This is a genomic window from Alteromonas sp. CyTr2 (assembly GCF_947311905.1).
GTDB lineage: Bacteria > Pseudomonadota > Gammaproteobacteria > Enterobacterales > Alteromonadaceae > Alteromonas > Alteromonas macleodii.
Genome location: NZ_CAMZMZ010000005.1, coordinates 1 through 57,671 on the forward strand (window position 1 = coordinate 1; position 57,671 = coordinate 57,671).

Below are 57,671 nucleotides of genomic sequence, written 5' to 3' on the forward strand. Positions count from 1 at the left end.
TTCCGGCCATTTACTTTCTCCAGCTAAAGTTCAATTATATCCTTAACTGGACTGGTCAACTCAATTAAACCACCTCACAAAGTAGACGTAGTATCAAATAAAAACAACACACATAATTTAAGGAATACACATGAAAACGGTTCTTCTTTCTTTAGCTTTAGCATCTTCAGTTTTACTTTCAGGCTGTGTGGTATCTGTAGGTGGAGGGTCAGATAGTCACTATGGTGCCGATTGGGAAGATAGAGAGTTTAATAATCGCAAACACATTGCGAATCTTGAGACAGGGACAAGCTACGAAACTGTGCTGAGAAAAATGGGTGTTGCTGACTTTAACGAATTGTTCGAAAAGCAAGACGGCACTTATCGCGTACTTTACTACCGTACTCAAAAAACAATGGGCGACGGTATAACTACAAAAGACGAGTGCACCCCATTAGTTTTCAGAAACGGCAATTTGGTAGGTTGGGGTGACAGCGCCTATAGCTTGATGCACTAAACACGCTTCAATTTTAGTGACTAAATATAAAAGCAGAATTTATCTTTACTTTTAAATGTTAATAAAAAGTTAACATGTGAGGGGTTTTCGAGTAGGCTAAAGTTTGAACAGCTTGTGAGGTGGTTGGCGCAATGTTAAATGCGGCCGCATTTTTATCCACCTTGCCCATCTTATTTGAATGGGCATTTGCAACTAACAACTTTGCGTACAAGGAGCCCCTGATGAATACCGATGCGATTAATAACGCAATAGCCCCCTTGCAAGATACGGTTAAAGCTATCTACTTATCTGTTGATGACCTGAAAGTTGCTGCCTCCATTCTTTACAATGCATACGTAGACGACCCCCTTTTCATCGACATTTTTCAAGCAGAGAAAGAAGGCTATGAAAGCCGCCTTCGTTCCGCGATTCGCGAAGAACTCAACGCATTCTGGGTTGCAGAACAACCCATGATAGGTCTGTTTGATGACGACAGGCTTATCGCTGTGGCGTGTTTAACCGCACCCGATGCGGCATTTGGTTCAGGACGTTACTGGCATTGGAGATTGCGAATGCTTTTGACGGCCGGATTATTTGGTACTAAGCAAATGTTAGAAAAAGAAGAAAAAGTACGCGCCTTAGTACCCGCCGACAATTTCCATATGTTGAGCTTTATCGCAGTACATCCTGATTATCAGCACCATGGTCTTGGACATATTTTATTAGGTGCAATTGACAGCGTTGTAGAAGAAGACGCCAAAAGCGAAGGCATCGCGGTTTTTGTCACCGTGCCTTCCCATCGTCACTTCTTTAACGACGACAATTATCAAATCGTTAGTCAACTTCATTTGTCACATATAGACGGCGATATAATGTTTAGGAAAAAACAAAACTAGTATATTGCCAGGACACCTATACTGAGGTTCTAAAATGGGTTCTAATTTAATGCGTTCAGAATTGAACGCATTAAACAAAACACTGTTTACCTTTCGGACAGTACGTAATCGCGGAACTCGTGACTTTTCGGAGTTACAATTCTCGCCGGTAAAGGGCCGGTATAACTCGATTTCATAAATCTTTGTATATTATCGATATCCGCTAACGAGCCGTTGATTCGATCGATAACTTTTTGAGTGACTAAAATGACACCTTCTCGGGTAACTGTGAAGCCTTGTTGTTTTGCTATAGCGGTATCAGCAATTACGAAGTTAGGCGGGATGTTTACCCCTTTATCAACAATTACATTAGCTAACCTGGCTTCACTGCCTACATTTACCTCGGGTAGCAACACGCTTTTATCTATTATTGACCCTGTGCCAATACTAACATTTGATGACAAAACTGACTGACTCACAGAGCAACTGTTTAACTTACAGCCTGAACCCACTAATACTTGTTTAAGTTCACAGCAGGTCGAGTGGCTACCATTAGTAATTTCGGTGGGCGCCCGTGAAAAAGAGCTTCCCCAAATAGGCCACGTGGGATCGGATAGGTTTAATAAACTTGAGTTATTCAGCAAGTCCATATGAGCTTGCCAATAGCTGTCCAAGGTGCCCACATCTCGCCAATAGGGAATTTGCGCACCATTGGGGCTACGAAAGCGATGAGCGAAAACTCGATGCTGAGCAATAATTGAAGGGATGACGTCTTTGCCGAAATCATGCTCAGAGTTAAGCGAGCCAGCATCTTCGGTGAGTAATTTGAACAATACATCAGCGTTAACTACATAATTACCCATGGAAGCCAAACAATAGTCAGGAGCATCGACCAGTGCATGGGGAACGCGGGGCTTCTCATCAAATGCGGTAATTTGACTATTGCAATCAACCTTTAACACCCCCAACTGATTCACGGCTAACTCAGTAGGCACTTCGATGCATGACACTGTCATTTCAGCATTACTCTTCACATGGGTAGTTAAGAGTTTACGGTAGTCCATGTTATAGACATGATCTCCTGAAAGAATCAAAACGTATTTCGGAGCCACCGACTTAATATAACCCATGTTCTGATAGCACGCGTCTGCCGTTCCCTGATACCAGCTTTCAGACCGTTGTTGTGATGCCGCTAAAATATCCAATCGACCGCCAAAGCTGTTGTTCAACGGGCTCCAATGCTGCATCAAATGGCGAATTAAACACTGTGACTTATACTGAGTCAGCACGGCAATTTGCTTTAGACCTGAATTAACACAGTTCGATAATGGAAAATCTATAATACGACAGTGGCTCCCAAACTCTAGTACAGGCTTAGCGCGCATTTTGGTTAATTCTTTCAACCTTGAGCCCTGGCCACCGGCCAAGACTAAAACTAAGGTATCTTTCATTATCTGGTAAATATCTGTTTCAGCATTCATATCAGGCTCCGAATTCAGCCGTCCCTGGCGCTATTTGTATCTAGTCTGTTATCTCAATCTTACGCTGTAATTCCTGTGCTTTAGCCGATTTAGGAAGAAGTATCTTGAGTACTCCTTTCTTAAAATTTGCGTTAATAGCATCTTGCTCTACGCTCACAGGTAACCTGAAACTACGCTGAAAACTGCCGTAACTACGTTCCATCACGTGTATGTTGTCTTCTTTATCTTCATCGCTTTCATACTTCTTCTCCCCGCTTATAGTGAGAATGTCGTCTGACAGCGATAGTTTTATGTCCTTACTCTCTAACCCCGGTAATTCCGCAGTCAATTCATAGCTTTTTTTACGCTCAACAATATCGACCTTGGGCGTAACGAAATCTAGTTTGGTGTCTATAAGACCGGAGGACTCTTTTGAAAAGGGAAAATGACTAGAAAAATCTTGAAAGAAGTTATCAAGGGCCTTTTGTCCAAAGAAGCTAGACAAGAAGCTGTTTGATTTACTGTCACTGGAACGATTAGTTATGGGTAAATTACTCATAATAAGTCTCCTATCGCAATAATAAGTAGATTATGGTGAGCCGAACTACCTAAGCTTTGACTTATCAGCTGCTAATAGTTAACAAGATTTAATCGCTAATGATATTGATCCCAGTCAATATAAGAATAGTTTATTTTTTAATCGATAGTGGAAAAGGTATTGCAAATTTTCACCGCGCTTTAGACAAGCGTAAACGGAGCACGATTAGATATTCGCTCTTATATGCTTATAACTAATATGTCGTCTGCATTGCTATGCCATTGAGGAAAAGTACCGTCCATTAAACTTGTAGTCACAAGCTTAGCTTTCAAAGTAACTCAAGATGTAGGTAAACTTTGTTAACGCTTTCTTGGTTGTCCTCTCGTTTCCTAGCATATTTACAAAAATGCATTTTTGCCTCATTCGCTTGTAAGACATTTCCTACAAACGCTGTGAGTGATCTTACCTAAATTCTGAAATAAAAAATTATACTAAAGTATAAAGTCTTTGATTCTATTGCATATTTTTAAAAGTAGTCGAAAGTCGTACAAAAAACTTTCTTAAATCCCTGTAATTCAATATGGCGGTAATAATTGGAAGGGATACTATGAACATGTCACAAGGAAACACGACGAGTCACGGATTGAGTAAGGAATCATCAACGGAATAAGTTAGGACAACTTAAGGATGAGACTCTCACAAGGCAGTGAGTAAAGGGAAGAGAAAGCAGATAGGATGCTGCATTAAACGGACGTTGAAAACGGATTTGATAGGGAATAAAGGAATTCAAGGACGAGAAACGTGATAGGACATCACAAACAGGACGTTGCAGGGATAAAGGGACTAAAGCTAGCAAGGAGCTAGAGGCAAGGAGCCAACGGCAGGAGAGCCATCAAGGAATTTCTAGTTTGCATGGACGAGCAAACCAAGGATGAAAGAAGGACATGCTAAAGGATTAGCAAAGCTGTAGCAGGATGTGCAGCGAAAAATGGAACGAAGGAAGGGATCGTCAGCGGAGCCTGACAAGGACAGCCTCAGGATGAGGAACACTGCATGTAGGATGTGCAGTAATTTAGGAAAAAAGGAAAGGGACCTACGCATGGAAGTGTAGCTCGCACAGGAAGGCGCGAGAGTAGATGGAAAGGGGCGTATACGGATTTTAATCGGGAAGATTGTAGTCGCAAAGGATCGCGGAGAAGGATACTCAAAATTCCAGGAAAAAGGGGAGCCGCTAGGTTCCCCTTTTTTTGCGTTGTTTATTACCAATCCGTATGCATTTGTTATGTAAAACCTGACCTGAATGGTGAATTAAGAACCGCTCACGCTTTTTGACATAGAAGCTTAAACTCTATGCGGCGGCACCTCTGTTCGCATAACCCTTACACCTATCAATTCAACTTCCCCAGTATATCGATCCTCACCATTACTCGAAAACTCAAAGTTGAATACACTGTGCCAGTCAGGCTTTCCATATTTGAATGAAAATCGTGTTTTAGCTCTTGCCACACTCAGCAATTGTAAACCGTGTTTATCGCAGTATTGCTTTAGGTAAGTGTTTGTTTGCTCAGAAATGGCTCGAATGCGCCAAAACTGATAGCCAGTAAACCCAATAACCATTCACACCACTAACTCAAGTAACGTCATTTACTTTCTCGCTTGTGCAAACAATTGTTGAAATGCATTGCTGAGAATCTGAGGGTTGGCTTTGGAATGCAGGAGTGTTAGCACTTGTCTGCGTAACTTCGGGACTTGTACTAAATCTGAAAAGAAGCCTGCGAATAAGGCGCCCTTATGACCCTCTTTTTCATCAACGTTTGCCGCCTGCTCTAAAAAGGCACTAAGCAGTAGTGGTTCCATTTGCTCGAAATGACGTGCTGCAATAACGCTTAAAATATCAAGTCTCTGCGACTTTTCGCTTTTTAATAGTTCGAGTAGTTTGTTGTTAATGGTCGGGTTAAAGGTACCCTCTGACGTGCCTCTTAACGCCGCTAAATTGATTTCGTCACTTTTATCTATCTCATCCAAATACGCCGCTAATAAATTTTCAGGCAGAGAAACGCTTTCACTCATTTCCATCAATGTGTTAAGGAAAACGTCCGAGTAAAGTGAGGTGTTGTTTTTAATTGCCTGCGCTAATACATCTTGTTTGGGGTGATGGCTTAGGCTATGTACAAAGTCGGCCACGCTCTGCATGGATATTTGCTGCCAATCAACAAGTTGCGGGGCTTGAATGTAGGCCTCAACATTCTGCGACTCTTCACTTAAAGGTTGGTTTAGGGTGCGTTTAACTAATGCGTTAAATTGAGCGAGCTGCGATTGATTGGGAACAAACGAATAAGGATTATCAGGCAAAGTTTGCGCGTTTTCAGTATCTTCAGCAACAGACTGACCAAGTGCATCAACTATGATCTCTAGAAAATGATTTCTTGCTGCGGCCACCACTAAGCCTTGCTCATCAAGCGGCAGTTTCACAAACCAAATATAGTGTTGCGTGGAGGCATTTTTATTCCAAAAGACGATGCCGAACCACGCATGCTGCTGACGAGGGTAGGGCGCGTAAGCACTGCCGTTTTCTATTTCTAGAAAGGTTTGACTATCGGTGGGTTCAAGGCGACGACCTAAATCAAAAACCTGATATTCAGTGCCTGCATGTAACAAAAACTCGCTGATAGAATTAATACCGTTAGCGCTCATAACTCGTTCCAAAATACTGCTTTAATCAAAATTTGCCAGGCTGTCACATCTATTCAAAGGGGCACATCGATGAGATACCGCCAACAAAGACGGGTAATGGTATCACAGCAGAAGAAATTCAACGATAAGACACGCGGACTTATGTTGACCTTTAGCCCCTGATATACTGCGCGCTTCGAAATAGAAGCGTTTTTGAATTGCGGAGAGGATGTGATTAAAACGAATAGCACTCATCACATAGCATTAAGTAAAGCATTGATACAATTAGAAACAGACATGTATCAGGATGGTATTTGGCCAAATGAAGAGCCTTCGGAACAAGACCTAAATAATGCTATGGAAAGTGCGGTTCCTTTTGCGGTCGACTGTTTAGCGTTTGAGAGTTGGTTGGCTTTTATTTTTATACCCAAAATGCGCATTTTGTTGAAACAGGAAATGCCTTTACCACCCATGCAAATTGCGCCCGCAGCAGAAATATATCTGTCATCGGCGCATCAGCGCACTCTGTCCCAGCTTCAAGTTATTGATAATATTGCCAATGGAGACATTGGGTGAGTAAACACAACGCACTATGCAGAACGATTTAAAAGGCCAATTAACTGTGCATTCAGATGAGCAAACAATAGGAAAGGTAGACGTTGGTGAGGAAGATAGCGTTAATGCTCTTCATTTACCTGTGCTGTACCAAGATGAACATATCATCGCGATTGAGAAGCCGCCTGGCCTACTAGTACACAGAAGCCCGATTGATAGACATGAAACGGTGTTCGCAGTACAGACACTTAGAGACCAAATAGGCCAGCACGTCTATCCTGCTCATCGTTTAGACCGACCCACTTCAGGTGTGCTGGTGTTTAGCTTTAGCTCAGAAATTGCAGCAAAGCTTGGACAGCAGATGATGGACAAGCAGGTAGTAAAAACGTATCACGCTATAGTTCGCGGTTTTGTGCATCACACAGGGTATATCGATTACGCCCTAAAATACCGCTACGACAAAATTGCAGACAAGCATAAGCGCCCGCAGCAGCCGCCACAACCTGCATCAACTATGTATCAGTCAGTGGCAAAATTCGAAGTGCCTGAGCCTGTGGGCAAATACCAAAGTGCACGATATTCGCTAGTTAAGCTTTCTCCTAGTACCGGTCGCAAACATCAGCTTCGTCGGCACATGGTTCATATTCGTCACCCCATTATCGGCGACACGACCCACGGGGACGGTAAACAAAACAAATTCGCCAAGCAGCACTTTAATTTTAACAATTTGGCCTTAAGTTGTACTCAAATGGGCTTTTCTCATCCTATCACTGGAAAGTGGGTAACGATTAATTCACAGATGCACAGTGAAATGCGACTATGGCTCGAAAAATTAGCGCCGTTTTGCGTTTAGGTTGATAAAATAGTAAGAATTTCCGCCTGTCGACAAAGGCGACGATCATTGGTTTAAGAGGTAAAAATGGCAACATTGAAAATTATTGCGGGTACAGTTTACGGCAATGCGCAACACGTAGCTGAGCAGGTGGAAGAGAACTTAGCTGAACAGGGCGTGGATTGCTCACTTGAAAGCGACCCGTCGGTTGCAGATTTTACTGATGCTGACGCACTTTTGATCATTACCTCTACAACAGGGCAGGGCGATGTACCACCAAACCTTGAGTTTGTGTTTTCAGATCTGAAAGACGAATCGCCTATGCTAACCGGCAAGCCATTCGCGGTGGCAGCCCTAGGCGATAGCAGCTATGGCGAAAGTTTCTGTGGTGCAGGTAAACAGTTTCATGCGTTGCTTACCGAGCTACAAGGTAACGCAGTTGCCGATATGTTAGAGGTTGACGCGATTGAAACCCTAGAGCCCGAAAAAGACGTAGTTGAGTGGGTCAACACCATTAAAGACAAGCTGTTGGCTTAATTCTTAGAGATGTTCTGATTACGAAAAGAAAGAGGCGCATAAGCGCCTCTTTTAATTTGTGAGTCTTTCAGCATGTGGCTCGGCTAATTGAAATTAACCCGAGCCGTTAGCGATAAGCCAGAAGTACTGCTTATTCTACGCCGCGAAGTAGCGCGTTGATACCTACTTTCGCGCGGGTCTTCGCATCTACTTTCTTCACGATGATAGCGGCGTAAAGGCTGTATTTACCATCTGCGCTTGGCAGGTTGCCCGCCACTACTACTGAACCTGCTGGTACACGGCCATAGTGAACTTCACCGGTTTCGCGGTCATAAATACGCGTGCTCTGACCGATGTAAACGCCCATTGAGATAACAGAACCTTCTTCAACAATCACGCCTTCTACGATTTCAGAACGGGCGCCGATAAAGCAGTTATCTTCAATAATGGTGGGGTTAGCCTGAAGTGGTTCTAATACGCCGCCAATACCCACGCCACCTGAAAGGTGAACATTCTTACCAATTTGCGCACACGAGCCTACTGTCGCCCATGTATCAACCATAGTACCTTCATCAACAAACGCACCAATGTTTACGTAAGAAGGCATAACAACCGCGTTCTTACCTACGAATGTACCCGTACGTACCGCTGCTGGTGGAACAATACGCGCGCCGTCAGCCGCAAACTGTTCAGCAGTATAGTTTGTATACTTAAGCGGTACTTTGTCATAAAACTTACTTTCGGCGCCTTCAATCACATCGTTGTTGTGAAGACGGAAGAAAAGTAGAACAGCTTTTTTAAGCCATTGATGTACTACCCATTCGCCAGCAATTTTTTCTGCAACGCGCGCTTTACCTGTGTTTAAAAGGTCAATAGCTTGTGCTACTGCATCTCTTACTTCATCAGGTGCAGATGAAGGGCTAATGCTATCGCGATTTTCGAAGGCGTCTTCAATGATGGCTTTCAATTCATTCATGGTATTGTGATATCTTCAAGTTGGTCGAGTTTGAACAGGATACGCTTTTTAAGGTTCACCTGTTGTTCTTGGGTTAATGCTTTGCCAGCCTCATTGCTGACGATAAAAATATCTTCGGCTCGCTCGCCAATGGTGGCAATTTTCGCAAGCTTAAGCGTCATATTAGTATCAACGAATGCGTGACCAATTTTAGCTAAAATGCCCGGAGCGTCTAGGGCTTCTAACTCAATAAGCGTGGCTTCATCGTTGATATTGAAAAAGCGTACCTTAGTAGGCACGTCAAGTTGTTTCATTTGCCGAGGCAATTTACGCTTATTTTCGTGCGAACGCCCCGGCTTTTCAAGTTGGGCAGAAATAGCATTTTCAATGGACGCAATGCGAGACTCTGAGCTTATACGACTGCCGTCATTTTCAAGAATAAGCATGCTATCGAACACATAGCCATCTCTGGTCACGGTAACGTGGGCGTCGTGAATTGAACAGTTGCGACTGTCCAGCACTGACGCGACTTGCGCAAACAATGCTTTTCTATCTTTGCCGTAAACAAACACCTCAGTGCCACCTTTCGCACTGTTGTCATTTGCTTTTACTAACAGGCCATCGTGCTCTGGTGTAAGCCATTCATTCTGAGCTTTAATAATTTCGTCAGTATGCCACGCGATTTGAGTAGGCTTAAAGCGAACAAAGTAATCGTCGTCCAGGCGGGCCCACAATGCATCAATAGCAACAGGCTCAATAGCGCGCTCTTGCAAAATTTGCCTTGCTTGGTGTTTGTGAGTAGTTACTCGCTCGTTCAATGTTACTTGACACTGTAGTCCATTATCCAATGCCTTTTGCGTCATTAAATATAATTCGCGAAGTAAAGATGCTTTCCAGTCGTTCCAAAGATTGTCATTGGTGGCACGAATATCGGCAAGGGTGAGCGTATAAAGCAAATTAAGGTGATTGTGGCTTCTTACCGCGCCAGCAAACTCGCTTATAACGTCAGGGTCATAAATATCGCGGCGTTGGGCTACCACTGACATCAGTAGATGGTTTTCTACAAGCCATGCAATCATTTCAGCATCGTCGCTGGGAACATCGTGTTGCTGACAGAACTTTGCTACATCTTGGGCGCCTAATGTGGAATGATCGCCATTTCTACCTTTGGCGATATCGTGGAAAATAGCAGCGATGTAAAGCACTTCTGGTTTATCAAGGTTTCTGCAAATTCTGCCGCAGCGTGGGAAGTCTTTATTTGCCTTTGAGAAAAAGTAGTTAACATGCTTCACTAATCGGTGAGTGTGTTCGTCCACCGTGTAGGCGTGAAACAGGTCGAACTGCATCATACCAACAATGGCATCCCATTCAGGAAGGTAAGCTTGTAAAATGCCGTATTGATGCATGATGTCCCATGCAAAATCAAAGAACTCAGGCTGTTTCATTAAGCGCATGAATTTTTCGCGGCACAGCGGGCGCTCAACATAGTATTCTGCTTCAAAAGCGCGGTGAGCGTTGCGCAGCTGACGTATGCAAATCGTACTGAGGCCTTGTACTTCTGGCGTGTTAGCCACCAAATGCAGAAAGTCCAAGATTGCTTCGGGAGAGGAGAACACGGTTTCGTGTCGTGGCGATATCATGTTATCGAGCAGTTCGAAATCTTCGTTTATGATCACGCTTTTCTGAACGCTTTGGTTCAGCATGTCGTACTTGAAGCGCTGAAGCAGCATTTGATTCAGTTCAGACACCCGCGCCACTGTGCGGAAAAAGTCCCGCATCATTTTTTCGACAGACGATTTACCTTCTTCACCATACCCCATCATTTTTGCAACGTCAGGTTGGTAATCAAACAGCAGTCGGTTTTCGCTTCTGCCTGCAACCAGATGTAGTGCACAACGCATTTTCCAAAGGTGCATGCGACAAGCAATTAATTCACTGTGCTCTTGTTCTGTAAAGTAGCCGTGGCCTACTAAATTCCAGCCGTCATATTCTTTAAAATGCTTTTTGGCGACCCAGCCAATAGATTGAATATCACGCAAACACCCGGGGTTTTCTTTGATGTTAGGTTCAAGGTTATAAGCGGTACCGTTGAATTTGGCGTGGCGTTTTTTTTGCTCGTCATACTTGGCAGAGAAAAACGCTTTGCTCGACCATGAGTTTCGACCGTTAACTTCATCCCACAATTTATCAAAGGTGGCTTCACTGCCGCAAAGTAATCGGCTTTCCACTAAATTGGTCGCAATCGTAATATCGTCTTTTGCTAGCTTGACCGTTTCTTTGATAGTGCGAACTGACTGCCCAACATCTAATTTGATATCCCATAAAAGAGTGATGAACATGCCAATTTTTTCTTGTACATCGGGCTTAAGCTTCTTTTTACTAACTATGAGTAAATCGATGTCTGAATGAGGTTGCAGATGACCACGGCCGTAACCACCAACGGCGCAAAGCGATAATTCGTCGACGGTATCTAAACCATAAAGTTGCCAAAGGTGACAAAGCAACGCATCGACGAACTGTGCACGACCGGTAACGAGTTGATTAACCGGCGTAGCGTCGAAGGACTCCGTTATCCAGGCATAACTGGCTTCCACGCACGATTTAATGGCGGGGATTTCATCAACAGAGCTAATTGTGTCGATATTCTTTATCAGTGATTGCAGCGTCAAAATACACCTTTGAAATAGACTTCTTTTTAGACGCTAAGAACAATAGCATGAATTGCTAGTAGTTCGCAGTAGCAAATTAATGCATAAGTTAGGTTGAATTGTGAATATTTATGGTTTTTTGTTATAGGTGTGTAGCGCAGTAAATATGAGGGGAGTGCGAACACGATGCCGAACTTTGATAGTTGGAATTTGAGCTAACGAGCCAATAAAAAAGCAGCCGCGAATTCAACGGCTGCTTTGCATAATTCGATAGACTCAATCTTCTGAAATCATATTTTTAACGCGATTATTCGAAACGTTATCAATATTGTCGAAGTCGATTTATCCGTGAGAAATGATGCGTTCCAAGGTTTCTTCTTCGCGAAGCGTAAGAATCTCAACGCCGGTTTCAGTGACCAATAGGGTGTGCTCCCATTGAGCGCTTAAACTTCTGTCTTTAGTTACCACAGTCCATTGGTCTGGTAGCACTTTTGAGTAGCGCTTGCCTGCGTTGACCATAGGCTCGATGGTAAAGCACATACCTGGCTCTAACACATCACCTGTACCTGGCTTACCGTAGTGAACAATTTGTGGTTCTTCGTGGAAACTAGCGCCAATACCGTGGCCGCAGTATTCACGAACTATTGAATAGTTATGCGCTTCTGCGTGGGTTTGACAAATATGACCGATATCGCCAAGGCGCATACCCGGTTTCACTTGCTCAATAGCTTTATATAAGCATTCTTGGGTAACGCGAATTAGGCGCTCTGCAAGGATAGAAGGCTTACCCACCACAAACATCTTTGACGTATCGCCATGATAGCCATCTTTAATAACTGTGACGTCGATATTAATGATGTCGCCGTCTTTCAGTTTCTTATCAGAAGGAATACCGTGGCAAATACAGTGGTTTACTGACGTGCAGATAGATTTAGGAAAAGGCGGGTGGCCGTAGTTTAAAGGCGCAGGTACCGCTTTTTGCTCATTTACAATATAGTCGTGGCAAATAGTATTTAGCTCATCAGTGGTAACGCCTTTCTTTACGTAAGGCCCTATCATAGTAAGCACTTCGGCTGCCAATTTACCGGCTACGCGCATTTTTTCGATTTCTTCTGGGGTTTTGATAATAGCTGTCACAGCGCCTCTCAAATCGTTTGAAACTAGTTTGATGAAGAATTTTGATTACTTACGCATTATAACACTATTCAGGTCAATCTTAGTAAGGTTTTGATATTGCGGGATTTTATCTGGTAAGGGCTGAGGTGGAAAGCGAGCTCATTAAGGGTTCTATACTTTCTTTTACCTAAATACTTCAGTTTGTCGCTTTTTACCCTCAAAACTTGAGGCTTAGATGGGATTGTGGTATAAAGCGCGCGCCCTGACGGAAAGCTCATTTTGCCACGTGCATTTGGCACCGTTTTAGAGGGTAAATTTATTTTATTAAAACACACATATACCGACACTTCGTATCGGGGTGTTCAGTTCAATTTAGGTTGGCCTGAATCGATACAAGGGGTATATGGAGGCCTAACCCCAAGAGGAAAATAAAATGGCTAATGTTTCTATGCGTGACATGCTGAAAGCAGGTGTGCATTTCGGTCACCAAACTCGTTACTGGAACCCAAAGATGAAGCCTTTCATCTTCGGCGCTCGTAACAAAGTTCATATCATCAACCTTGAAAAAACGGTTCCACTTTTCAACAACGCACTTAACTACCTTTCAGGTGTTGCGTCTAAGAAAGGTAAAATCCTTTTCGTTGGTACTAAGCGCGCAGCTGGCGAAGCAGTTAAAGATGCTGCTCTTAAGTGCGACCAGTACTACGTAAACAAGCGTTGGTTAGGTGGTATGCTGACTAACTGGAAAACAGTACGTCAGTCAATCAAGCGTCTTAAAGATCTTGAGCAGCAAAGCCAAGACGGTACGTTTGAGAAGCTAACTAAGAAAGAAGCACTTATGCTTCAGCGCGAAATGGACAAGCTTGAAAACAGCCTTGGCGGTATCAAAGACATGGGCGGTCTTCCAGATGCGATCTTTGTTATCGACGCAGATCACGAGCACATTGCTGTAACAGAAGCTCGTAACCTAGGTATTCCTGTTGTTGGTGTTGTTGATACTAACTCTAACCCAGACGGTGTTGATTACATCATCCCTGGTAACGACGATGCTATCCGCGCTATCCAACTTTACTTGGATGCTGCTGCAAACGCTATCAACTCAGGTCGCGAAAGCAACCTTGAAGTACAAGCTGAGCAAGACGACTTCGTAGAAGCAGCAGAGTAATTCTGATTGCTTACTGTCATATCTTAATAATATGGCAGTACTACAATACGAAACGTATTGAGAGGGGCGACATCGCCCCTTTTACCTAACGAATTTATATTTAATGCTGAGGAATTGAAAAATGGCAGTGACTGCAGCACTAGTTAAAGAACTGCGCGAACGTACTGGCGCAGGTATGCTGGATTGTAAAAAAGCCCTGGTTGAAACGGATGGTGACATTGAGTTAGCCATTGAAAACATGCGTAAATCAGGCCAAGCGAAAGCGGCTAAAAAAGCAGGCCGTATCGCAGCTGAAGGTGTAATCCTTACTAAGGTTGAAGCGGGTCGCGCGACTATGCTTGAACTAAACTGTGAAACTGACTTCGTAGCACGTGACGAAGGTTTCCTTAAATTTGGTAACGAGCTTCTAGAAGTAGCAGCTGCTAACAACATCAACGACATCGAAGCGCTTAACGATGCAGAACTTAACGGTTCTAAAGTAAGCGAAGTTCGTGACGCACTTGTTGCTAAAATCGGCGAAAACATCTCTCCTCGTCGCGTTATCAACGTTGAAGGCGATACACTAGGCGCGTATGTACACGGCGGCCGTATTGGTGTTATCTCTATCCTTACTGGCGGTGACGAAGAGCTAGCGAAAGACGTTGCAATGCACGTTGCAGCTGCAAGCCCGCAGTTCGTTAAGCCTGAAAACGTTCCAGCAGAAGTTGTTGAGAAAGAGAAAGAAATCCAAATCGAAATCGCTATCCAGTCTGGTAAGCCAGCTGATATCGCTGAGAAAATGGTTGCAGGCCGCATGAAGAAGTTCACTGGCGAAGTGAGCTTGACTGGTCAGCCTTTCGTTAAAGATCCTTCAATCTCTGTTGCTGAGCTTCTTAAGAACAACAGCGCAGACGTAATCAACTTCGTACGTTTCGAAGTTGGTGAAGGTATCGAGAAGAAGACTGAAGACTTCGCTGCTGAAGTAGCTGCTCAAATGGCTGCTGCTAAGAAATAATTGAGTGTTTATCTTTTGCATTAAGCAATAGTTAGATAAACTACAAAGCACCTCTTAGGAGGTGCTTTTTTATAGCTGAACGTCTTTAGTGTTGCCATTGCAATGCGTAAGTGTGAAGCTAGGCGAGATTAAGTACGCGCCTGCCTGACAAACGAAAGCGCTTTGTCCTATGTTTTTTACATCAGTGGCTTGTTGAAAGACATAGGACAAAACGGGTTTACGAGGACAATTCAAACTATGAGTATCACACCAAAATCAGCATACCGACGCATTTTGTTAAAGCTTAGTGGTGAAGCCCTAATGGGGGCGGAAGGCTTTGGCATAGACCCTAAAGTGCTAGATAGAATGGCGCAAGAAATTAAAGAGCTGGTTGAACTTGGTGTTCAAGTTGGTCTTGTTATCGGTGGTGGTAACTTGTTCCGTGGCGAAGGCTTAGCAAAAGCGGGAATGAACCGCGTTGTTGGCGATCACATGGGAATGCTGGCTACCGTAATGAATGGCTTAGCCATGCGCGATGCGCTTCATCGTGCATTTGTAAATGCGCGAATGATGTCAGCAATACCGCTAAACGGTGTTTGCGATGCCTACAACTGGGCAGAAGCCATTAGCCTTCTTAAGTCAGGCCGTGTTGTTATCTTCTCTGCCGGTACAGGCAACCCTTTCTTCACCACAGACTCAGCGGCTTGTTTACGCGGTATCGAAATTGAAGCCGATGCGGTATTGAAAGCGACAAAAGTTGATGGTGTTTATAGTGATGATCCGGTGAAAAACCCAGAAGCAACGCTTTACGAAGAACTGACTTATCAAGAAGTACTAGAAAAAGAACTTAAAGTGATGGACTTGTCAGCGTTTACTTTGGCGCGCGATCACAGCTTGCCAATTCGCGTATTCAACATGAATAAGCCAGGTTGCCTGAAGCGTGTTGTGATGGGCGAAAAAGAAGGTACTGTTATTCGCCACGCTGACAACGATTAATTAAGAACAATAGGATACAAATCGTGATTGATGAAATTGAATTAGATGCGCAAGAGCGCATGGAAAAAAGCCTAGTTTCTCTTAAGGGCCAATTCAGCAAAATCCGCACAGGTCGTGCGCATCCAAGCCTTCTAGATGGCATCATGGTACCTTATTACGGCGTAGACACGCCGCTAAAGCAAGTGGCTAACGTCGTAGCAGAAGACAGTCGTACCCTAGCGTTAACTGTGTTTGATAAAAGCGCCATTCAAGCGGTAGAAAAAGCCATTATGCAGTCTGATTTGGGTTTAAACCCAATGAGTGCAGGTGGTTCAATTCGTATTCCACTTCCTCCTCTTACTGAAGAGCGTCGTAAAGACCTTATCCGCGTTGTTCGCAATGAAGCGGAAGGTGGTCGTGTCGCTATCCGTAACATCCGTCGTGACGCGAACGGTGACATCAAAGATCTTCTTAAAGAAAAAGAAATCAGTGAAGATGAGAGCCGCGCTGCTGAAGAGAACATTCAATCTATTACTAACGATTTCATTAAGAAAGTTGACAGCATGCTTGCTGACAAAGAAAAAGAACTAATGGAAGTATAAGTAAGTATTATGATTGGAAAGCGTTTAAGCGCAGCCAAATCGACAAAAGCAGAGGTGCCAGCAGAATCTGCTGGCCCGAAGCATGTTGCAATCATTATGGATGGCAATGGTCGATGGGCGCAAAAGAAAGGGAAAATTCGTACCTTTGGTCATAAAGCCGGGGTAGAGTCTGTTCGTTCTGTTGTGCGCTTTGCACGTCAAAACGGTATTGAATCACTTACGCTATTCGCGTTTTCAAGTGAGAACTGGAAACGTCCTGAGGAAGAAGTCAGTGTCTTAATGGAGCTGTTCAATCTTGTCCTCAATAGCGAAGCAAAAAGACTACACAAAAATGGTGTACGTCTACAGGTTATTGGTGATGTTGAGGCGTTTGATGCCAAGCTTGTCGAAAAAATTCGTAAAGCTGAAGACATGACCAAAGACAACAAAGATTTGGTCTTGAATATCGCCGCAAATTACGGTGGTAGATGGGACATTGTAAACGCGGCTAAGCAGCTTGCTACGCAAGTGAAAAGCGGCGAACTTGATGTGGAAAGCATCTGTGAAGACGCACTGAATGCGCACATTTCAACAGCTAACCTTCCTGAGTTAGACCTTCTTATTCGCACAGGTGGCGAACACCGTATTAGCAACTTCTTGCTGTGGCAATGTGCCTATGCAGAGTTGTACTTTACCGACGTACTATGGCCCGACTTCAACGAAGACGTGTTTCAATTGGCCGTAGACGATTTTAACGTTCGCCAACGTCGCTTCGGTTTAACCGGTGAACAGGTAGTCACAGCCGATGGTTAACACCATACAGGCAATTATCAGGCTTGCCCTGGTAACGATAGCCAAGGGCAAATTATGCTAAAACAACGAATAATAACTGCATTAATCCTCGCGCCACTGGCGCTTTACGCTATTCTTTTCCTTCCTATTTTTTGGTTTGAAATAGCCATTGCTGGTGTTGTCGGCATTGGCGCTTATGAATGGGCGAATATGTCGGGCGTACGTGAACGTCCTAAAAAGCTCATTTATATGGCAGGTGCCTTTGCCATATGTATAGCCTTGTCTCTTATTGTTGATGCCAGCACGATTTGGTATCAAGGCCAATTACATGGTTTATACCGTGCCATATTAACGGTTGCCGTATTATGGTGGATAGCGTCTTTATTTATGGTGCTAGCCTATCCCAAATATTCCAAGTTCTGGAAAGACAGTCGCAGCGTTAGAACCCTATTTGGGGCACTTACGCTTATACCCACATGGGTAGCGGTTGTTGCGCTTCGCACGAGCTTGCACGATGTTGATCCTTTCTACGGCGCTTCACTCATCTTCTATGTGCTGGGGATTGTTTGGGCTGCAGATATTGGTGCATTCTTTGTTGGCGTAAAATTCGGACGCCACAAGTTACGCCCTAACGTATCGCCAGGTAAAAGTTTAGAAGGCTTGTTAGGCGGTATTGCAGCTTCATTCGCTATTATCGCTTTTGCGGCCCTTCACTATCAGGTAGAGCCTTCGCGTATTTGGCTTCACCTTGCTATCGGCGGTATTACGGTGGCTGTTTCCGCCCTTGGCGATTTAAACGAAAGCATGCTTAAGCGTTGTGCGGGCATTAAAGACAGCGGCAAAATTCTCCCTGGACACGGTGGTGTACTCGATAGAATCGACAGCTTAACCGCGGCATTCCCTGTTTTTGCGTTCTGCTATGTAACCTGGATGGCGTAATGCAAACAGTAACAGTGTTAGGGGCCACAGGCTCCATTGGTTGTAATACACTCGACGTAATAAACCGCTACCCAGACAAATATCGCGTATTTGCTATTACTGGCAACTCACAGCTTGAATTGCTTATGGAGCAGGCCCAGAAATGCGCGCCGCGCTATGTGGTAATTGCTGATGACGCTAACTACAAACTAGCCTGTGAGTTAGCATCCCAGTACGGTGTGGATGCAGAAATTCTCGCTGGTGCTAAGGCGCTGGAAGAAGTATCCAGCGCGCCTGAAGTTGATGCTGTAATGGCAGCCATTGTGGGTGCAGCCGGGCTTTTACCCACACTGGCAGCAGTAAAGGCGGGTAAACGGGTTTTGCTTGCCAATAAAGAAGCGTTAGTCATGTCTGGTGCTTTATTTATCGAGGCTGCGAACCAAAGCGGCGCTGAAATTCTTCCTATTGACAGCGAACACAACGCCATATTCCAGTGCCTACCGCACGATTATGAATACGGTAACTTTGCCGCATCCGGCATTCGTAAAATTCTCTTAACGGGTTCTGGTGGTCCGTTTAGAGAAAGACCGCTTGATAGCTTCTCGTCAATTACAATTGATGAAGCCAGTACACACCCTAACTGGTCGATGGGCAGAAAAATTACAATCGATTCTGCAACTATGATGAACAAGGGGCTGGAGTTCATTGAAGCCTGTTGGCTGTTCGGTGCTGGTGCAGATGATATTGATGTGGTTATTCACCCGCAAAGTATTATTCATTCTATGGTGCAATATGTTGATGGCTCGGTGATCGCACAAATGGGCAACCCTGACATGCGCACCCCTATTGCCTATGGTTTGGCGCATCCTGAGCGAATCGAAGCGGGCGTTACGCCGCTCGACTTTTCTGACATTGGCAATTTCAGTTTTCAAACCCCTTGCTTTGAACGTTATCCTAATTTGAAACTGGCTATTGATGCGTGTAAGGAAGGGCAGTGTGCAACAACACGAGTGAACGCGTCAAACGAAGTGGCAGTCGAGGCCTTTTTAGAAGGTAAGATCCAGTTTTGCGATATTGCCAAAGTTAATGACGCCACGTTAAATGCTATGCCACACGTATCGGTGAATTCTATTCAGCAAATACTAGAGCAAGACAGCCTTGCAAGAACAAAGGCTAACGAGATTATTCGAGGTAAATTCCAGTGCTAGCATTTTTATGGAGCCTTGGTGCATTCATTGTAGCCCTAGGTATTTTGGTTGCCGTACATGAATGGGGACACTTTTATGTGGCTCGTAAATGCGGTGTACAGGTAGAGCGCTTCTCAATTGGTTTTGGAAAGCCTATATGGCGTAAAACAAGTAAATCAGGCACAGAATATGTCATCGCTATGATCCCATTAGGTGGATACGTGCGCATGCTCGATGGACGCATTGATGACGTACCGCCTGAGTTAGAAGACAAAGCGTTTAACAATAAACCTGTTTTGCAGCGCATGGCGGTTATTGCTGCTGGACCTGGCGTTAACTTTATTTTTGCGTTCTTCGCATTGTGGTTGATGTACTTGGTCGGCTTAGAAACCGTGAAACCTGTGGTTAAAAGCGTTGAACCAGAGAGCATCGCTGCACTAGCTGGTGTGCAAGCGGGTGATGAAATCATCAAAGTAGGCGACAGGGTTACGCCTGATTGGGAAGCGGTAAACCTGGAAATAGTCTCTAATATTGGCGCCGAAAAAGCCAATGTTACGGTTAAAAATTCGTCAAATGTTGAAAAAGAACTGACTTTTACACTGGGTTCTTGGAACTTTGACCCAGATAGCGAGTCTCCTTTAAGCAGCTTAGGGTTAACCCCTTATCGTCCAGATGCAACGTTAACAGTTGGGTTTGTAGGTGAAGGAAGCGCGGCTCAGCAAGCGGGTTTAAAACCCGGTGATGAGCTTCTTGCATTAAATGGCGCTAAGTTGTCATCGTGGGAGCGATTAGTTGACGTTATTGTTGAAAGTCCCGGCGAGAATATCTCGCTTGATATACAAAGGGATGGACAACAACTGACGTTAGATGCCACGATAGCGCGCCGCGATACACCACAAGGGCAAAGTGGATATCTCGGTGTAAGCCCAACATTTGAGCCTTGGCCAGAAGGGTATGTGTTTACGCATCAATATGGCATTATAGAGGCTATTGGGAAGGCGCTAGATAAAACATGGCGTCTTATGACACTCAGTGTCGAAATGATAGGTAAGCTCATCACGGGCGACGTGTCAGTGAAGAATTTGAGTGGGCCTATCTCAATTGCTCAAGGTGCGGGAACAAGTGCTGGGTATGGACTTGCGTACTTTTTGAGTTTTCTTGCCTTAATAAGCGTAAATTTAGGCATAATAAATTTATTACCCTTGCCCATGCTTGACGGTGGTCACCTCATGTTTTTTATCGTGGAGTGGATCACAGGCAAACCTGTGCCTGAAGCGGTGCAGGAATGGGGTTACAGAATAGGTGGCGTGCTTCTGTTTATGATCATGGGTATCGCAATTTTTAACGATATCGCTCGCATAACCTGATACAAATCAGGAAGTACAAAACAGCTAATACAAAACGCGGCCAGGAAAAGAAAAATAGATGAAGTTAAAACAGTTAGTAGCAGCCGGAGCCATTCTTTCCAGTGCTAGCTTTGCCAATGCTGCGGCGCAAGACAGTGAATTTGTCGTTGAAGACATTCGCGTAGAAGGTTTGCAACGAGTTGCACTTGGTGCAGCCTTAACCTACTTGCCCGTTCAAGTTGGCGACGAGCTTAATACATTCAGGGTAACGCAGCTTATTCGCTCGTTGTACTCTTCAACTCACTTTGAAAATGTTGAAATTCTTCGTGATGGCAATACGCTTGTCGTGCGTGTCGCTGAGCGTCCTACCATTAGTAATATCATCTTTGAAGGCAACGATGATATTAAAGATGAGCAACTTCAGGAAAGCTTAGACGGGAACGGCGTTCGTATTGGTGAGCCGCTCGATAAGACCGTACTAACCTCTATCGAGAATGGCCTGAAAGACTTCTTTTACAGCATAGGTAAATATAATGCTGACGTGACGGCTATTATAACGCCGCTACCGCGTAACCGTGTTGACTTGAAATTACTTTTCGAAGAGGGCGACGCGGCTGAAATTGAACAAATCAATATTGTAGGTAACGAAATCTTCTCAGACGAAGAGCTGATGGAGGCTTTCGAGCTGCAATACGATACGCCTTGGTGGGATTTCCTGTCGGAAACTCGCTACCAGCAGCAAACGCTGCAAGGGGATATGGAAACGCTGCGTAACCATTACTTAAACCGTGGTTACCTTCGCTTTAACGTTGACTCTACACAAGTTTCAATGACACCTGAAAAGTCAGGTATCTATATCGCCATGAACGTAACAGAAGGTGAGCAATACACTATCTCTGAAGTTGAGCTGGTAGGCGATGTACTCGGGCACGAAGAGTATATTGAACGCGTGCTTCCGCTTACTACGGGTGAATTGTATAACCAAGCAGAAGTAACGTATACAGAAGAATTTATCAGTAAGTATCTTGGTCGCTTTGGGTACGCTTACCCAACAGTAACTACGGTTCCTGAAATTAATGACGAAGACAAAACTGTTAAGCTCACGCTGTCCGTTGACCCAGGCAAACGTATTTACGTCAACCGCATTAAATTTAACGGCAACGTAGTAACAGCCGATAGTGTTCTGCGTCAAAATGTAAGCCAGATGGAAGGTACGTGGCTGTCGAATAACTTACTTGAGTCTTCAAAGAACCAGCTTTCTCGACTTACTTATATGGAAGAGGTTGAATTTGAAACGGTACGTATCCCGGGTTCAGAAGATAAAGTAGACGTTAATTTTAACGTAAAAGAACAGCCATCGGGCTCGTTTAATGCTGGTATCGGCTATGGTGACAGAACGAAGCTAAGCCTACAGGCGGGTATCCAGCAAGATAACTTCTTGGGTACAGGTAAACGTGTGGGTCTTAACCTAAGCACGGTTTCATATCAGCGCAGTGCGCAAATCACGTACAACGACCCTTATTTTACCATTGACGGTATTAGTTTGGGCGGAAGCTTGGGCTATAGTGAGTTCGACGGTTCTGACTTTAACGTTATTCAGTACAACTCTAAGCGTTGGTCTATTGGTGCGAACATTGGTTATCCGATTAACGAGTTTAATCGTATTAACTTCGGTTTGACCTACAGCAACGTAGAGCTATACAACCGTGGTTACTACGAGCAAACTGAGCAGTTTTATAACCAGTTTACGAACGGTGAAGACCCAGATGCAGCGATTAAATACGATAGTTACCTGGCAAGCATAAGCTGGAGTCGAAGTACGCTAAACCGTGGTTTGTTCCCAACGGCGGGTTCATCTCAACGAGCGTCATTTAGCATTACCACACCAAACTCAGATGTTAACTATTTTAAAACGGTATTTGACGGTAAGTGGTACTTCCCATTATCTCGTAACCAGCGCTGGTCTTTCCTAGCGCGCGTACGTCTTGGCTACGGGAATGGTTACGGTGATATTAACGGCAATGAGCAAATATTACCGTTTACAGAGAACTTTACAGCAGGTGGTTCTGATTCACTACGAGGATTCGAGAATAACACGGTAGGTCCTCGCGGTGTATTCCTAGGCAATACGGGTACTATAGTTGGGCCTGATGGTGAAGTGTTCCCAGGCGATCCAGCTGATGCGCAGCTGTCTTGGTCAACGCGAAGCCTAGGTGGTAACGCGATGGCACTTGGCGGTATCGAGCTTATTGTTCCTACGCCATTTGTTGAAGAAGAAATGGATAACTCAGTTCGTACAAGTTTGTTTGTGGATGTGGGTAACGTGTGGGATACTGAGTTCGACTATGACTATTACCGTCAGTTTGACATAGCATCTACACAACGCGGTGAGCTATTGGACTATTCTGATTGGAGCCTGTATCGTAGCTCGGCAGGTATATCGGTCCAATGGGTATCACCAATGGGACCGATGGTATTCAGCTTCTCGAAAGCGATACAGCAACGTGATGGTGACGATGCGAGATTCTTCACTTTCAACATTGGTCAAACTTTCTAAGACATTAAAGCGAGCGCGTTTTTAGGCGCGCTCTATAATAAGATTCACAAAAGGAGTTCCCTTTGAAACAGTTGGTTAAACATATCGTTGCAGGAGCAATGTTGGGTAGCGCTTTAGTTAGTACATCTGTAATGGCTGAGCAGAAAGTTGCAGTTGTCGATGTGCAAGGTATTTTCCAAGCGATGCCTCAAGCGGCTGAAATTCAAAACGCTATTCAGGCTGAATTTAAAGATCAGCTTGAAGAAGTGAATCAACTGCAGCGTGATGGTCAGTTCTACGCAGAACGTCTTCAGCGCGACGCAGCGACAATGAGCGATGCAGAGAAGAAAGAACTAGAACAAAAAATCTTGTCAGTACGTGAAGAGCTAGCTAAAAAAGGTCAACCTTTGCAGCAAAACATTCAACGTCGCAGCAACGAAGAGCGCAACAAGCTTCTTGGCCTAATCAAGCAAGCTATCGACTCTGTTGCAGCAAAGCAAGGTTATGACCTAGTGCTTAACGCTGGTGCGGTTGCGTTTGCAAAAGAAGAGCACGACTTATCTGAGCAAGTTCTTCAGCAAGTAAGCAAAACTAACTAATAACTGCACTAGTCAGTTGTAAAATTTATCAGACCAACTCCCCAAAGGTGTTGGTCTGATTTGTTTTTTGCGCTTAACAGCGTATGGTTGCCGCCGTTTTTAGTTTTTACGGCGAGTTTGACCAGAATGCCAATCAATCATCTGTATTGGTATAAAATAGTTGTAGGTCATGCTTGTATACAGGAGAAAGTTTTTGGCCAATTCACTTAATACCATCGAAATTCAGGAAATATTGGAACTGTTACCTCATCGGTATCCATTCCTACTTGTTGATCGTGTAACAGACTATGTTCTGGGTGAGTCTGTAAAGGCTTATAAGAATATCACTATCAATGAGCCGTGTTTCATGGGGCACTTCCCTGAACAGCCAATTTTCCCAGGTGTATTAATTCTTGAAGCTATGGCACAAGCTGCCGGTGTTTTAGGATTTAAGACAATGGGTAGCAATGATAAGTTATACTTGTATGCAGGGATTGATAACGCACGCTTTAAGCGTCCTGTTGTTCCAGGTGACAGGCTTGAGTTTGATGTTGCTCTAGTTAAAGAGCGCAGAGGGATTTGGAAATTTAAAGGCACTGCAAGCGTTGATGGCGATATCGCTTGTGTTGCAGAGTTTATGTGTGCGATGAGAGAGATAGCTTAACGTGATCCATCCAACTGCGGTAATTTCAGAAAGTGCAACGATTGGTGAAAATGTCACCATTGGCCCATTTTGTGTGGTAGACGACAACGTCACCATAGGCGATGGCTGTATTCTGAAATCACATGTGGTGGTACGCGGCCCAACGCGTATCGGTAAAAACAATAAATTTTATCAGTTTTCTTCAATTGGTGAAGACTGCCAAGATAAGAAGTATGCGGGCGAGCCTACTGAACTTGTCATCGGTGACGATAACGAGTTTAGGGAAGGGGTAACCGTTCACCGAGGCACTATTCAAGACAACAGCATTACTATAATCGGTTCTCGCTGTTTATTTATGGCCAACTCTCATGTTGCCCATGATTGTGTTCTTGGCAACGACATTATTATTGCAAACAGTGTTGCGATTGCAGGCCATGTTCACATGGACGACCACGTCATTGTTGGCGGTGCCGCAGGTATTCACCAGTTCTGTAAGATTGGAGCCCATTCGTTCTTGGGGGCTGGCGGCATTATTCTGCGCGACGTGCCTCCCTTCGTTATGGTCAGCGGCCAGAAAAATATTCCTCAGGGTATTAATTCTGAAGGACTTAAGCGTCGTGGCTTCAGCAAAGAAGAAGTTATGGCCATTAAACGCGCTTACAAAGCAATATACCGTGAAGGCAATACCGTCGACGAAGCCATTGAAAAACTTGCCGAACCCGCACAGGAGTTCCCTGGTGTGGCCCTTATGGTGAAGTTCTTACAAGACTCTAAGCGAGGCATTATTCGCTAATTATGTCTACGCCTATCCGTATCGGCATGGTTGCCGGAGAGCCCTCTGGTGACGTGCTTGCCGCCGGAATGGTTGCAGAGTTAAAACGCCAATACCCTGATGCTGTTATTGAAGGGATTGGCGGTCCAAATATGATAAACGCGGGTTTTCATAGTCTTTTCGATATGGAAACCTTGTCGGTTATGGGACTTGTCGAAGTCCTCTCCCATCTACCTGCCATCTTGAAAGTTAAAAAGCAGCTTCTTGCTCACTTTGAGCAAAATCCGCCAGATATTTTTGTGGGTATTGATGCGCCTGATTTTAATCTAAGAGTAGAAAAAGCGCTTAAAGCACGCGGTATCAAAACCATGCACTATGTGAGTCCTACTGTGTGGGCGTGGCGTGAAAAGCGCATCCATAAAATAGCGAAAGCGACTAATCGCGTGTTGGGTTTATTTCCTTTCGAGCAGCAGGTTTACGATAAATACCACGTTCCCTATACCTTTGTGGGACACACAATGGCTGACGCTATAGCAATTGAGCCCGACCAAAATGCGGCGCGCCAAGAATTAGGTGTAGATGGTAATGCTTCCGTATTGGCTGTACTTCCAGGCTCACGCAGAGGCGAAGTAGAAACGCTACTTCCAGTATTTCTGGAGACCATAGAAGCTATTCATGCTAAACGCAGCGACATTCAATTTCTTATCCCTGCTGCTAACGAACATCGTCTTACGCAAATAAAGGCACTCTTGCTGGAAGCCAATAAGGCAGAGGAACGTTTACCCATTCAGGTAACGCAAGGCACATCGCGAGATGCGATGATAGCTAGCGATGTTATCTTGCTTGCATCAGGCACGGCTACCTTAGAGGCCATGTTATGTAAGCGCCCCATGGTGGCCGCTTATTTACTCGCACCACTCACGTATAAAATTATGCAGCGCTTGTATAAAGCGCCTTTCTTCACGTTGCCAAATCTATTGGCTAATGAAGCTATTATTCCTGAATTACTACAAGAAGAAGTAAATGCAGAGAATATGAGCAATCAGCTACTCAACTTCTTCGAAAGTGATAATTCAGCCCTTATTTCCCGTTTCACCGACCTCCACCATACGCTAAAATGCAACGCTGATAAAACAGCAGCAAAAGCTGTCGTGGAGGAATTGTTTGCATAAGTTAATTGCCGGCGTTGATGAAGTAGGTCGTGGCCCGTTAGTCGGTGATGTGGTCACCGCCGCGGTCATTCTCGACCCTGAAAATCCCATTGAAGGGCTAACGGACTCTAAAAAACTGAGTGAAAAAAAGCGCGTAGCGCTTGCCCAAGAAATTCGTGAAAAAGCACTCTACTGGAATATAGGTAGAGCTAGCCCTGAAGAAATAGATAAGCTTAATATACTGCACGCTACCATGCTCGCTATGATCCGCGCAGTGGAAGGCCTGCCAGTAAGGCCTGACTTTGTGCGTGTAGACGGCAACCGAGTTCCTGCGTGGAATTTTGAGTCTGAAGCGGTAGTGAAAGGCGATAGCCTGCACGCAGAAATTTCAGCGGCTTCCATTATTGCCAAAGTAGAGCGAGATAACGATATGATTTCGCTTCACGAGGCCTACCCGCAATATAACTTTGCTGGGCACAAAGGTTACCCCACAAAAGCACACTTTGAAGCCATCGCTGAATATGGCATCTTAGATTGCTATCGAAAAAGTTTTAAACCTGTAAAAGCGCTACTCGAAGAGAAATAAAATCATGTCATCGCCATTTATTCATTTACGTGTTCACAGCGACTTTTCGATGATGGACGGCCTGAATAAGGTTAAACCTATTCTAGGTAAAGTGGCCGCGCTTGGCATGCCTGCCGTGGCGATCACCGACCAAATGAATATGTGTGGCTTGGTAAAGTTTTATTCCGAGGCACATAACTTAGGTATTAAGCCCATCATCGGCACTGATTTTTGGGTTACTAATGAAGTCTTTGGCGATGAACCTTTCAGACTAACCCTTATTGCAATGAACAATGAGGGATATAAGAACATTACTATTCTTATCTCCAAGGCCTATCTTCGCGGGCACCTCTCACACCGAGCGGTCATTGATCAAGAATGGTTGGCAGAGCACAGCGAAGGTGTGATTGCGTTATCGGGTGCACAGCATGGTGATGTTGGTGTGGGTTTAATGAAAAACAACGCCAAAATTCTCGATAGTGCCCTTGAGTTTTATCAAACTCATTTTCCCGACCGCTTTTATTTAGAGCTTATCAGAACCGGTAGGCAAGGTGAGGAAGATTACTTGCACCTTGCCGTGGAGCTTGCTGAGCAGCGCGGCTTACCCGTGGTTGCCACCAATGAAGTGTGCTTTATTGACCGTGAAGGCTTTGATGCTCACGAAATTCGTGTATGTATTCACGATGGCTACACGCTTGATGATAACCGCCGCCCTAAACGATACAGTGACCAGCAATATCTGCGCACTGCTGAGGAAATGGTTGAGTTATTTAGCGACATTCCTGAAGCCATAGAAAATACGGTTGAAATTGCCAAGCGCTGTAACGTTACCGTACGGTTAAACGAGTACTTCTTGCCGCAATTTCCAACCGGCGGCATGACCACCGAAGACTTCTTGGTTAAGGTGTCTGAAGAGGGGTTGGAAGAACGACTAGAATTTCTATTCCCAGATGAAGAAGTGCGCAAAGCGAAACGTCCAGAGTACGATGACCGACTTCGCATTGAGCTTGAAGTTATCAACCAAATGGGTTTCCCAGGCTACTTCCTTATTGTAATGGAGTTCATTCAGTGGAGTAAGGATAACGGTATTCCGGTAGGACCAGGGCGGGGGTCCGGTGCGGGCTCATTGGTGGCCTATGCCTTAAAAATTACTGACCTAGATCCGCTTGAATTCGACTTGCTATTCGAACGTTTCTTGAACCCAGAGCGTGTATCCATGCCTGACTTCGACGTCGACTTCTGTATGGATAGACGAGACGAAGTAATCGACCACGTTGCTGAGCTTTATGGGCGTCAGGCGGTATCGCAGATCATTACATTTGGTACTATGGCGGCAAAAGCGGTAGTGCGCGACGTAGGCCGCGTACTTGGTCACCCATACGGCTTTGTAGACAGAATCTCAAAGCTGATTCCACCAGATCCAGGCATGACGCTTGAAAAGGCGTTTAAAGCAGAGCCACAGCTACCAGAAGTGTATGAAAGCGATGAGGAAGTGAAAGACCTTATCGATATGGCGCGAATACTTGAAGGGGTTACCCGAAATGCCGGTAAGCACGCCGGTGGTGTTGTTATTGCGCCAACCACAATCACAGATTTCTCGCCTTTGTATTGTGATGACGAAGGTAAAAACCCCGTAACCCAGTTCGACAAAAACGACGTTGAAACGGCGGGCTTGGTAAAATTCGACTTCTTAGGTCTTCGTACGCTGACTATTATTCAGTGGGCAATAGATATGATCAAAGAAGGGAAGAACGTTGATGTCGATATCAGCGCTATTCCTCTTGAAGATCCTAAGAGTTTCAGAACCCTACAAAACGCCGAGACAACTGCGGTATTCCAGCTGGAATCTCGCGGTATGAAAGAGCTAATTAAGCGCCTTAAACCTGACTGCTTCGAAGATATTATTGCACTGGTGGCCCTGTTCCGTCCGGGCCCGCTGCAATCAGGCATGGTAGATAACTTTATTGATCGTAAGCACGGACGTGAAGAAATTTCCTACCCCGATGCTGAATATCAGCACGAGTGCTTGAAAGAAATTCTAGAGCCTACCTATGGCATTATCTTGTATCAGGAACAGGTAATGCAGATAGCCCAGGAAATGGCGGGCTACTCGCTGGGCGGCGCTGACTTGCTTCGTCGTGCTATGGGTAAGAAAAAGCCAGAAGAAATGGCGAAGCAGCGCGGCACGTTCGCTGAGGGTGCGAAGGGCAATAATATTGACCCAGATCTAGCGATGAAAATCTTCGACTTGGTAGAAAAGTTCGCGGGTTACGGGTTTAACAAATCTCACTCTGCTGCTTACGCGTTGGTGTCTTACCAAACCCTGTGGCTGAAAGTGCATTATCCTGCGGAATTCATGGCTGCGGTAATGTCGGCTGATATGGATAACACCGATAAAATCGTGACGCTTGTCGATGAATGTGAGCGCATGGGCATCGAAATACTGCCGCCAGATTTAAATGCGGGTAAATACAAATTTACCGTTGATAGCGAAGGTCGCATTGTTTACGGTATCGGTGCGATTAAAGGGGTAGGTGAAGGCCCGATTGAAGCGATTATTGAAGCGCGGGAGACCCAAGGGGCATTTAAAGATCTTTTTGATTTCTGCGCCAAGATAGACATTAAACGGGTAAACAAGCGAGTGCTAGAAAAGCTAGTACTAGCGGGGGCAATGGACAACTTAGGTCCGCATCGCGCCAGCCTTATGGCGAGCTTACCCGAAGCCCTTGCCGCCGCTGGACAGCACGCAAAAGCCGAGTCTTTTGGTCAGTCAGACATGTTTGGCCTACTGACTACCGAGCCAGAAGACGTGAAGCAAGCGTTTGCCGATGTCCCTGAGTGGCCTGAAAAAGTATGGCTAGAAGGTGAAAAAGACACGCTAGGCTTGTACTTAACCGGCCACCCCATCAATCAGTACGCGGAAGAACTGCGTTACTACACCGACGGTCGATTAGTTGATTTAAAACCAACCAACAAAGACCAAATGGCCAGTGCAGTAGGACTGGTGCTTGGCGTGCGTGTTATGACGAACAAGCGGGGTCGTCGCTGGGCCATAGTGACACTGGATGATAAGAGTGCCAGAATAGACGTACGTTTCTTCCCCGATATGTACGAACAGTTCGAAAGTGTGTTAGAAACTGACAGAATATTGCTTATAAAGGGACAGGTCAGCTTTGATGATTTCTCTGGGGGCAATACAATCACCGCCCGTGATGTAATGGACATTGTTCAGGCACGAGAGAAAAACGCGAGAGCGCTGGCACTTAATATTGATACCCAGCTGCTTGAACCGAAGAAAATGAGTCAGATGCAATCTATCCTGCAGGCATTTAGCGGCGGAAGTTGTCCTGTTCAGTTAGCGGTAACCCATCCAGACGCTGAAGTAATCTTAGCGTGTGGTGCAAGATGGTACGTTACCCCTGAAGACCAACTTTTGCACGATCTCAAACAATGTTTGGGAGACAAAGCCGTTTCAATTCTCTACCATTAAGGGTAAGAGTTCGATAGATTGGACATCTCGCGTTTGCATAGACGAGCGTAGTACGAATAGGACATGAAATGAGTATACAGTTTTTGGACTTTGAACAGCCAATAGCCGAACTAGAAGCAAAAATTGAAGAGCTTAGGTTGGTGAATCAAGGTGGCGAGTTTGACGTTGGTATTGAAGAAGAAATCAATAAGCTTCGCGGTAAAAGCGCAGAGCTGACTAAAAAGATCTTTTCTGATCTTGGCGCATGGCAAGTTTCCCAACTTGCACGTCACCCAATGCGTCCATACACGTTAGATTACATTCCTCGTATTTTTACAGAATTCGACGAGCTTGCTGGTGATCGCGCGTTCGCTGACGATAAAGCGATTGTTGGTGGCCCAGCAATGCTAGATGATCAGCCGGTGATGATTATTGGTCATCAGAAAGGGCGTGACACCAACGAAAAAATTAAGCGTAACTTCGGTATGCCTAAACCAGAAGGTTATCGTAAAGCCCTGCGTCTTATGAAGATGGCTGAGCGCTTTAACATGCCTATTATTACCTTCATCGACACGCCAGGGGCATACCCAGGTGTGGGCGCTGAAGAGCGCGGCCAAAGTGAAGCAATCGCGAAAAATTTATTCGAAATGGCTGAGCTTACTGTTCCAATCGTGTGTACCGTAATCGGTGAAGGTGGTTCAGGTGGTGCACTAGCGATTGGTGTTGGCGATCGCGTTAATATGCTTCAATATTCTACGTACTCGGTTATTTCACCAGAAGGTTGTGCGTCTATTTTGTGGAAAAGCGCAGAAAAAGCACCACTCGCTGCTGAAGCGATGGGCGTAAGTGCGCCACAAATTAAAGAGCTAGGCCTGATTAACAGTATTGTTGAAGAGCCTTTAGGTGGTGCGCATCGCGATCATAATGGCATGGCGGCTAATTTGAAGGCCGTCATTAAGCAGCAGCTTAACCAGCTTAAAGAACTAGATAAAACTAAATTGATGGAAGAGCGTTACCAGCGTTTACTGTCGTTCGGTTATTGCTAAGCTCATTATAAGTTCATTAAGAAAACTAGCATGAAAGGTGCATTTAGCCGCTATGTACACCTGCGCTCTATCAGTTTAGACGCTTGATATAAAATCTAGCGAGCGGCGGCTTAATTCATGTCGGTCATGTAATGTCGTATACGAACAAGGGGGTTGTTTACCAAAGGTAACCAACCCCCTTGTGTTATTAGAAAGTGTGTTATTAGAAAGCCAGTGCTTAGCCAAATACAAAGTTAAACCTCAGTAAAATATAGCGTTGAAAGAATAAGGTATTACCGGTCTGTGACCCCTCTACAATCCCCAACAATCGAACATATCGTCAACCGCATAGCGACATCTCTCACTGATGTAAAGCTACCACTTCAAACGCCACTCGTCGTTGCTTACAGCGGTGGTGTGGATTCGACCGTTCTGCTCCAAGCCGTTATTGCATATAGGGAACAGTTTGATAGCCCAATTCATGCTGTACATGTACATCACGGTTTAAGTGAAAATGCCGAACAGTGGGCAAAGCACTGCGAATTACAGTGTCGTCTTGAAGACGTAGCATTTCATTTGTATCGAGTTGATGTTGATACGGGGTCGAGAAAAAGCCTGGAAGCAGAAGCGCGTAAGGTTCGATACAACGCATTGTTAGAAGTGTGTGACCAAATAGGCGGTGTATTGCTTTTAGGACAACATGCCGAAGATCAGATTGAAACCGTATTGCTTCAGCTTAAACGCGGTGCTGGTCCACAAGGCTTAGCGGGTATGGGAGAAGTTCAGTACCGAGGTGACACCTTGATAATGCGCCCTATGCTAGCACTAGAGAAAGCCGAGATTGTAGCTTATGCCGAAGAGGAAATGTTGCAGTGGGTTGAGGATGAATCTAATCAGCAAAATAGCTTTGATAGGAACTTCTTAAGGAACGAAATTATACCTCACTTGCTGGCGCGATGGCCTAAGTTAACCAAAACCGTGGGGCGCAGCGCCGAGCTTTGTGCTGAACAAAGCGCACTAGTCAGCGATTCTGCCCAAAAATATTTTGAAGATTGTAAACGCACAGATCTCAGGCTCGACGGACAACAACTCGCTGCATTGTCGTTACCGTGGCAGGCTATGGTCATTCGCGCGTGGTTTCGAGCTCAAGGCGAGTTGTCGCCGTCAAAAGCACAGACAGACCAAGTTCTCGCAATGCTAAAGGCAAAGTACGACGCAACCCCTGAAGTGAACTTTAAATGGGGCAGGGTAATACGGTTTGACCAAGACCTTTATTGGGTGGTGAACGCTACTCATGAAGTACCGCAAAACCTAGAATTAGCGCCCAACCAAGATATCGCGCTTCCTTGGCTTAGAGGCCATATTCGAATTGCAGTGCCAAAAGCGCGAGAAGAAGATACCGTTTCTCTGCAAACCAATGCTCGCAACCTTAAAGTAAAGCCAGAAAATGCGAACGTATCTAAGTTGCTGAAAGAATGGTTTAAGGTATGGCGCGTGCCAAGATGGGAGCGAAACGGCGTGCCGGCAATCTTGATTAACGACGAGCCTATCGCACTGATTGTTGAAGGACGTTGTGTTTATCTGCAGCCCAAAGCGCCAGATATAGAAATAACCTTTAGTCTCGACTGAATCTATGTAGCACTAAAAGTGCCTTTTTTTGAAAGGGCTAGATACTCTTGTTTATGGTATCCATGGCAATAATGTGCAAAAGCGGCATTGCTTTGCCGCCATCCTGATAAATTCAAATCGCGACGTTACGCTGCGTGATAACTATTTTTGCCAGAGTTTTTCACGCGATACAGGGCGTTGTCAGCACGGTCAAATAGGCTACTCATCGTATCGCCGTCGCGATAAATCGCGCCGCCAAGGCTGGTTGATACGCCTAAGCGAGATAAGTAGCTAGAGCTATTGATACTCATTTGAATACGCTGGGCTGCACAAGCTAGTTGCTGTTGCGACTGACAGTCTAGCAAACAACAAAACTCATCGCCGCCATAGCGAAATACTTCGTCTTCATCCCGCAGAACATTAGATAAATGTGATGCAACATGGACAAGTACTTTGTCACCTTCGCCATGACCAAAATTATCATTCACATACTTAAAGTTGTCTAAGTCGATCACCAAAAGTGCGAAAGGATCATCGTGTCTTTGCGCCCAGCCGAGTTGTCTTGTCATTGACTGCTCAAAGCCCGCTCGGTTACCTAAGCCAGTTAACACATCTTTAGTCGCCATCTGTTGCACACGCATCAATGAAAGAGCGTGCTTTACTTGTTTTCCAAATAAATCATGCAGTTGGAATAGACTCTCCCGTTGCGATAACGACAAGGGTGAACTAATGTAATAATAGACATGAGCTTGATCGCCATTAACGGCATTGGCACCTTGTAGTGGTAAATCAATGAGTGTTGACGATATCTTTGCATTACCGTACACCCAACGCGAGTCAAAGTCAGACAAGCTAAACCCGACAATAGGTAACAACGTGTTTAGCTGCTGAAAATACACGCCACCTAGCTCTTGTAGTTCAAGAGTAGAAAGTAGCTGCGTGATAAAGCCTGATAATTCACTAAAAGAGAGTGATTTACCTGTGCTCTCAGCAGGGTAAAAATTGTTATGTTGTGTGCTATCGTAGACTGACGTTGAAAAATCCACAGTAGTGCCCCTATACAAAATGCGTTGATATGCAAAGAAACAAGTGTCAAAGCCCTGACGTTTCTGTGGCCACATCTGCATTTTCGCGGAATTTATGGCGATCACAGCGGCAAAACTTGCCGGATCTGCATTTACACAGGGGATTTTGCAAACTAGATGCCAACAAAGTGTTTCAGGCACTAGTCTTTAGTTTAAAGCGTAAAATCGCGTGATTTATCGCGCTTGTTTTACAAATGGAAGTTTATGTAGCTTTAGGAGGTAGTGTGGGGACGAGCTTTTTAAATATCGTGATATTGATGTTTATATCGGTATGTGCGGTCGCATTATTTAAACGCATTCATCTCCCTCCTATTCTTGCTTATCTGTTTGCCGGCGTACTCGCGGGTCCACAACTATTATCTGTGTTTGCCCACCCAGAAGAAATGCACCTGCTCGCTGAAGTGGGCATAGTGTTTTTGCTCTTTTCACTTGGTCTTGAGTTCTCGTTACCTAAATTGTTGGCAATGCGCTCTTTAGTATTCGGTGTAGGATTAGGGCAAATGGTGTTTACCACGGCAGTGTTTACCTGTGTTCCTCTGTTTCTCGGCATTCCAATGAGTGCGTCCATCATTATTGGTGGTACGCTGGCGTTAAGCTCAACCGCTATTGTAATTAAGCAAGCTACCGAAATGGGCATTCTTAATAACAGGCGTACACAATTAGCGGTGAGTATCTTACTCTTTCAAGACTTAGCGGTGGTTCCGTTCCTAATTGCTATTCCTCTTTTAGCCCAGACTGGTGAAGTAAGTATTGCGCTAGCTTTAGGCGAGGCGTTGCTTAAAGGTGTGTTTGTCATTGCGTTTCTAATGTCAGTGGGTAAGTGGTTACTACCTTGGGTGTTTAGAGAGGTAGCAAGAACAAGGACTGACGAGCTGTTTGTTCTGACCACTATATTGATTGCCCTATTGGCAGGAGGGCTAACTTATTACTTCGGGCTATCCATGGCGCTAGGCGCTTTCTTGGCGGGTATGATGTTGGGGGAAAGCCAATACAAGTATCAACTTGAAGCCGACATTCGTCCGTTTCGAGATATTTTAATGGGGTTATTTTTTGTTACCGTGGGTATGCAGTTAGAACTCACTGTACTGTGGAACAGCCTGTTTGAGATTGTTTTTGGCGTTTTTGCTTTGATGATAGTTAAAGTCATTTTAGTAAGAGGCGCATCTCTATTAGTTAAAACCGATGTAATAGATGGCTGGTCTGCTGGGGTTAAACTTTGTCAGATTGGCGAGTTTAGTTTTGTAATTGCTGCGCTTGCTACGACACACGGCGTGTTAACGTCAGAGCAGTCATCGCTGATTGTGTGCATGGGTGTAATCAGTATGGCGTTAACCCCGTGGCTTATGAATAACAGCGTCACTATAGCAAGGCGTATTGTTAACAAGGATATCTCGTTCGATGACAATGTGAGCTTTGGTAATGCAGAGCCGTTAACCAACCACGTCATTATTTGTGGGTTTGGCCGCGTTGGACAGTCGGTAGCACGTATGCTGAAAATGGAAGGCATTCATTTTGTTGCCATAGATATGGATCCTGTCAGAGTACACGAGAGTCGAAACGCGGGAGAGCCCGTCATCTTCGGTGATGCGAGTCAAAAAGATATATTGATTACTGCCAATGTAGAAGGTGCCAAGCTTGTGCTTGTTACGTTTGATCAAGTCGATAAGGCCAAGCAGGTGATAACGCAGACCCGAAGCATTACGAGCACTACAGATGTTATGGTGCGTACCAAACGAGACTACCAGCTTGAAAGCCTATACAGCGCGGGTGCCAATCAAGTCGTGCCAGAGCTGCAAGAGGGGAGCTTGATGTTGGTATCGCAGGTGCTGCATTACGCCGGCGTGCCAATGTCTCGTATTTTAAAGCGGGTGCGAGCTGAGCGAAAAGGTCGCTACGATCATATGCACGGCTTTTACCCGGGAGAAACAACAGAGATCACCTATGGCACAGAAGACAAGTTAGAGTTTATCCATGCTGTGGTGTTGTCCGAACACGCTTCCTGTATTGGCAAAGCCATAAAAGATATCGATTTCTCGAGAATGCGAGTAGCGATTAAGGGCCTAAGACGGAATGGAAATGAAGTTAAAGACCCAGACCAAGACGCTATTTTGCAAGCCCATGACGTGCTAGTGATTGCGGGTAAACCCCGGCGTGTGGAGCGAGCAGAGCGAAAACTATTAGAAGGGAGCTAGCACGCAGTTAAACTTAGCGTTGTTTAGTCTAGCGCGCTTGCCATGGAACATGTGTTGAATTACGTGAGTTCAAGCTTACGCTACGCGGTCGCTTTCTAAGTCTGCAAATTGCTTTTTTAGGTCGTAGCGCTCGTCTGTCACTATCTTCTCAAGCACAGAAACTCGTTCCTTAAGCTCTGCAATTTCGGCTTTATAAGCATCGGTTTCTTTGCTGCTAAGTTTCTTCTTACTTTTGTCTTTTGCACTTTCGACAATGGAAACTAAGGCCCAGGCACAAATGGCTACTATTGCAATCGCGGTCATATTCACGGTGGTATCCCTCACAAATGGCTTTAAAACAGTGTAGGTGAAAATTTGGCCTGTTGCCTAATTCACCCCGTATTTAGTTAAATACTCATCGGTAAAATTACTGCTTCGCTTCAGGTACTATAGCGGTTATCTAACATACTTTTTAGTAAAAAATGTAACCCGTTAAGTCCATCACACTAGCAGTGTTATAATGAGAGATTGCAAGTAGGTTGCCAAGTGACAAAAGTCATTACTTTCTAAGAAGTTAGAATGTTTACCTAAGCTAATACAAAATAAATGTTAATGAATTTCACCAACTAAAGTAGCAAAATTGACGAATGAGTGACCAAAATAGCAACCGTCCAACACCAAACTTCGACCTTGCAAACAAGCAAACGCAAGAAAAAGAGGCTGTGCAGGAGCCGTTGACTGAAATCGCAATGGAAGACATCGCGACAGAAGAAGACATAATGTGGATGAGGCATGCGTTAACGCTTGCCGATAAGGCTGAGTCGATTGGTGAGGTGCCAGTCGGCGCCTGCGTAGTATTAAACGGTGAGCTTATCGGTGAAGGCTTCAATACGCCGATAACGGATAATGACCCATCTGCGCATGCAGAGCTACGCGCTGTTAAAGAAGCAGCAGCTGCGGTGCAAAACTACCGACTTATTGATGCTACGTTGTATGTGACATTAGAGCCCTGCTCTATGTGCGCAGGTATGCTGGTACATGCACGGGTAAAGCGGGTGGTGTTTGGCGCAAAGGATGCGAAGACAGGCGCTGCGGGCTCGGTCATGAACCTATTGCAACATCCTGCGCTTAATCATCAACTTGAGGTTGTATCTGGCGTATTAGCTGACGAATGTGCTAACAAATTGTCAGATTTTTTTCGCAAGCGCAGGAAAGAAATAAAGGCTGCCAAAAAGGCGAAAAGACTGCTAGAGGGGGATGCTTCAAACTAGTGTTTTATGGTACCGCTTGAAGATGTGCTTAGTAGAGTAATTCGCCTAATTGATTTATCGTTTGCAGGTTTAATCAGTGAACCCTAAAGCTTTATAGCTATTTAGCTAGGCGTACGGGTTAACTGAGTGAACATATCGCTGGTAACAAATAGCTTGCGGCGCTGAAGTACTTTTTGGTGACAACGCTTGAGCATAAGTCTGCGTCTGTTGTTGTTTTTCAATTTTATTCCTTTTTTCATAAATCGATTTTTTTTCATTTGTTCTCCTTTCTCGCGTTGTGGCCACTTTATGTTTTTCGTGACCACTTTTCTTCCTTCGTGCGCAGCTCTCTTTATTTGAACAAGTCTCACGTTATTCGAGAGATGTTGTCATTTAAGAGCTGCAGCTCTTCTAGAGCTTGTCATCGTTGAGAAAATAATTATTACTGAGAAAGTAAGTCAGTGTCTGACTAACTTCTTTTTAGGGTACAGTACAAAGATGACATCGAAATGACAGTTTTCAAGAGAGAAGCAAGGTGAACTGCGTCAAATTTTTCCTTGTTCGTCCAACCATACTAAGCTGTCATAATAACGACGAATATTTTCTACATACTGTAACGCTTCATCGCCTCTTGCATAGCCATAGCGAGTAGTACGGTAATATTTCTTTTGCCTAAGCTGTGGCAAGCGACGCTTTACATCTACCCAAAGGTCTGGATTGCCACCTTGTTGCTCGGTAAGAATGCGTGCGTCTTCTAAATGGCCCATACCGATATTATACGACGCCATAGCCATCCAGGTTCTATCTGGCTCGCTAATTCGCGCAGGTATGCGATTGAGCAAACTGGCAAAATAACGAGAGCCTCCGCGAATGCTTTGTTCAGGATCGGTTCTGTCATCTACGTTCCAGTCACTTGCCGTATCCATGGTGAGCATCATTAGACCGCGAACGCCAGTTCTTGAGATAGCGTCACTGTCCCAGTGACTTTCTTGATAACTCATGGCCGCAAGCAGTCGCCAGTCTAATTCACCTGCATACTGTTGAAATAAGGGTTTGTATTGGGCAAGTGCTGTCTCGGCGGCATAATTAAACGCACGACTGTCGACGTAATCAAACTGGCGAATATGGCCAAAGTACTTGTCTTCTAACACCGTAAACCAGCCTGACTGATGTACAGTACCAAAATATTCAATCAGCGCTGCTTTCACTGAGTCATCTTGATGTAATGGGAGTGCCCACGCCATCGGCATATCTTCATTAAGGGTTTTTGCCACGGCTAAGTTAGGATATCGCCTGCGCTGAAGGGCTAGACGGTTGCTGTCTGCTACCGTATAAGCAATGTCGCCATTGGCAACTTGTTGCAACAGTTCTTCGGAGTCAGAATCTTCGGTGGTAACAAGTTGGGTTTTTATTATTGGGCTTTCACCATCACTTGCTTGGTCGGTTACCTCGTCTAATAAATTAGACAGTAAGTGAGCTTGGCTGCTACCTGCCACAGTAACAATAGGGGCATCAAGTTCTAATAAGTCTCTAGGTCTCGATGTCCCTGCTTGGAAGACGAGCTCTTGTTGAACGTGTTGATAGGCTGGACCGTAAGCAAAACGACTTTTAAGTGAAGGCGTTACCGCATCGCCTGTCGCGACAATGTCCAGATTACCTTCTTCTAACTGTTCTAACATGACTTCATAGCTGTAGAAGGGGTAAAGGTCGAGCGTCACGCCAAGGTAATCGGCAAATCCTGCCAGCAGTTCATATTCAAAACCCTGCGGCCCCTCTGCGCCGTTATAAAATGTTCCTGCACCATAAACAGTTCCGACGCGGATCGACTCTCGTTCCAACAATGAAGAAAGGGCAGTGGGTACGGAAGGAACGCCACAACTTATAACAGCAATAGATAATATGATTATTAATTGTAGTTTTAATCGTTTTTTATAGTCTTGTGACTGCATAGACCTTTACTTGTTGTCATTAAACCATCTAAGTTTAAAAAAAAGTTCATGTAAGCGCGTTATGAGGTTACTTACTGCGCATAATTACTCTATAATCCGCGCCGAAATACTCATCAATCCAAGAGGCAACGCGTCGCATTGGTGGTCGTTGTTTCTAACAAACCAGGTAAATCAATATGTTGGTCCTTCGAGGCGCTCCTGCACTATCAGAGTTTAACCAAACTAAACTGATTGCAAAGCTGGGTCAATCCGGCGTTAGGGTTAAAAACCTATATAGCGAATATGTTCACCTAGTCGATTCCCAAGGTGATTTGTCTAAGCAGCAAATAGAGATACTCGAGAAGCTGCTCACTTACGGCCCCGCGAGGCAAGCACAAACCCCTTCTGGAACCTTCTTCCTCATTACTCCTCGCCCCGGCACTATCTCTCCCTGGTCTTCTAAAGCCACCGACATCGCTCACAACTGCAGTCTAAAAAATATCAACCGCATAGAACGTGGTTGTGCGTTTTATATAGAAACAGAAAACGGTGTGAGTGAAGATGATTTTGCGCTTATCGCTAGTTTCTTACACGACAGAATGACCGAATCAGTGTTCACCAATACTGATGAAGCTGCGGTACTCTTTTCACATACCGAAGCCAATACTTTTACCAGTGTAGATGTATTAGGCGAAGGCAAAGACGCGCTAGTTAATGCAAATGTGTCGTTAGGCCTTGCTTTAGCTGATGATGAGATTGACTACCTGTTTGATAGCTTTACTAAGCTAGGCAGAAACCCGACTGACGTTGAACTTTATATGTTTGCGCAAGCAAACTCTGAACACTGTCGTCACAAAATTTTTAACGCTAGCTGGACCATTGACGGCGAGGACCAAGAAAAGTCGCTGTTTAAAATGATCAAAAACACCTACGAGTTGTTACCTGATCATGTGTATTCAGCTTACAAAGATAACGCAGCGGTAATGGAAGGGTGGCAAGCAGGTCGTTTCTTCCCGAACCCGCAGTCACACCAATACGAATACCATCATGAAAATATTGATATTTTGATGAAGGTAGAAACCCATAATCACCCAACGGCAATTTCACCTTTCCCAGGTGCGGCAACAGGCTCTGGTGGTGAAATCCGTGATGAAGGTGCTACTGGTCGTGGTTCAAAACCTAAAGCGGGTTTGGTTGGTTTTACCGTATCTAACTTACGTATTCCTGGTGCTGAACAGCCGTGGGAATTCGAATACGGCAAGCCACAGCGCATTGTAAGCGCCCTTGATATTATGCTTGAAGGCCCACTAGGTGGCGCAGCGTTTAACAACGAATTTGGTCGTCCTGCGCTACTGGGTTATTTCCGTACCTTTGAACAAGAAGTCAATAGCTTCAACGGTGTTGAAGTGCGCGGCTATCACAAACCTATTATGTTAGCTGGTGGTTTAGGTAATATTCGTCGCGAGCATATTGAAAAAGGCGAAATTACGGTAGGCGCTAAGCTTATTGTGCTTGGCGGCCCTGCAATGAACATTGGTCTTGGCGGCGGTGCAGCCTCATCAATGGCATCTGGCCAATCAAACGAAGACTTAGACTTTGCTTCAGTACAGCGAGATAATCCTGAAATGGAGCGTCGCTGTCAGGAAGTGATTGATGCATGTTGGCAGTTGGGGGATAACAACCCTATCCAGTTTATCCACGATGTGGGCGCAGGTGGTCTTTCAAATGCACTGCCTGAGCTGGTTAATGACGGTGGCCGCGGCGGTAACTTTGAACTTAGAAAAGTATTGTCAGATGAGCCAGGTATGACACCTTTAGAGCTATGGTGTAACGAATCCCAAGAGCGCTATGTTTTATCTGTCGCGCCTGAAAATATGCCAGTGTTCGAAGCAATTTGTGCCCGCGAACGCGCGCCGTTTGCTGTGGTTGGTGAAGCCACTGCCGAGCAGCACCTCAACCTGAACGACAGCCAGTTTGACAACAAACCTATCGATATGCCTCTTGATGTACTTTTAGGCAAGCCGCCTAAAATGCACCGCGACGTAAGCTCGACCAAGGTTAGCTCGCCAGCGCTAAACGAGGCAGGCATTACCTTAAGTGATGCAGCAAATCGCATTTTATCTTTGCCTACCGTGGCAGAGAAAACCTTCCTTATCACCATTGGCGACCGTTCGGTTACCGGCCTTGTAAGTCGCGATCAAATGGTAGGCCCATGGCAGGTGCCAGTGGCAGATGTGGCGGTTACTGCAACAGCGTTTGACACCTACCACGGTGAAGCGATGTCGATGGGTGAGCGTACGCCTGTCGCGTTACTATCGCACGGCGCGTCTGCACGTCTTGCTGTGGGTGAAGCGTTAACCAATATTGCCGCAGCAAACATCGGCGATATTAAGCGCATTAAACTGTCAGCAAACTGGATGGCAGCAGCTGGACATCCAGGTGAAGATGCGGGTCTTTATGAAGCGGTTAAAGCAGTGGGTGAGGAGCTTTGCCCAGAGCTTGGCCTAACCATTCCTGTGGGTAAAGACTCTATGTCGATGAAAACCGCATGGAATGAAAACGGTGAAGATAAAGCGGTGACTTCTCCGCTATCACTCGTTATCTCTGCCTTTGGCGCAGTAAAAGATATTCGCAAAACCCTAACGCCTCAGCTACGTACAGACAAAGGCGCAAGCCGCTTGCTGCTACTCGACTTGGGCGAAGGGAAAAATCGCTTGGGCGCAAGCTGCCTGGCACAAGTCTATACTCAGCTTGGTGATAGCCCAGCAGATGTGGTCTCTGCAAATCGCCTTAAAGCCTTCTTTGACGCAATGCAGACGTTAATTGAAAAAGGCTTGGTGTGTGCTTATCACGACCGTTCAGACGGTGGCCTGTTTACCACCGTTGCTGAAATGGCCTTTGCTGGTAAAACAGGTGTAAGCATTAACCTTGATAGCCTAGTTGGAAACGACATTGCCGTATTGTTCAATGAAGAACTAGGTGGCGTAATCCAAGTGCTTGAAAGCGATATGGATGCCGTTAACGCAGTACTGACTGAATTCGGTTTAACTGAATTGACTCACGATATCGGTACGCTTAATAGCACCGACATGATTGAGTTTAGTCGCGGTGGCGTTGCTGTACTTGCAGATAGCCGCGTATCAATGCGTACGACGTGGGCACAAACCACGTTTGAAATGCAGAAACTGCGTGATAACCCTGAATGTGCTGAACAAGAACACGCGGCAAAGCAAGATGCTGCCGACCCAGGTTTGCATGCTGCGTTGTCTTATGATGTAAACGAAGACGTAGCAGCGCCCTATATTGCCAAAGGCGTTAAGCCAAAAGTGGCGATATTAAGAGAGCAGGGCGTAAACTCGCATCTAGAAATGGCGGCTGCATTTACCCGTGCAGGCTTTGATGCTATCGATGTGCACATGAGTGACGTGTTGTCTGGTCGCATTACCCTTGAACAGTTTGCGGGCCTTGCGGCTTGTGGCGGTTTCTCTTACGGCGATGTATTAGGTGCAGGTGAAGGTTGGGCGAAATCTATATTGTTCAACAGCATGGCTCGCGACCAGTTTGAAGGCTTCTTCAACCGTAACGATACGTTCAGCTTAGGTGTGTGTAACGGCTGTCAGATGCTATCGAACCTTAAATCACTGATTCCAGGTACTGAGCATTGGCCACATTTCGTGACCAACCAGTCGGCGCGATTTGAAGCTCGTGTTGCAATGGTCGAAGTGATGGAGTCTAAGTCTGTGCTGCTTGATGGCATGGCAGGTTCGCGTATGCCTATTGCTGTGTCGCACGGTGAAGGTCAGGCTGAATTTGCCAATGACAACGCGCTGTCACAAGTAGGCGCGCAGGTGGCGATGCGTTACGTAGACAACTACGGCAAGCCAACCATGCAATATCCGGCAAACCCGAATGGTTCACCGCAGGGGATCACAGGTCTAACTTCACTAGACGGACGCAGCACCATCATGATGCCGCACCCTGAACGTGTATTCAGAGCCGTGGCAAACTCGTGGCGTCCAGACGATTGGCAAGAAGATGGTGCGTGGATGCGTATCTTCAGAAATGCCCGTAAATTTGTTGGGTAACAAAGCACTGTTAGTTCGATAAAAACAGGGGGAAACCCCTGTTTATCTTTCGAAAAAATACTGTTTAATAAACGTTCATACCATAAATAGGTGTCAAAGCTTTGGCAAAGTGTCAAAAATCTGATTTTTGCCCTTGTCATCAGTTTGTCACTGATCTATTGTAGTGCAAGCAAGGAATGCAATTAGGTTACAGGAGTTGAGTTAGGGTTGTACCAGTGAAAGGCATGTGCCGGCTGGTTTAAATAATAAGAGACGACCGATGAATCGTTCTTCTAAAGGGTTTGGCTTAACCGGAGTGGCTGTAGCTGTAGTGCTGATGTTCGTAACTGCTGTTTTTAGCACATCTGCGAAGTCTGCCGAAGCTCCAACAACGCTAAGTGTGCAGTCTTCAGTTAAGTAGTCTGAAAGAAAAATTCTAACGCCCGTATCAAGTTGCTTGATACGGGCGTTAATCATTAGGGGACAATAAAAACGTTCAGCATATAGCGCTTCATGAGAAAAGCCTAAAAGCTACACCTAAAGACAAGCCCAAAAAAGCAAAGCTGACTCAACGAGTTATTGCCTCTCATTTTATCCTTTCTTATTTTTTTCTCTGTTAATTAATTTCTGCTGCGGATGTTTTTTCAAAAGCACATATGTAGCACCAAAGCCTCCGTGCATCGGTTGAGCCGTATGGTAGGCAATGACTTCGTCTAGTTCTCTTAGCCAATGGTTAACATAACTTTTTTTCAAAGCGGGAAAGGGTTTGCTATTTTCACCTGTTCCATGTTTTATGAGCAGTGCACGAACCCCGCGTTCGTGACTAGATTTAATGGTGCTATAAATCAGGTCTCGGCTTTGTTCTAAGGTTTTTCCTGAAAGTGTTACGTTGGCCTCTAATGGATATTTACCAAGGCGAAGTTTTTTAAAAACACCGTCTTGAATACCGGGCTGCTGGAAGTGTATAAAATCATCAGGGGGTACCGGCTTCACACCTTCCATGCTCAGTGGGTTAGCGAGTTTTTCGCGGACGCCTAACTGCCTAGCCGCTCTTTTTTGTTTTTCAGCGAGCGCTTTTTCAGGATCGTGTAATAAAGCCTTATCATCTGAAGCGATTGGTTTTACATCTTGCATTTCTGCAAAAAACGAATCGATATCGTCGTTTTCAAATTGGCTCATATTAATCCCCGTATAAGCTACTTCTCTATCTTTTATACGCTATTTCTGCCCCGTTGGTCTATGGAGCATAACCGCTCGATATATCACCGGGCGCAACGAACAGCAGCACCGTCGATTGCAGTGTAATTATAAAGTGGGGATTAAATTCTAAAAATCATCGTTTAGTAAATGGCACCGGGTTCCGCTAAAGCTTCAATAGCATCCCACTCTTCTTCAGAAAATGGGCACTGCTCAGCTGTTTCGGCACAACTATCAGCGTTATCAGGTGGGGGGAAATCGAAAGTCATAATGCTCTCCTGTTTTGAAGAGTATTACTTAAATTGGCTAAATTACAACCAAAGTATAATAAATTCTTCAATATTACAGGCGACGGTGTGTATAAGCATCTTTACTAAAAAGCAGAAACGTTGCGCAATTAATGGCGTCCCCAGCTGGAATCGAACCAACATCTAAGCCTTAGGAGGGCCTTGTTTTATCCATTAAACTATGGGGACCTAATGCGTAGGGAGTTTTATTATACGTAGTTCGGGAAAATACGAAACCCTTTGTCAACAAGGTGCAGCGCTATGAGAAGAACGTCTCTGTCACTGACGTGAAAGTAATGTGCCCATGGCCTGGTTTTCTAATGCATATAAAAAACCCTCGTAGATACGAGGGCTTTGGCTATGGTCAGCGTATTTTTAAATATCAAAGTGTACCGCTAGTCTCGTAAATCTAAAGAGCAGTGTATGGGGATTGTTCAATTTGATAATTTTATATGCCGCTGTTGGATAAAACAGCATGTTTTGTTGAACAAAATCCCTACGATAGTTTGGATTCTAACAAAAACGAATTGAAGTAAAAGATTATAGTTACACTTTATTCAATGCTTGAAGTAATTGATGTTCGATACATTTCCAAAGGCAATTATTTCACTTAGATGACGAAAGTACTATATAAACTGGGAACTCTAAACTGTTTAAGGCAGATCGAGAAAGACTATTTTTTTACTACAAAATCGTGTTCTTGAATGTTTGCGATAATTCCTGCACCTTCGTTTACTACTAGAGACGAATTACCGTAGGCACTACTCACTACAAATTTGCCAGGATATAGCGAGTACTGTAAGTATTTACGGCCACGGTTATCGACAATCTCTTTAGCTTGATAAAGGTATAGTTCATCTTTTTCAGAAATGCCATTGTCTCTGCCTAACGATACAGAAATTTTATCGCCGGCAACATTAATCACTCTACCTGTCATTGGCTGGCATGCAGTGGCTTCTTTTATGTCTTCAATCGCTTCTGCTATTGTCGCGTTGACAGTTTGCCCATAAAGCGACTGCCAAAACTTCGTCGAAAATTCATCTACATCTTCGAATCTGTCGAATGTCCATTCTCCTTGATTCTGATAAGACTTAGTCAACAACAGGCCTCCATTAATGCCGTCATAAACTTGAATGGTCATAGCAAAGGAGCGTCGAGAAGTACCCTCACGCCACGGTGTAAAAACCGAAGCCTCTTCCCGTGTCACGCTTAAATCATCTATCATGCCCACCAGCACAAATTGAGTATTACTTTGCGCTGAAAGCGTGCGTACATTTTGGTCAGTATATCGACTGTCAAATTTTGCAGTATGTGGCGCGATATAGATAATATCTAGGTTTTCAGTTTTATTTCGCATGGCCTGCGCTAACTGATGGGTGAATGAAGCATCGAAGTTGGGAATATTACCCTGTGTTAGTTGCGCTCTGTTACGTACCCTGAAATGTGTGGTAGCGAAATGTTTCTGGTCATTTTGTGCGGCACACACTTTTCCTCTTGGAAAAATGTCAGCGCGAATACTTACCGTAATCACATCGCCGCTATAAACTTCATCAACCAGTTCCAGTTGTTCAACTTCGCCGGTAGAGCGAATGGTCATCTCTTCATTTTTAAGAAGACCATTTGTAAGCTTGGCGACGCTATGAACTGATGCGCCTGCAAAAAGCATGGCTTGCTTAAGTGCCTCTTGGGTAGCCGCATGTCTGGCAGTTTCTTTATCACCATTTCGCACCACAGCCTGTCCTGTAGCCTCGTACCACACGGCATTTGCTTGCCCAACGAAAAATGCAAACAGGCAAATTACCGCCACGACAGCATTTAAAATAGTTACCAGCGTTGTTTTGCTAATATATCGCACCGCACACCTCTGGAGGTTGTTGTCTAACTGCGCTATGCAAAGCGCCCGGTTTATAAGGCGAAGTATGCGAAAAGAGTGCCAATTGATGTGGTTTGGTCTTCATTAAATCAATCGGGCGCATATCTTGCACATATCTTGCAACGCGTATCTTGCTAAAGGTTTGTAAAAAGCGTCAGTTTAAATACGTCAAAATCTGCTACCGCGAGTATGGCGGTATCTCGTAGTTACAAAGCTGCCACCGACGAGAGCAGCATAACTACACATTTGATTTTATTAATAATGCAATTTGGAAATGAAACTATGTGCTTGAAAAAAATACATAAATCAAAATCGCTGCTGCTGTCTTGCTTTCTTGGTTTAGCAATAAGCACTGGTGGATGCGGCATTATTGATAAACACGTTGAGTGGGAAACAATAGAACCAGAAAGCTATCCCGTGCTCAAGGCGGTAGGCTATGCGCCAATTTCTTCTCAGCATGGCGAAAGCGACAGCATGAAGCTTATATTGGCGATGAAAGCGTCAAAATTAGATGCATACCGAGAGCTAACTGAACAAGTCTATGGTCAAAAAATTGAAGGCAATCAGTCTCTGTCTCACTTGGTTATAGATAGCGAAACATTGCGAGCATCTGTAGAGGGGGTCATTAGAGGCGCTGAAGTCGTAAAAGCCTATCCGGTAGGTGAAGATACATACGTCACCGAACTCGCTTTAGATATGCAGCAGGTTTACGATATATATCTGTCGACCGCAAAACCGCGCCGAGTAAAGGATGTTAAGTATTATTAAACGATAGCGAAAGGGGTGTTTGCGCAAGTGGCTGTATCGTGAAGTCTTAAAACATGCGCAAATACACAGAGGTATAATTTACTTTTACCGGTTAAGGCTTAATGGTTAAAGCTCGCTGAGTGAGGTTTACTGAAATCGCAAAAAAATTAGGCGCTCACTCCCGACCCTAAAGTCCCGCCTTTCGGCTTTCCTTTTTTGTCATAGGTGAGCGATTCTTTGGCACGAACTTCCATCATCAAGTTACGTAAGTGTGTGAGGCGTAGCTGTCCTTGCTCTACGGCTTTTTGATTGACCTGCGTGCGGTATTTGCAATCGTCCAGAAGTTTCTTTGCATTAGCCATTAATGCATCATCTTCTTCTGACATTGAGCCTTGATCGCTAATTGTGCGCTCAATGCTTCCATCGAGAGCCTGAATAGACGTTAACAGTGCTGTCTTTTCGTCTAACAAATTCATTAAAGATTCGGCGTCTCGCGAACTGATAAGTTGCAATTCTTTTTCAAGCAATACGGCAAGTGAAGACAGTTGCTCCACTTGCTTTATTAGTGCTTGTGTCAATTGGCTTGCTTGTTCAGTCACGTTAGCTCTCTTCTGGTTAGTTACGAGTTTTGTCGCTCATTATTTAGCGCCAAAAATCTCACCTTCTAGTTTTGCAATCTTGTTGGCAAGCACTTCAGGATTAACTTTATACTCGCCACTTTGAATCGCTCGCTTAAGGCGATCGACTTTATCTTGGTTCACAGGCGCTTCCGAACCTTTCTTCTGAACCTGGTTGAGCTGCTGAGCAGATTGCGTCAACGATACAGAATCCTGACGCGGAACTGATGCGGTTTGCGCAGCCTGTGTTGATGCCTGCTGTGGAGATTGCTGCGTTTGGTTTTGCTGCGCAACCTTTCCATTATCAACGGGTGTTTTAGGTAACCCATTGTTTATATTATTAATTGCCATAATTAGTCCTCACTACTTTTTCGCCTCTGTAAAGTATATCGGCCTTTTGGCTAATTTCTTTAGCTAAATTGTGAACAAAAAAGTAGATATTCGCTGCGTCGTTTATAAGTGTATCACGACTTCTTCAGGGCTTGCGACTCTTGCTATCACCGCCTTTTGGCTACTGGCATTAATTACCTTAATATTGTCACCAACGACACCGTCTTGCTGAGCGATTCCGGCTGTTTTCACTTCCATACCTGCTACCTCAGCAGTTATGGTAATTCTGTCGCCTTTGCACACAAAGCATAGCATATTTGACTGTATAGCTTGTCCGTCAGTCACTCGGCGTTTTATTCTAGCCCCAATAAGCGCTTCTAGCTCAGTAAATGCGGTATAGCGTAATCGTCTTACATCAACTTTTGCCAGAGACAGATTCGATGATGTCAGTACGGTTCCTGGACTTATTGCGCCTTGAGTGACAACAATTTCTTTGGTACGCGTTACTTGCCCGCTGGTGAAAAGGTACCATTCATTATTTCTGCAGCTCACTCTAACTGATATATACGATTGGCTCAGCGCTTCTTGCGACGCATTGTATTCGAACCCAGTTGGGCAGTCAGGAATATTTATCCTATCGTCTATCTTCACAATAGACACATCAATGCTAGTATCCTGCGTATTATCAGCAAGTTGAGTTATTAGGTATTGTTTTGCGCCTTCTTCAACCTGTTTGTGATTGGTTTGTGTCGCCAAGCAGTTCATAGAAAGCACACTGAAAACGGTCAATGACAGTAATCGTGTGAATGTAAGGCGCGTTTTGGCGTTCATATTTTTCATCATGACTTTTCGTGTTCAGTTTACAAGTTATTGACTATGCTTAATACGGCCGGTTTGCTTAGTGCAAATAAATAACAGCCAAAGTAAATCCATAAGGTTTACAAGCACGAGCGTCAACGCAGGATCATTGACTAAGTTAAGGTATAAACCCTACTAAAGACTGAAAAATGCTATTTAGTGTCATTTTTCTGTCGTTTGACCTGCAAAAATTTAGTGATATTGTCTATCTTTATCATAAGAGGCAATGATCATGCCCAGTATTACTTAGAGGTGACCTATGTCGGGGATTTTAGATTCAGTAAACCAGCGCACGCAGCTTGTTGGGCAGAATCGCTTAGAGTTGCTGCTGTTTAGACTGAACGGCCGCCAACGCTTTGGAATTAACGTTTTTAAAGTGCGGGAAGTGCTTCAGTGTCCTCCGCTAACAGCAATGCCGAAATTAAACCCGTTGGTTCGTGGTGTGGCGCACATCCGTGGTCAAACTATATCGGTCATTGATTTAAGTATGGCAACACGCGGCCGTAAAATTGAAGATCTCTCTAATGCCTTTATTGTCATTGCGGAATATAACCGTTCAGTTCAGGGCTTTTTGGTGGGTGCCGTAGAGCGTATTATCAACACCAATTGGGATGCGATCATGCCGCCACCCCAAGGTACTGGCAGAGCAAGCTATTTAACGGCGGTGACTGAAGTTGAAAATGAACTTATTGAAATTCTAGACGTTGAGAAAATTTTAAATGAAATTTCTCCGTTGAATGCCGAAGTAAGTTCTGAGGTGGCAGAAGGTCTGACAACCGAAGGCCAAGAAAACAAAATTATCTTTATTGCAGATGACTCTGCGGTAGCGCGAAACCAGGTTAAAAAGGCCCTAACTTCACTAGGCTTAGAAATTGAGCTAGCTAAAAACGGTCTTGAAGCATTAAACAGGCTTAAAGAAATTGCGGAAGAGTACGGCGATGTAACGAACCGTGTAGGCGTGCTGGTCTCAGATATCGAGATGCCAGAAATGGACGGCTATACACTAACCGCCGAAATTAAGAATACGCCTGAACTTCAAAAGCTTCATGTTGTATTGCATACGTCGCTCAGTGGTGTCTTCAACCAAGCTATGGTGCAAAAAGTAGGGGCTGATGACTTTATCGCGAAATTCCATCCCGATGAACTTGCTACCGCGGTACAAAAGTGGCTAATGACTGAGTGCGAATAACGGAGCAAGATAGGATTGGCTAATAAAGACGTTTCGCCAGCAAGTTACCTCAAGTTTAGAGAGTTTTTGGAAAAGCAATGCGGCATAGTATTAGGTGATAATAAACAATACCTGGTGCGCAGCCGTTTAGCTTCATTACTCTATAAGCATAAGTATGAGTCTGCTGACGAACTGATTGACGTGGTTGTGAAAGGGTTCGACAGAACCTTACTACAGAACGTTATTGACGCAATGACCACAAACGAAACGTTGTGGTTTCGAGACAACTATCCCTTCGATTTACTTGTAAAAGAGTTACTACCAACACTATCGGCAAAAAATCAGAAGCTTCGCATATGGAGTGCCGCTTGTTCGTCTGGACAAGAGCCTTATTCTATTGCGATGTCTGTACTTGAATATCAGCGCCAAAGGCCAGGTGCATTAAGAGCGGGTGTTGAGATTGTTGCTACAGATTTATCGTCAGAAATGCTGCAAAAGTGTGAGTTAGGTATTTATGACGAACTGTCCCTTGCAAGGGGATTGTCCCCGCAAAGGAGACAGGCCTTTTTCCAGCAAAATGATAGCGGGCTTATGCAGGTAAAACCCGACGTTCGTCGGATGGTAAGCTTTAGAAGTCTAAATTTACTTTCGAGCTATGCAGCACTTGGCCGCTTTGATATCGTTTTTTGCCGTAATGTTTTGATTTATTTCTCGGCCGAAGTAAAACAACGCATCCTGCAACAAATTGCCGGACAGCTGCAGCCTCAGGGTGTGCTTTTCCTTGGCGCCTCTGAATCAATCAGCGCTGCAAGTGATACCTACAGTATGGTTAAGTGCCACCCTGGCCTTTACTACCAAAAAAAATGATCTAACTTATCGGCCTGATAACTAATACTTTTTTTACGATCAGGTCGACACTTTTGACTTACACCCTCCGTCAAAATCTCATTATGGCATTTGCCTTGCTAACTATTTCTACAAACGACAGTAAAACGGCAAGATTCGATATTTAATTGTCCGCTTACATTGTCACCACGAACAAATTTTTAGTATGTCAGAGGTCATGTTATGGCTATTAACCTAGATAAGCTGGTTGGCTTTCATGAGTCAGCACTCACTATACGCACAGAGCGTATGGAAGTGATTTCTGGAAATCTAGCGAACGCAAACACGCCTGGTTATAAAGCGCGGGACATTGATTTTAATAAAGCAATGCAGTCGGCTATGCGAGAAGCATCTGGTGGTACAGCCAATCACGCTTCTTCAGGAATGGTGCGGACAAATGATCGCCACTTAAGCGGCAATTCGACGTCAGTAGCGGCAAACTTTGACATGCAATACCGCATCCCAACACAACCAGACACTGGCGACGGTAATACGGTTGAAGTTCAAGCGGAAAGAAATCGGTTTTTAGACAATGGATTGCGCTACCAAGCCAGCCTAGAATTTTTGAACGGAAAAATTAAAGGCATGAAAAAAGCGCTTAGCTCAGGAGGCCAGTAGTCATGAGTTTATTTAATGTAATGCAAATTTCGAGTACGGGTATGGAGGCGGAGAATGTACGTCTTAATACTACGGCAAGTAATATTGCCAACGCTAACTCGGTTAGCAGCAGCTATGACGAAACATACCGAGCTCGCCATCCAGTTTTCGCTACGGCGTTGCAAGATGCAATGCGCGACCAGTCGAAAGGTGCAGGTGTTCAAGTAAAGGGGATTGTAGAAAGTGATGCTCCTTTGCAAGTGGAGTATTCACCTAATAACCCGATGGCAGATGAAAACGGCTACATCTATAAACCCAACGTGAACATTGTGGAAGAGATGGCGAATATGATGTCAGCGTCCAAAGCGTATGAAACTAACGTGCAGGTTGCGGACACCACAAAGCGTATTTTCCGTCGCGTATTGCAGCTAGGTCAAGGGCAGTAACTTGCCGCTTGAATAATGTGAGGATTACTCAGTGAATACCATAAACAATACTGGCTTAAATACTGATCTGTATTGGCAAGAGGAAACCGTCAAAATAGCTGACGGCACCGAGCAGCAGTTAACCCAGGAAGATTTCTTCTCAATGTTAACTGAGCAGTTAGCCAATCAGGATCCCACTGCACCCGTTGATAACGATCAAATGGTAGCGCAGATGACATCATTTACGATGGCAGACGGTATTTCCCAACTTAACGAAAAGTTTGAGTCGTTTGCAGCTTCAATGACATCGAATCAAGCGTTACAAGCTTCTAGTCTTATCGGGCAAAACGTGCTGGTTCAAGGTAACGTGGGTTATATGGCCAATGAAGGCGATGGCATTTCGGGTGTCATCGTGAATGAAAAAACAGTTCAGAATATGACGATCACTATTGAGAACCAGTTTGGTGAAGTCATAAAAACCATTGATGCAGGCACACAAAGCGCTGGCAACATTGAGTTTGAATGGGATGGCAAAGATAAGCATGGCAACCAGATGGCACCGGGTGAATATGTTATCAGTGCCACTGGCGAGTTGAATGGAGAAGGTGTTCAGCTGAATACCGCCGTTAATCGCCATGTTGGAAGTGTAAGCTTGGCTGGTAGTGGTCAAGGCGTAATTTTGAATTTGGATGGTGATGTCAGTATCAATCTTGATGACGTCATTCAAATCGGCAGTTAGTAGGAGAATCAATAATGTCTTTTAATATTGCACTGAGTGGCGTATCAGCCGCACAAAAAGATTTGGATGTAACCGCCAACAACATCGCAAACGTAAATACAGTTGGCTTTAAAGAATCTCGCGCTGAATTTGGCGATGTTTATGCGGCATCACTGCTTTCAGGTGGTAAAACTAAAGTAGGTGACGGTGTACTCACTCAAGAAGTTGCTCAGCAATTTTCTCAAGGTAGCCTTCAGTTTACCAATACCTCGCTCGATTTGGCGATCACAGGTAATGGTTTCTTTGCGACAGTACCTGAAATTACGTCTCGCGACTTCTCGTTCACACGTGCGGGTCAGTTCAAGTTAGATAGCGACAATTTCGTGGTTAACAGTAACGGCGATAACTTATTGGGTTTCCCCGTTAACTCTGATGGTACAAGTGCCTCGGTAGCACTTAGTACTACAGAGCCAGTACGTATCCCAGATTCTTCGGGTTCTCCCGCACAAACCACAGAAGTTGACATTCGAATGAACTTGCCTGCTGGTGATGCAGCCCTAGATCCACAAGATTTTGACCCTGAAGATCCGCTTACCTACAACGCAGCAACATCGGTAACCGTTTACGATTCGTTAGGTGATAGTCACGTAATGACCTATTACTTCATAAAGGATGCGACACCGGGTGTTGATAATGAGTGGTATGTTGCTACTGCAATCGATGACACGCTAGTTGATATGACAGATTCAGCGGGTAATGACACAGACCCAGCAACAGCAGTAAATAGTGTCGGTGGTAACACTGGTAACGCCGTAACAGCATCTAAACTCATCTTCTCTCAAGGCGGTGATTTCGCTGGTATGGAAACGCCTGATGGCCTACCTACACTTGATTTCAAAATGGAAACAGAAGCGCTAGGCGCAGGTATTCTTGCTAATGGCTCAGATCCTACGCAGCAAATAAGTATAGATTTCAACCTCGATGTTAATAGCGCTACGCCTAATGAGCCGACTCAGTTCGCCTCTGCGTTCGAGGTTACATCATTAGAACAGGATGGTTTGCCTGTAGGTCGATTGACGGGTATCGATATCGGTCCTGACGGCCTGGTTCGTGCAACGTTCTCTAATGGTACGTCTGAACCTATTGTTCGTGTCGCTTTGGTTCGCTTTTCTAATGAACAAGGCCTAACTCAAGAGAGCAGTACTCAGTGGAAGGAAAGTATTCTTTCTGGTGAGGCACTAGCGGGTGAAGCAACAACTGGTACTTTCGGCGAAATTAACTCTTCGGCGCTAGAACAAGCTAACGTTAACCTTACCACTGAGCTCATCGATATGATTATCGCTCAGCGTAACTTCCAGGCAAACTCGCGTGCGCTTGAAGTGAACAACTCGCTAAACCAGACTATCCTTAACATTCGATAGTTTGCAGTAAGCTACATTAGCAGATTGCTAAGCGGCAAATTTTAGGCGCGGAAAACCGTACCTATTTGACCCGATTTAGAAAGGTCGCAACAATGCGACCTTTTTATTTTTCTATATATATCAATTCAATACCGCCCTTATTTTTCAATTGCACTAAATATCCACAGATTGGCACTGCCTTTGCAAAATCTTGTTTAAGGTTTAATCAGAGTCAAAAGTCAGTCATGGACAAACTTCTCTATATTTCAGCAAGTGGCGCCTCCCAAGACCTACTAGGAACAGGGATTAGGGCCAATAACTTGGCTAATGCACAGACAACGGGATTCAGAGCGCAGTTAGAGCAGGCAAGGTCAATGCCGGCCTACGGCGAAGGTTTGCCGACTCGCGTGTTTTCCATGACAGAAAGTCCGTCGAATAATTACGAGTCGGGCCCGATGATTAAAACAGATCGCGATTTAGACGTAGCCATTCAAGGTGATGGTTGGTTCGCTGTACAAGATCAAAATGGTCAAGAAGCGTACTCGCGTGATGGAAATTTCAAGTTAGGCGATGACGGAATTTTGACAGATATCCACGATCGCGTCGTGCTTGGTGACAATGGGCCAATATTCCTTCCTGTTCCTTTAGATAACCTCAATATCGCCGCCGATGGCACGTTGTCGATGAGACAGTTAGGTGCCCCTGCCAATGTTATTGAAGAAGTGGGGCGACTTAAATTAGTTAGTCCAAACTATGCAGACATGGAACGTGGCAATGACGGCTTATTTAGAATGGAAGATGGCTCAATAGCGCCAGCCAATGCCAACGTAAAAGTAATGTCGGGCATGCTTGAAGGTTCCAACGTTAATGCTGTTGACGAAATGGTGGACATGATAAGTCTGCAGCGTCACTACGAGCTTCAAGTCAAAATGATGAAGCAAGCAGAAGAGCTTGATACTCGCGGTAATCAGCTACTACGCATCCTGTAAAAGAATTTTTATCACCGTTGCCCTATGAGCAACGTCGGAGGTTAACATGCATCCAGCACTATGGATAAGTAAAACCGGACTAGACGCCGCACAGACTGATGTGGCCGTGGTGTCTAACAACCTAGCAAACGCATCAACAGTGGGCTTTAAAAAAGACCGCGCGGTGTTTGAAGATTTGCTTTATCAGAATATCAATCAGCCAGGCGGTCGTTCGTCAGCCGACACAGAGCTACCTTCTGGGCTTATGCTTGGTTCAGGCTCGAAGGTCGTAGCTACTCAAAAAGCACATACGCAAGGTAACCTGTTAACCACTGAAAACGCGCTTGATATGTCAATTCAAGGTCGTGGTTACTTTGAAATATTGCAGCCCGACGGCACCATAGCATATTCGAGAAATGGTCAGTTTTCACTGAACGACCAAGGCCAAATTGTTACATCCGGCGCGGGTTTTTTGCTTCAGCCTGAAGTGGCTATTCCCGAAGATGCGCAACAAATCACAATTTCTCAAGATGGTGAAATTAGCGTGAGCATACGGGGCCAAGCTGAACCGCAGGTACTCGGTCAGCTTAATATTTCTGACTTTGTTAACCCAACCGGATTACAACCAACCGGACAAAACCTTTATGTAGAGACAGCGTCAAGCGGTGCGCCTATTCAGGGGATCCCTGGTCTGCAAGGTTTGGGTTATATCTCACAAGGCACGTTGGAAACGTCTAACGTAAACGTGACCGAAGAGTTAGTAAACCTTATCGAAAGCCAGCGCTTGTATGAGATGAACTCAAAGGTTATCTCATCGGTCGACCAAATGCTTGGTCAGGTTATTCAGCAACTTTAGTAGGTAGCATCATGCGTATTTTAGGTTTATCTGCTGCACTTCTGATACTTGGCGGTTGCGCCAGTACAAACGAGCCTCCCGTTCAGGCAAACGACCCGTCGTTTGCACCGGTAGTGCCAGATTACCCGCGTGAAACGGTAGTAGAAGATGGCTCGCTTTTTCGTTCGCAGCTTGCTAACAACTTATATTCTGACGTTACCGCAAGAAGAGTCGGTGACATCATCACTGTAACGTTAAGCGAGAATACCCAAGCGAGCAAATCAGCCGACACTAGCACAGCGAAAGATTCAAACGTCAATCTAAACCCTATAACCGGGCTAGCTGGGCAAGCGATAAATATTGGCGGAGAGTCCGTACAATTGGGAATAAGTTCATCCCGAGATTTCTCCGGTGATGCCACAGCTAACCAAAGCAACAGCTTAAACGGCGCTATCTCCGTTACTGTGGTCGACGTACTTCCTAACAGCAACCTTGTTATTCGTGGCGAAAAGTGGCTAACCCTGAATCAGGGCGATGAATATATCCGTCTTACCGGCATCATTCGTCCGGCAGACATTAGTCCCGAGAATGAAATCGTGTCCACTAAGGTTGCAAATGCGCGTATCCAATATTCGGGTACGGGAAGTTTTGCGCGAGCACAAGAAAAGGGTTGGTTAACCAAGTTCTTTGATTCTGCTTGGTGGCCTCTTTAGGTTTTAGGATAGGAGAGTGAACATGCGTTTGTTTTCAGTAGTATTAGCCGTTTTCACAATGCTTTTATCTTTACAGGCAGGTGCGCAGCGCATTAAAGATGTAGCGAGTATTCAAGGCGTACGTAGTAACCAATTAGTGGGATATGGTCTTGTTGTAGGTTTGCCTGGAACGGGTGAACAAAGCCCTTTTACCGAACAAAGTTTCAGAACCATGCTGCGCAACTTTGGTATCAGTCTTGACGCTAACACCAAGCCAAAAATACGAAACGTGGCCGCAGTGGCGGTACACGCCGACCTGCCTGCTTTTGCAAAACCCGGACAAACCATTGATATTACGGTTTCTTCAGTTGGCGAGGCGGCCAGTCTTCAAGGCGGAACGCTGCTCCAAACGTTTCTTCGCGGTGTTGACGGTAAAGTCTACGCTGTAGCGCAAGGCAGCTTAGTCGTGAGCGGGTTTGGCGCACAAGGCGGTGATGGCTCTCGTATTGTTGTTAATACGCCAACGGTAGGAAGAATTCCAAACGGTGCGATGGTAGAGCAATCTGTACCAACAGGCTTTGCCAATGGCGACACGTTAACGCTTAACCTCCATTATCCAGATTTCTCAACAGCCAAGTCGCTTGCAGAT

Annotated in this window: 54 protein-coding genes and 1 tRNA gene (1 of these 55 running past the window's edge); 37 read left to right on the forward strand and 18 right to left on the reverse strand. The window is 44.9% G+C overall.

The window, feature by feature from the left end; all coding sequences use genetic code 11:
• Positions 1-130: 130 nt before the first annotated feature.
• Both QME20_RS04515 and QME20_RS04520 read left to right on the forward strand, forming a co-directional pair.
• Positions 131-496 carry a DUF3192 domain-containing protein gene (locus QME20_RS04515; RefSeq protein ID WP_014997556.1) on the forward strand — a complete coding sequence of 122 codons (366 nt, stop codon included), beginning with the start codon at positions 131-133 and terminating at the stop codon, positions 494-496.
• Between the two features lie 221 nt (positions 497-717).
• Positions 718-1,371, forward strand: coding sequence for a GNAT family N-acetyltransferase (locus QME20_RS04520; protein ID WP_044556927.1), 654 nt, complete (start codon positions 718-720; stop codon positions 1,369-1,371).
• Positions 1,372-1,457: 86 nt separating this feature from the next.
• On the opposite strand, the gene glgC is transcribed toward QME20_RS04520, so the two are convergent.
• The 4 genes from glgC to QME20_RS04540 form a co-directional block, all read right to left on the reverse strand.
• Entirely contained in the window at positions 1,458-2,831 is a 1,374-nt protein-coding gene (glgC, locus tag QME20_RS04525; protein ID WP_281715526.1) for a glucose-1-phosphate adenylyltransferase, read from the reverse strand.
• A gap of 40 nt (positions 2,832-2,871) precedes the next feature.
• Complete coding sequence (locus tag QME20_RS04530; RefSeq protein WP_199820706.1) at positions 2,872-3,369, reverse strand: Hsp20/alpha crystallin family protein; 498 nt, start codon at positions 3,367-3,369, stop codon at positions 2,872-2,874.
• A gap of 1,320 nt (positions 3,370-4,689) precedes the next feature.
• Complete coding sequence (locus tag QME20_RS04535; protein ID WP_281715527.1) at positions 4,690-4,965, reverse strand: DUF3301 domain-containing protein; 276 nt, start codon at positions 4,963-4,965, stop codon at positions 4,690-4,692.
• A gap of 27 nt (positions 4,966-4,992) precedes the next feature.
• The gene (locus tag QME20_RS04540) at positions 4,993-6,042 is read right to left on the reverse strand and encodes a DUF3549 family protein (protein ID WP_281715528.1); all 1,050 of its coding nucleotides are present in this window, start codon (positions 6,040-6,042) and stop codon (positions 4,993-4,995) included.
• 210 nt (positions 6,043-6,252) lie between these two features.
• Between QME20_RS04540 and QME20_RS04545 the strand changes: the two genes are divergently transcribed.
• From QME20_RS04545 to QME20_RS04555, 3 genes are all read left to right on the forward strand, one after another.
• On the forward strand, positions 6,253-6,597 hold the full coding sequence (locus QME20_RS04545; protein WP_231506420.1) for a YqcC family protein: 345 nt from the start codon (positions 6,253-6,255) through the stop codon (positions 6,595-6,597).
• A gap of 16 nt (positions 6,598-6,613) precedes the next feature.
• The gene (gene truC, locus QME20_RS04550; protein ID WP_239219865.1) at positions 6,614-7,429 is read left to right on the forward strand and encodes a tRNA pseudouridine(65) synthase TruC; all 816 of its coding nucleotides are present in this window, start codon (positions 6,614-6,616) and stop codon (positions 7,427-7,429) included.
• A 66-nt stretch (positions 7,430-7,495) separates the two neighbouring features.
• Positions 7,496-7,945: a flavodoxin domain-containing protein gene (locus tag QME20_RS04555; protein WP_039223258.1), complete on the forward strand. Its 450-nt coding sequence runs from the start codon at positions 7,496-7,498 to the stop codon at positions 7,943-7,945.
• Positions 7,946-8,075: 130 nt separating this feature from the next.
• Here the strand turns inward: QME20_RS04555 and dapD are convergent, their stop codons facing one another.
• From dapD to map, 3 genes are all read right to left on the reverse strand, one after another.
• Entirely contained in the window at positions 8,076-8,900 is an 825-nt protein-coding gene (dapD, locus tag QME20_RS04560; RefSeq protein ID WP_014948549.1) for a 2,3,4,5-tetrahydropyridine-2,6-dicarboxylate N-succinyltransferase, read from the reverse strand.
• Positions 8,897-11,548: a [protein-PII] uridylyltransferase gene (glnD, locus tag QME20_RS04565; RefSeq protein WP_039224764.1), complete on the reverse strand. Its 2,652-nt coding sequence runs from the start codon at positions 11,546-11,548 to the stop codon at positions 8,897-8,899. The genes dapD and glnD overlap by 4 nt, the downstream gene beginning before the upstream one ends.
• A 321-nt stretch (positions 11,549-11,869) precedes the next feature.
• Positions 11,870-12,664, reverse strand: coding sequence for a type I methionyl aminopeptidase (map, locus tag QME20_RS04570; RefSeq protein ID WP_014948551.1), 795 nt, complete (start codon positions 12,662-12,664; stop codon positions 11,870-11,872).
• Positions 12,665-13,076: 412 nt separating this feature from the next.
• Here map and rpsB point away from each other — a divergent pair, with 412 nt between their 5' ends.
• The 17 genes from rpsB to tilS all read left to right on the forward strand — a co-directional run bounded on the left by rpsB (position 13,077) and on the right by tilS (position 32,948).
• A complete protein-coding gene (rpsB, locus tag QME20_RS04575; protein WP_014948552.1) occupies positions 13,077-13,808 on the forward strand; it encodes a 30S ribosomal protein S2 in 732 nt (243 codons plus the stop codon).
• Between the two features lie 121 nt (positions 13,809-13,929).
• Entirely contained in the window at positions 13,930-14,802 is an 873-nt protein-coding gene (tsf, locus tag QME20_RS04580) for a translation elongation factor Ts (RefSeq protein WP_014948553.1), read from the forward strand.
• Between the two features lie 237 nt (positions 14,803-15,039).
• Positions 15,040-15,777, forward strand: a complete 738-nt coding sequence (gene pyrH, locus QME20_RS04585) for a UMP kinase (protein ID WP_014948554.1) — start codon at positions 15,040-15,042, stop codon at positions 15,775-15,777.
• Positions 15,778-15,800: 23 nt separating this feature from the next.
• Positions 15,801-16,358 (forward strand): ribosome recycling factor, encoded by a 558-nt coding sequence (gene frr, locus QME20_RS04590; RefSeq protein ID WP_014948555.1) that lies wholly within the window; start codon positions 15,801-15,803, stop codon positions 16,356-16,358.
• Positions 16,359-16,367: 9 nt separating this feature from the next.
• Positions 16,368-17,150, forward strand: a complete 783-nt coding sequence (uppS, locus tag QME20_RS04595) for a polyprenyl diphosphate synthase (protein WP_014948556.1) — start codon at positions 16,368-16,370, stop codon at positions 17,148-17,150.
• A gap of 54 nt (positions 17,151-17,204) precedes the next feature.
• Complete coding sequence (locus tag QME20_RS04600) at positions 17,205-18,068, forward strand: phosphatidate cytidylyltransferase (RefSeq protein WP_281715529.1); 864 nt, start codon at positions 17,205-17,207, stop codon at positions 18,066-18,068.
• Positions 18,068-19,255: a 1-deoxy-D-xylulose-5-phosphate reductoisomerase gene (gene ispC / locus QME20_RS04605; protein ID WP_281715530.1), complete on the forward strand. Its 1,188-nt coding sequence runs from the start codon at positions 18,068-18,070 to the stop codon at positions 19,253-19,255. The genes QME20_RS04600 and ispC overlap by 1 nt, the downstream gene beginning before the upstream one ends.
• A complete protein-coding gene (gene rseP / locus QME20_RS04610) occupies positions 19,249-20,601 on the forward strand; it encodes a sigma E protease regulator RseP (protein ID WP_049585985.1) in 1,353 nt (450 codons plus the stop codon). Before ispC ends, rseP begins: the two co-directional genes overlap by 7 nt.
• 58 nt (positions 20,602-20,659) lie before the next feature.
• On the forward strand, positions 20,660-23,137 hold the full coding sequence (gene bamA, locus QME20_RS04615; RefSeq protein WP_281715531.1) for an outer membrane protein assembly factor BamA: 2,478 nt from the start codon (positions 20,660-20,662) through the stop codon (positions 23,135-23,137).
• A 62-nt stretch (positions 23,138-23,199) separates the two neighbouring features.
• Positions 23,200-23,715: an OmpH family outer membrane protein gene (locus QME20_RS04620; protein WP_014948561.1), complete on the forward strand. Its 516-nt coding sequence runs from the start codon at positions 23,200-23,202 to the stop codon at positions 23,713-23,715.
• Positions 23,716-23,908: 193 nt separating this feature from the next.
• Positions 23,909-24,358: a 3-hydroxyacyl-ACP dehydratase FabZ gene (gene fabZ, locus QME20_RS04625; protein ID WP_156077995.1), complete on the forward strand. Its 450-nt coding sequence runs from the start codon at positions 23,909-23,911 to the stop codon at positions 24,356-24,358.
• 1 nt (position 24,359) lies between these two features.
• Positions 24,360-25,130, forward strand: a complete 771-nt coding sequence (gene lpxA, locus QME20_RS04630; RefSeq protein WP_015066413.1) for an acyl-ACP--UDP-N-acetylglucosamine O-acyltransferase — start codon at positions 24,360-24,362, stop codon at positions 25,128-25,130.
• A 2-nt stretch (positions 25,131-25,132) separates the two neighbouring features.
• Positions 25,133-26,281, forward strand: coding sequence for a lipid-A-disaccharide synthase (gene lpxB / locus QME20_RS04635; protein ID WP_156077997.1), 1,149 nt, complete (start codon positions 25,133-25,135; stop codon positions 26,279-26,281).
• Positions 26,274-26,846, forward strand: a complete 573-nt coding sequence (gene rnhB / locus QME20_RS04640; RefSeq protein ID WP_014948565.1) for a ribonuclease HII — start codon at positions 26,274-26,276, stop codon at positions 26,844-26,846. Before lpxB ends, rnhB begins: the two co-directional genes overlap by 8 nt.
• Positions 26,847-26,850: 4 nt before the next feature.
• Positions 26,851-30,315, forward strand: a complete 3,465-nt coding sequence (dnaE, locus tag QME20_RS04645; protein WP_281715532.1) for a DNA polymerase III subunit alpha — start codon at positions 26,851-26,853, stop codon at positions 30,313-30,315.
• Between the two features lie 68 nt (positions 30,316-30,383).
• Positions 30,384-31,340, forward strand: a complete 957-nt coding sequence (gene accA / locus QME20_RS04650; protein ID WP_049585989.1) for an acetyl-CoA carboxylase carboxyl transferase subunit alpha — start codon at positions 30,384-30,386, stop codon at positions 31,338-31,340.
• A 282-nt stretch (positions 31,341-31,622) separates the two neighbouring features.
• On the forward strand, positions 31,623-32,948 hold the full coding sequence (gene tilS / locus QME20_RS04655; RefSeq protein ID WP_281715533.1) for a tRNA lysidine(34) synthetase TilS: 1,326 nt from the start codon (positions 31,623-31,625) through the stop codon (positions 32,946-32,948).
• 125 nt (positions 32,949-33,073) lie between these two features.
• Here tilS and QME20_RS04660 read toward each other — a convergent pair whose 3' ends face one another.
• Positions 33,074-33,973 carry a GGDEF domain-containing protein gene (locus QME20_RS04660; RefSeq protein WP_156078001.1) on the reverse strand — a complete coding sequence of 300 codons (900 nt, stop codon included), beginning with the start codon at positions 33,971-33,973 and terminating at the stop codon, positions 33,074-33,076.
• Positions 33,974-34,236: 263 nt separating this feature from the next.
• Between QME20_RS04660 and QME20_RS04665 the strand changes: the two genes are divergently transcribed.
• On the forward strand, positions 34,237-36,204 hold the full coding sequence (locus tag QME20_RS04665; RefSeq protein ID WP_156078002.1) for a cation:proton antiporter: 1,968 nt from the start codon (positions 34,237-34,239) through the stop codon (positions 36,202-36,204).
• Between the two features lie 75 nt (positions 36,205-36,279).
• Here QME20_RS04665 and QME20_RS04670 read toward each other — a convergent pair whose 3' ends face one another.
• On the reverse strand, positions 36,280-36,507 hold the full coding sequence (locus QME20_RS04670) for a hypothetical protein (protein WP_156079099.1): 228 nt from the start codon (positions 36,505-36,507) through the stop codon (positions 36,280-36,282).
• A gap of 323 nt (positions 36,508-36,830) precedes the next feature.
• Here QME20_RS04670 and tadA point away from each other — a divergent pair, with 323 nt between their 5' ends.
• The gene (tadA, locus tag QME20_RS04675) at positions 36,831-37,454 is read left to right on the forward strand and encodes a tRNA adenosine(34) deaminase TadA (protein ID WP_049585992.1); all 624 of its coding nucleotides are present in this window, start codon (positions 36,831-36,833) and stop codon (positions 37,452-37,454) included.
• A 101-nt stretch (positions 37,455-37,555) separates the two neighbouring features.
• Here the strand turns inward: tadA and QME20_RS04680 are convergent, their stop codons facing one another.
• Entirely contained in the window at positions 37,556-37,711 is a 156-nt protein-coding gene (locus tag QME20_RS04680) for a hypothetical protein (protein ID WP_014997583.1), read from the reverse strand.
• A gap of 267 nt (positions 37,712-37,978) precedes the next feature.
• Entirely contained in the window at positions 37,979-39,382 is a 1,404-nt protein-coding gene (gene mltF, locus QME20_RS04685) for a membrane-bound lytic murein transglycosylase MltF (RefSeq protein WP_061094420.1), read from the reverse strand.
• Positions 39,383-39,558: 176 nt separating this feature from the next.
• On the opposite strand from mltF, the gene purL reads away from it, so the two are divergent.
• On the forward strand, positions 39,559-43,446 hold the full coding sequence (purL, locus tag QME20_RS04690) for a phosphoribosylformylglycinamidine synthase (protein WP_156078003.1): 3,888 nt from the start codon (positions 39,559-39,561) through the stop codon (positions 43,444-43,446).
• A 259-nt stretch (positions 43,447-43,705) separates the two neighbouring features.
• Positions 43,706-43,846: a hypothetical protein gene (locus tag QME20_RS04695; RefSeq protein WP_162889815.1), complete on the forward strand. Its 141-nt coding sequence runs from the start codon at positions 43,706-43,708 to the stop codon at positions 43,844-43,846.
• Between the two features lie 170 nt (positions 43,847-44,016).
• On the opposite strand, the gene smrA is transcribed toward QME20_RS04695, so the two are convergent.
• From smrA to QME20_RS04715, 4 genes are all read right to left on the reverse strand, one after another.
• Positions 44,017-44,604: a DNA endonuclease SmrA gene (gene smrA / locus QME20_RS04700; RefSeq protein ID WP_014975863.1), complete on the reverse strand. Its 588-nt coding sequence runs from the start codon at positions 44,602-44,604 to the stop codon at positions 44,017-44,019.
• 161 nt (positions 44,605-44,765) lie between these two features.
• Complete coding sequence (locus QME20_RS04705; RefSeq protein WP_014948577.1) at positions 44,766-44,891, reverse strand: hypothetical protein; 126 nt, start codon at positions 44,889-44,891, stop codon at positions 44,766-44,768.
• A gap of 132 nt (positions 44,892-45,023) precedes the next feature.
• Positions 45,024-45,098 (reverse strand) — tRNA-Arg (locus tag QME20_RS04710).
• A gap of 484 nt (positions 45,099-45,582) precedes the next feature.
• Entirely contained in the window at positions 45,583-46,764 is a 1,182-nt protein-coding gene (locus QME20_RS04715) for a flagellar assembly protein T N-terminal domain-containing protein (RefSeq protein ID WP_156078004.1), read from the reverse strand.
• A 300-nt stretch (positions 46,765-47,064) separates the two neighbouring features.
• On the opposite strand from QME20_RS04715, the gene QME20_RS04720 reads away from it, so the two are divergent.
• The gene (locus tag QME20_RS04720; RefSeq protein WP_156078005.1) at positions 47,065-47,550 is read left to right on the forward strand and encodes an LPP20 family lipoprotein; all 486 of its coding nucleotides are present in this window, start codon (positions 47,065-47,067) and stop codon (positions 47,548-47,550) included.
• Between the two features lie 146 nt (positions 47,551-47,696).
• Here QME20_RS04720 and flgN read toward each other — a convergent pair whose 3' ends face one another.
• The 3 genes from flgN to flgA form a co-directional block, all read right to left on the reverse strand.
• Positions 47,697-48,128: a flagellar export chaperone FlgN gene (flgN, locus tag QME20_RS04725; RefSeq protein WP_156078006.1), complete on the reverse strand. Its 432-nt coding sequence runs from the start codon at positions 48,126-48,128 to the stop codon at positions 47,697-47,699.
• A gap of 39 nt (positions 48,129-48,167) precedes the next feature.
• Positions 48,168-48,497: a flagellar biosynthesis anti-sigma factor FlgM gene (gene flgM, locus QME20_RS04730; protein WP_014948589.1), complete on the reverse strand. Its 330-nt coding sequence runs from the start codon at positions 48,495-48,497 to the stop codon at positions 48,168-48,170.
• A 102-nt stretch (positions 48,498-48,599) separates the two neighbouring features.
• Positions 48,600-49,316, reverse strand: coding sequence for a flagellar basal body P-ring formation chaperone FlgA (flgA, locus tag QME20_RS04735; protein WP_156079100.1), 717 nt, complete (start codon positions 49,314-49,316; stop codon positions 48,600-48,602).
• 277 nt (positions 49,317-49,593) lie between these two features.
• On the opposite strand from flgA, the gene QME20_RS04740 reads away from it, so the two are divergent.
• The 10 genes from QME20_RS04740 to QME20_RS04785 all read left to right on the forward strand — a co-directional run.
• Positions 49,594-50,523, forward strand: coding sequence for a chemotaxis protein CheV (locus QME20_RS04740; protein WP_014948591.1), 930 nt, complete (start codon positions 49,594-49,596; stop codon positions 50,521-50,523).
• A gap of 15 nt (positions 50,524-50,538) precedes the next feature.
• The gene (locus QME20_RS04745) at positions 50,539-51,369 is read left to right on the forward strand and encodes a protein-glutamate O-methyltransferase CheR (RefSeq protein ID WP_014975874.1); all 831 of its coding nucleotides are present in this window, start codon (positions 50,539-50,541) and stop codon (positions 51,367-51,369) included.
• A 201-nt stretch (positions 51,370-51,570) separates the two neighbouring features.
• Entirely contained in the window at positions 51,571-52,005 is a 435-nt protein-coding gene (gene flgB, locus QME20_RS04750) for a flagellar basal body rod protein FlgB (protein WP_014948594.1), read from the forward strand.
• Between the two features lie 2 nt (positions 52,006-52,007).
• Positions 52,008-52,430, forward strand: coding sequence for a flagellar basal body rod protein FlgC (flgC, locus tag QME20_RS04755; protein ID WP_012517627.1), 423 nt, complete (start codon positions 52,008-52,010; stop codon positions 52,428-52,430).
• Positions 52,431-52,461: 31 nt separating this feature from the next.
• Positions 52,462-53,148, forward strand: a complete 687-nt coding sequence (gene flgD / locus QME20_RS04760) for a flagellar hook assembly protein FlgD (RefSeq protein ID WP_012517628.1) — start codon at positions 52,462-52,464, stop codon at positions 53,146-53,148.
• Positions 53,149-53,162: 14 nt separating this feature from the next.
• On the forward strand, positions 53,163-54,548 hold the full coding sequence (flgE, locus tag QME20_RS04765; RefSeq protein ID WP_101563668.1) for a flagellar hook protein FlgE: 1,386 nt from the start codon (positions 53,163-53,165) through the stop codon (positions 54,546-54,548).
• 224 nt (positions 54,549-54,772) lie between these two features.
• On the forward strand, positions 54,773-55,516 hold the full coding sequence (locus QME20_RS04770; RefSeq protein WP_014948597.1) for a flagellar basal body rod protein FlgF: 744 nt from the start codon (positions 54,773-54,775) through the stop codon (positions 55,514-55,516).
• Between the two features lie 46 nt (positions 55,517-55,562).
• Positions 55,563-56,351: a flagellar basal-body rod protein FlgG gene (gene flgG, locus QME20_RS04775; protein WP_014948598.1), complete on the forward strand. Its 789-nt coding sequence runs from the start codon at positions 55,563-55,565 to the stop codon at positions 56,349-56,351.
• Positions 56,352-56,362: 11 nt separating this feature from the next.
• Positions 56,363-57,043, forward strand: a complete 681-nt coding sequence (flgH, locus tag QME20_RS04780) for a flagellar basal body L-ring protein FlgH (protein WP_014948599.1) — start codon at positions 56,363-56,365, stop codon at positions 57,041-57,043.
• 22 nt (positions 57,044-57,065) lie between these two features.
• Positions 57,066-57,671: the 5' portion of a flagellar basal body P-ring protein FlgI gene (locus QME20_RS04785; protein ID WP_014948600.1), read on the forward strand. 507 nt of this gene lie beyond the right edge of the window; 606 of the gene's 1,113 nt are visible here — the first part of the coding sequence; the start codon lies at positions 57,066-57,068; the stop codon falls past the right edge of the window.

What these genes read in the sequence shown, in the direction of transcription:
- QME20_RS04680 (WP_014997583.1), bottom strand. Translation starts at nt 37,711, where the DNA reads ATGAAAAAAAATCGATTTATGAAAAAAGGAATAAAATTGAAAAACAAC.
- lpxB (WP_156077997.1), top strand. Translation starts at nt 25,133, where the DNA reads ATGTCTACGCCTATCCGTATCGGCATGGTTGCCGGAGAGCCCTCTGGT.
- dnaE (WP_281715532.1), top strand. Translation starts at nt 26,851, where the DNA reads ATGTCATCGCCATTTATTCATTTACGTGTTCACAGCGACTTTTCGATG.
- mltF (WP_061094420.1), bottom strand. Translation starts at nt 39,382, where the DNA reads ATGCAGTCACAAGACTATAAAAAACGATTAAAACTACAATTAATAATC.
- dapD (WP_014948549.1), bottom strand. Translation starts at nt 8,900, where the DNA reads ATGAATGAATTGAAAGCCATCATTGAAGACGCCTTCGAAAATCGCGAT.
- flgB (WP_014948594.1), top strand. Translation starts at nt 51,571, where the DNA reads ATGGCTATTAACCTAGATAAGCTGGTTGGCTTTCATGAGTCAGCACTC.
- QME20_RS04555 (WP_039223258.1), top strand. Translation starts at nt 7,496, where the DNA reads ATGGCAACATTGAAAATTATTGCGGGTACAGTTTACGGCAATGCGCAA.
- QME20_RS04520 (WP_044556927.1), top strand. Translation starts at nt 718, where the DNA reads ATGAATACCGATGCGATTAATAACGCAATAGCCCCCTTGCAAGATACG.
- flgM (WP_014948589.1), bottom strand. Translation starts at nt 48,497, where the DNA reads ATGGCAATTAATAATATAAACAATGGGTTACCTAAAACACCCGTTGAT.
- uppS (WP_014948556.1), top strand. Translation starts at nt 16,368, where the DNA reads ATGATTGGAAAGCGTTTAAGCGCAGCCAAATCGACAAAAGCAGAGGTG.
- ispC (WP_281715530.1), top strand. Translation starts at nt 18,068, where the DNA reads ATGCAAACAGTAACAGTGTTAGGGGCCACAGGCTCCATTGGTTGTAAT.
- QME20_RS04705 (WP_014948577.1), bottom strand. Translation starts at nt 44,891, where the DNA reads ATGACTTTCGATTTCCCCCCACCTGATAACGCTGATAGTTGTGCCGAA.
- QME20_RS04770 (WP_014948597.1), top strand. Translation starts at nt 54,773, where the DNA reads ATGGACAAACTTCTCTATATTTCAGCAAGTGGCGCCTCCCAAGACCTA.
- flgE (WP_101563668.1), top strand. Translation starts at nt 53,163, where the DNA reads ATGTCTTTTAATATTGCACTGAGTGGCGTATCAGCCGCACAAAAAGAT.
- QME20_RS04530 (WP_199820706.1), bottom strand. Translation starts at nt 3,369, where the DNA reads ATGAGTAATTTACCCATAACTAATCGTTCCAGTGACAGTAAATCAAAC.
- tsf (WP_014948553.1), top strand. Translation starts at nt 13,930, where the DNA reads ATGGCAGTGACTGCAGCACTAGTTAAAGAACTGCGCGAACGTACTGGC.
- purL (WP_156078003.1), top strand. Translation starts at nt 39,559, where the DNA reads ATGTTGGTCCTTCGAGGCGCTCCTGCACTATCAGAGTTTAACCAAACT.
- glgC (WP_281715526.1), bottom strand. Translation starts at nt 2,831, where the DNA reads ATGAATGCTGAAACAGATATTTACCAGATAATGAAAGATACCTTAGTT.
- truC (WP_239219865.1), top strand. Translation starts at nt 6,614, where the DNA reads ATGCAGAACGATTTAAAAGGCCAATTAACTGTGCATTCAGATGAGCAA.
- QME20_RS04695 (WP_162889815.1), top strand. Translation starts at nt 43,706, where the DNA reads ATGAATCGTTCTTCTAAAGGGTTTGGCTTAACCGGAGTGGCTGTAGCT.
- flgH (WP_014948599.1), top strand. Translation starts at nt 56,363, where the DNA reads ATGCGTATTTTAGGTTTATCTGCTGCACTTCTGATACTTGGCGGTTGC.
- tadA (WP_049585992.1), top strand. Translation starts at nt 36,831, where the DNA reads ATGAGTGACCAAAATAGCAACCGTCCAACACCAAACTTCGACCTTGCA.
- pyrH (WP_014948554.1), top strand. Translation starts at nt 15,040, where the DNA reads ATGAGTATCACACCAAAATCAGCATACCGACGCATTTTGTTAAAGCTT.
- QME20_RS04600 (WP_281715529.1), top strand. Translation starts at nt 17,205, where the DNA reads ATGCTAAAACAACGAATAATAACTGCATTAATCCTCGCGCCACTGGCG.
- QME20_RS04535 (WP_281715527.1), bottom strand. Translation starts at nt 4,965, where the DNA reads ATGGTTATTGGGTTTACTGGCTATCAGTTTTGGCGCATTCGAGCCATT.
- flgC (WP_012517627.1), top strand. Translation starts at nt 52,008, where the DNA reads ATGAGTTTATTTAATGTAATGCAAATTTCGAGTACGGGTATGGAGGCG.
- rpsB (WP_014948552.1), top strand. Translation starts at nt 13,077, where the DNA reads ATGGCTAATGTTTCTATGCGTGACATGCTGAAAGCAGGTGTGCATTTC.
- flgA (WP_156079100.1), bottom strand. Translation starts at nt 49,316, where the DNA reads ATGAAAAATATGAACGCCAAAACGCGCCTTACATTCACACGATTACTG.
- QME20_RS04540 (WP_281715528.1), bottom strand. Translation starts at nt 6,042, where the DNA reads ATGAGCGCTAACGGTATTAATTCTATCAGCGAGTTTTTGTTACATGCA.
- QME20_RS04740 (WP_014948591.1), top strand. Translation starts at nt 49,594, where the DNA reads ATGTCGGGGATTTTAGATTCAGTAAACCAGCGCACGCAGCTTGTTGGG.
- bamA (WP_281715531.1), top strand. Translation starts at nt 20,660, where the DNA reads ATGAAGTTAAAACAGTTAGTAGCAGCCGGAGCCATTCTTTCCAGTGCT.
- flgG (WP_014948598.1), top strand. Translation starts at nt 55,563, where the DNA reads ATGCATCCAGCACTATGGATAAGTAAAACCGGACTAGACGCCGCACAG.
- smrA (WP_014975863.1), bottom strand. Translation starts at nt 44,604, where the DNA reads ATGAGCCAATTTGAAAACGACGATATCGATTCGTTTTTTGCAGAAATG.
- accA (WP_049585989.1), top strand. Translation starts at nt 30,384, where the DNA reads ATGAGTATACAGTTTTTGGACTTTGAACAGCCAATAGCCGAACTAGAA.
- QME20_RS04670 (WP_156079099.1), bottom strand. Translation starts at nt 36,507, where the DNA reads ATGACCGCGATTGCAATAGTAGCCATTTGTGCCTGGGCCTTAGTTTCC.
- QME20_RS04515 (WP_014997556.1), top strand. Translation starts at nt 131, where the DNA reads ATGAAAACGGTTCTTCTTTCTTTAGCTTTAGCATCTTCAGTTTTACTT.
- QME20_RS04720 (WP_156078005.1), top strand. Translation starts at nt 47,065, where the DNA reads ATGTGCTTGAAAAAAATACATAAATCAAAATCGCTGCTGCTGTCTTGC.